The organism is Alloalcanivorax sp. C16-1 (assembly GCF_046507805.1).
Classification (GTDB): Bacteria; Pseudomonadota; Gammaproteobacteria; order Pseudomonadales; family Alcanivoracaceae; genus Alloalcanivorax.
Genome location: NZ_JBKFTK010000001.1, coordinates 1455471 through 1506378, shown reverse-complemented (window position 1 = coordinate 1506378; position 50908 = coordinate 1455471). Strand labels below are relative to the sequence as shown.

Below are 50908 nucleotides of genomic sequence, written 5' to 3'. Positions count from 1 at the left end.
CTCGCGGCGTTCCCGGAAGGCCCCCACACAGATCCGCGTCCCGGATAGATGCCTCCCGCTTCGATTTCCCGTCAAAGCGCGATGAACCATAAAAAAAGCGCCCCGCAGGGCGCTTGAAGAGGTGATCGGAATCCAGCGCTATTGGCTGTACAGCCATTCGCCGCGATCCAGCGCCCGGTTATTGATGCGAATCTCAGCGATATCGCCGGCGAACAGATTGCCCGGGTTGCCCTGCCAGCTGTTGATGCCGATGTTCCAGGGCTGGCCCGGCTCCACCAGCAGCCCCTGCTGCTCATCCACGCCGGTGCGCATGGTCAGGGAACCGTCCACGTACATCCGCACGCGCTCGCCGTCGTTCACCAGGGCGATGTGGTACCAGTAGTCGTTGCCGACTTCCCAGGACCAGTTGTCCTGACCCTTGCCGTTCTGCGAGGTGCTTACCCACTGGAACTCCTTCAGCGAGGAAACGTTCAGCCCCAGGGCGGCGTCGCTGCCGGAGCAGGCCACTTCGTGGTACTGGCAGACCTGGGTGATGCCCGGCTCGTGGTTGAGAATGCCGGACCACTGGTTCTCATCGCGGGCCCAATCCGAGGGCAAGCGGACAATCGCTTCGATGGTGTATTGCGGCAGGAAACCGGGCTTGCCGGCGGCGCTGTTCTCGAAGCTCAGACCGGCCCCGCCGGTGGTCAGGTAGTAACCGCCGATGTCGTTGTTGCCGTGGAAAGTGGCGGTGCCGGCGGCGTACCCGAACGGCGGCTTGTCATCACGAAGCTCGAAGAAATCGGCCAGGTCGCCCTGCGGCTCGTTATAGGCGACCAGCTCCAGCAGGTTGCCGTTGCCGGAGGCGTCCAGGAACTGCACCGAGCCGTCGGCGCGGGTGATGCGGTGGTCATCGTCGAGAATCCAGTAGGCCTGGGTGCCCTCGATGTTGCCCGGGGCGTCCGCCACATTGCCCTGGTTGAGATCGGCGAAACGCCGCTCGAAATTCATCGGCACGCTGAATTCCCAGCGCGACAGCTCGTCCTGGGGCTGACGCTCAGCCTCCGGGATGGCCGCCACCCAGGGCGAGTAGGAACGGAAATCCAATTGCTGATCCGCTTCGTTGAAGGTCACCAGCTGCATCATGCCGTTGCCGCCCCAGAAGCCGGATTGGTAGTCGACCACCACCATCACCACGTCGCGGCCGTATTGGTTCTTGCCGATCAGGGTCGCTTCACCGTGGTTGTGGCCGCTCAGGGTCAGGAAAATCTGGTCATTGGTGCGGATCAGGTCTTCCCACAGCTGTTGACCCAGGGGGGTGAACACGGCGGTTTTGCCGTCGGAGCCGATGCCCAGCAGCTGATGGGTGGTGAGAATCGTGGGGGTGTCCGGATGCTGATCGAGCACTTCCTGCACCCAGCCCACGGTTTGCTCCGAGGGCAGCCAGTCCAGGGCCAGCACCAGGTACTCGCGGTCGCCGGCCCGGAACAGGTGATAGCTGTTGAAGCCGGTGTCGTCGGTGCCCTGGAAGGTGCTGAAGTTGGCGGCCTGCAGGGAGGCCGGGAAATGCTGCAGGAAAGGTTCATTGGCCAGGGTGCGCTGGTCGTCCCACTGGCCGCTGTTCATCACGTCGTGGTTGCCGGCCAGCACGCTGTAGGGGGTTTGCGGGTTGGCTTCCAGAATCTGCATGGCGGCGCGCGCTTCCACCCATTCCTCCGGCACATTGGGCCGGTCCACCACGTCCCCCAGATGCACGGTGAACTTGATGTTCTCGTCCTGATAATGGTCGGCGATCCATTGCGTTTGAACGGTGTAACGCTCCGGGGAATAGCGGGAATATTTCTGGGTATCCGGCAGCACCGCCAGGGTGAAGGCATTGGCGTCGCCGTTGCCACCGTCAGGCGGCGGCGCCACGGCGTTGTCGTTGGAATCGCTGTCGCCGCCGCAGGCGGAGAGAAACAGGCACAGCAAAAGCGTCAGCCAGGTGGCACGCCACCGGGCCGGATGCAGGGTATTCATGGTGAGTCTCCCGAGTAAGGACTGTTTACGCGGGGCTTACCCTACGGACCGGGTATGACTCGGTGATGGCTGAAATATTTCGATCTTTTTGACAGTTTGGGTGTGCACACGCAAACCCGGCGCCGCACCGTATGACACGGCGCGGCGCGGGAACGATCAGGCGTTTTGCGCGGCGGGCTGCGGGTCCAGGCTCTTCTTGTAGAGCGAGCGTTTGGGCTTGGCCAGCACGCGGCGCAGCATCGGCTCGAAGAACGACAGCGGCAGGGTTTCCTGTTCCGGGTCGAAGGCGGCGGCGTCGTACTTGGCGCAGAATTCCTCGGTGCGATCGAAGCAGGGATGATCGCGGAACTGCTCGCGCAGGTCAGGATCCAGGCCCAGGTGGTCGAAGAAGTAGTAGCCCTGGAAGATGGCGTGGTGCTTGACCATCCAATGGTTCTCCTCGCTCACGAACGGCTCCAGCAGGCTGGCGGCCACGTCGGCGTGGTTGTACGGGCCCAGGGTGTCACCGATGTCGTGCAGCAGGGCGCACACCACGTATTCCTCGTCCCGGCCGTCGCGGTGGGCCAGGGTGGCGGTCTGCAGGCAGTGGGTCAGACGGTCCACCGGGAAGCCGCCGCAATCGCCTTCCAGCAGACGCAGGTGATCGATGACGCGGTCAGGCAGTTCGCGGGCGAAGCCGCCGAACGCCTGGGAAATGATTTGCCAGTCCTCGGCGGTACCCTCTTCCATGTGTTTGAACTGGGCGCGGGGTTCGTGCTCGTGCATGATGCTCTCCTGGCTTGAGGGTCGATTCCCCTGGTGGGAAACCGGCCTCTGGCTCTGTTGTTTTGCTATGCCAGCAGTCTAGAACCGGCCGGGGCTCGAGACTGTCAACGGTTTGACACTTAGCGGGGCACGCCGTGTCTGAGAACAGGCCTGAAGACAGGCCCGACGACAGATCTGACCACAATCTGCGGGTGCTGCGCGGCTGCTCGCTGCTCTCCGGTTTGCCGGACGAAGCCCTGCGCGAGGCCGCCGCCCTGGCGCGCCCGCGTCCGTTCCGGGCCAACGAGGTGCTGTACGCCCGCGGCGAGGTGCAGTCGGCCCTGTCGGTGGTGGGCGCCGGCAGCGTGCGCATCAGTTCCACCAGCAGCGACGGGCGGGAGATCATGCTGACCCTGTTCGAGCCCGGCGCCTGGTTCGGCGACACGGTGTTTTCGCCGGGCATGCCCCGGGTGTTCGGCGCCACCGCCCACAGCGACGGCGAGCTGGTGGAGATACCCGGCCAGGGCTACCGGGATCTGCTGGCCCGCTACCCGCAGGCCTATCCGCGCACCCTGGACATGCTCAGCCGGCGCCTGTGGTCGGCGATTTCCATTATCGAGGACAACGGTCTGCGCGACATGCCCGGCCGGGTCGGCCGCCGCCTGCTGTTCCTGGCGCAGATGCACGAGCACGACGGCGAGATGGACGAGGCGGACGGCCCGGTGACCTTCAAACTGACCCGCGAGCACATCGCCAACATGATGGGCATGACCCGCCAGGGCGTGCACCGGGTGCTCAAAACCCTGGAAGGGGAAGGGTTGATCGCCTTCAGCTACGGCCGCGTGACGGTGCCGGACCGGGAAGCCCTGCGCCGCTACCTGGAGGAATCCACGCGGAAATAGCACGCGTGTGCCAGTATTCCGCCCCAGGGGATTTAATGGCACTTTGATATTAGTTTGTGACACACTTAAAGGCGTTCACCTGACCATCAGGTAACACTTGGTAATCTTATGTTGCGCAACGATACCGAGTGTCTTCCATGATCGACTTTCCGTTCTCCTTCGCCCAGCTGGCGCTGCCGACCCTGCCGGACCTTTCCGAGTTGCTGGTGGTGCCGCTGGCGCTGTTCGGGGTAGTGGCGCTGCTGCTGTGGAGCGGACGGATCCGGCAGAAGGTGCTGGTCAACGTGCTGGCGCTGGGGGTGATGCTGCCGCTGGTGCAGCTGTGCATGGTGACGCTGGGCGTGCATTGGCTGGGGCGGGAGCTGCAGCCGACGCTGCTGGGGATGCTGCCGCCCTGGATCGGTTAGGTCGCGCGATCCATCAATGCCCTATTCCGCCACGGCGGAATGAATAAAACGCCAGTCGTCCACCGGCTGCCCCAACACCAGGAAGTGCGGGTTGAGAATGTCTTCCTTGTTGTAGACCAGCGGCTCGAAGTCGGTGTTGACCACATGGCCACCGGCGGCGTTGACCACGGCATGGGCGGCGGCGGTGTCCCACTCGCTGGTGGGGGCCAGGCGCGGATACAGGTCGGCCTTGCCCTCGGCCACCAGGCACAGCTTCAGCGACGAGCCCATGGACGTCTTGTCCACGCTGCCCAGCCGCTGGGCGATCAGCGCTTCCAGCACGTCCATGCGCGGGCTGCCGCCGTGGCTGCGGCTGGCCACCAGAATCACCGGCGCGTGCCGTTCCCGGCAGTGAATGCTCACCCGCTCGCCGTTCTCCTGCTTGAAGGCACCCAGCCCTTCCCCGCCCAGATAGACCACGCCGGTGACCGGCACGTGCACCACGCCGAGCACCGGCCGGCCCTGTTCCACCAGCGCGATGTTGACGGTGAATTCGCCGTTGCGCTTGATGAATTCCTTGGTGCCGTCCAGCGGATCCACCAGCCAGAAGCGCTGCCAGTCCTTGCGGTCGGCGAAGTCGATGCCGCCGGATTCCTCGGAAAACACCGGGATGTCCGGGGTCAGATCGGTCAGGCCGGCGACGATCAGTTCGTGGGCGGCGCGGTCGGCGGCGGTGATCGGGCTGTCGTCGTCCTTGCGGTCCACGTTCACGTCGCCGCGGTCGTAGATCTCAAGAATGGCGACGGCGGCTTCGGCGGCGATGCGGGCCACCGGCTCCAGCAGGGCGTGCAGGTCGGTCATGGGGGTTTCCATCAGAAGGGGTTCATCAGCGGTTGTTCATCAACGACTGCTCAGCAGGCGCTGGGTCATCAGCAGGGCGGCGATCACGCGCGCCTCGGTCAGGTCGTCCCGTTCCAGCAGACGGTCCAGGTCGGACAGTTTCCAGGGGATCACTTCCAGGGGTTCCGGCTCGTCGCCGGGCAGCCGCTCTTCGTACAGGTCCTCGGCCAGGATCACGCGGATATGGTGGCCCATGTAGCCCGGCGACAGGGTCATGCGTTTGAGCAGCGTCAGCTTGCCGGCGCCGTAGCCGGCCTCTTCCTTGAGTTCCCGGTTGGCGGCCTCGCGCCAGTCCTCGCCGTGTTCCACGGCGCCCTTGGGCAGGGTCAGCTGGTAGTCCTCGACGCCGGCGCCGTATTCACGGATCAGCACCACCGTGTCCCGGTCCAGCATCGGCACGCACATGACGCCGGCGATCGGCGGCGTGCGCAGGCGCTCGTAGGTGCGCTCCACGCCGTTGCTGAAGCGCAGGTGCATCTCCTCGATGCCGAACAGCCGGCTCTTGGCGATCAGCCGGGTGTCGATGATTTCCGGTTTGCGGTCGTCCATGGGCGCTCCTGGCAATGGAGACCAAGCCTAACCGCATCCCGGAAAGAACCCAAGCCGGCAGCGCGTCAGGACGTCACCGTCTCCCGCGCCTTCTCCCAGTGGTACTTGCCGGCGTCCACCTGGCGGGTCTTGAGCCAGTAGCGCCAGGTGGAGTACGGCCAGATCGCCACGTTCTTGCCGTCCGCCTGCTGGTACCAGCTGCTGCAGCCGCCCTGCTGCCAGACGGTGCCGGCCACGTCGCGCTGCAGTTTCTCGTTGAACACGTCCATTTCCGAGCGCTTCACGTCCAGGCAGTCCACGCCCCGGGCGTCCACCTGCTGGATGGCGTCGAGGATATAGCGGGCCTGGCACTCGATCATGAAGACGATGGAATTGTGCCCCAGGCCAGTGTTGGGCCCGACCATCTGGAACAGGTTCGGGTAGCCGGCCACGGTGACGCCCAGATAGGCCTCGGAGGCGTCCTTCCAGTCGTCCTGGAGGGTGCGGCCGCCGCGCCCGACGATGGGGAAGCCCTGCATGTAGATGCGCGGATCGACCACGAAGCCGGTGCCCAGCACCAGGCAGTCCATCTCGCGCTCGCTGCCGTCGCTGAACACGATGCTGTGCTCACGCACTTCCTTCACCCCTTCGGTGACCAGTTCCACGTTGTCCCGGTTGAAGGTGGGGTAGTAGCGATTGGAGATCATGATGCGCTTGCAGCCCAGGGTATAGCTGGGGGTGAGCCGGCGGGCGGTGTCCTTGTCCTTGACCTGGAAACGGATGAACTGCTTGACCGCTTTCTCCAGCAGCGAGGCCAGGCGCGGGTGGAAAATCGGCAGCACCCGGGATTCGTTGCTCCAGTAGAGCCGCGCCCGGTGCAGTTTGCGCAGCGCCGGGAAGCGGCGGAACAGGGTCTTGCTGAGGGCACTGTAACGGCGCTCGTCGCGGGGGATGATCCAGCCCGGGGTGCGCTGCACCACGGTGAGTTGCTCCACCAGAGGGGCGATTTGCGGCACGTACTGGATAGCGCTGGCGCCGGTGCCCACGGACACCACCTTCTTGCCGGCCAGGTCATAGTCGTGGTCCCACTGGGAGGAGTGGAACACCTTGCCCTGGAACCGCTCCAGGCCCGGGAATTTCGGAATCTGGGGCACGTGCAGCGGGCCGCTGGCGAGCACCCAGTGCTGGCACTCCACCTGATCGCCATCGGTGAGATCCAGGGTCCAGCGGGCGCGGGCCTCGTCAAAGCGGGCGCCGGTGACCTGGGCGTGGAAGCGGGTGCGGGCATGGATGTCGTGCTTGCGGGCGGTGGCCAGGATGTACTCCTGAATCTCCCGCCAGCCGCTGTAGCGGGCGGACCAGTCCGGATTGCCCTCGAAGGAAAAGGAATACATGTGCGATTGCACGTCGCAGGCGCAGCCCGGATAGGTATTTTCCCGCCAGGTGCCGCCCAGCTCGCCGGCCTTCTCCAGCACCACGAAGTCCTCGATGCCGGCCTCGCGCAGTTTGATGGCCATGCACAGGCCACCGAAACCGCCGCCGACGATGGCGACCTTCACGGCCCGGTTGCGCGGATTCACTCGACTGTTCATGTTGTTCTCCCTTTGGCGACGCCTGTTCGATGGGCCTACCCTAACCGGGTCGCGGCCGGAAGAAAGCTGCTAAGCTGACCGGAAAATTGATCATTCCGGCCAAAGCCATGTCGCAACGCTCGATCCTTGCCCTGATGTACACCGTGGATCTGCTCCGCCAGCGCGGGGTGGAGTGCGATGCGGTGCTGGCCCGCCACGGGCTGGACCCGGCGCGGCTGGACCCCAACGGCGAGATCGAACGCGACCGGGAGCTGGCGGTGCTGACGGCCCTGCTGCCGCTGGCCGGGGACCCGGCGTTCGGCTTCGAGATGGGCCAGCGCTTCGGGCTGGCCGGCTACGGGCCGCTGACCATGCTGCTGATGACCAGCCGCTCCGCCTTCGAGGGCTTTCAGTTGGGGGTGCGCTACCAGGCGCTGACCTATCTGTATGGCGAGTTGTCGCTGGTGCCCGGCGAGCAGGACACGGCGCTGATTCTCAAGCCCATTGCCCTGCCGCCGACCGTGCGGCGGATGCTGATCGACCGGGACATGACCGGCACCTTCCGGCTGGTCAACGACCTGCAGACCCAGCTGGGGCTGGACCTGGCACCTCGGGAGGTGTGGCTGCCCTACCCGCGTCCCGCGGAAACCGCTTTCTACGAGGATTACTTCCGCTGCCCGGTGAAGTTCGATCAGCCCTGGGCCCAGGCCAGCATCCGCAACCGCGACCTGGCCACGCCGCTGCCGTTTCACAACCAGGCCGCCCAGGACCTGTACCGCTCCCAGTGTGATGCCCTGCTGGCCCGCCGAAGCGGCGCGGCCGAGGGCCTGGCGGAGCGGGTGGTCGCCTATCTGGATCTGTTTCTGGGGGATTTTCCGGACGCCGCCCGCGCCGCCGCCACCTTCGACCTGCCGGAGCGCAGCTTCCGCCGCCGCCTGGGCGCGGAAGGCCGCGGCTACCAGACCCTTCTCGATCAGGTGCGCCTGCGCAAGGCCCGCGCCCTGCTGGCGGATTCGTCGCTGAGCATGGAGCGCATCGCCGACCGGCTCGGCTACAGCGAGCCGGCGGCCTTTATCCGCGCGTTCCGGCGCTGGACCGGGCTGCCCCCGGCGAAATACAGAAAGACGATGCAGGATCCGGGATGAATCGGCCGCGCGGCGGCCTTATTGTTCCCCGCGAATGCGCTGCACGATATGGGTGGTGGAAATGTTCTCGGCGAAATCGAGTACCTCCACCCGGCCGCCGTAGGCCTGCACGATGGGCGCGCCCACCACCTGGTCCACGCTGTAGTCGCCGCCTTTCACCAGCACGTCCGGCTTGATCTTTTCCAGCAGCGGTTCCGGGGTATCGGTGTCGAACGCCACCACGTAGTCCACCGCTTCCAAGGCCGCCAGCACCGCCATGCGGCGCTCCAGCGGGTTGATCGGCCGGCCCGGCCCTTTCAGGCGCTTCACCGACTCATCGCTGTTCACCGCCAGCACCAGCCGGTCGCCCAGCCGGCGGGCGGAATCCAGGTAGCCCACATGGCCGGCGTGGATGATGTCGAAGCAGCCGTTGGTGAACACGATGGTCTCGCCCTGGGCGCGGGCATCCTCGATGGCCAGCAGCAGCTGCTCCTCGGTCATGGCGCCCCGGCCCGGGCCACCGGCCTGGTGCACCGCCCGGCGCAGTTCCGGAGCGCTGACCACGGCGGTGCCCAGCTTGCCGACCACGATACCGGCGGCGATATTGGCCAGCGCCACCGCGTCTTCCAGGGTGGCGCCGGCAGCCAGGGCCACCGCCAGGGTGGAGATCACGGTGTCACCGGCGCCGGTGACGTCGAACACCTCGCGGGCATGGGTGGGCAGGTGGCGTTCCGGCTGGCCGGCGCGCAGCAGGGTCATGCCGCGCTCGCTGCGGGTCACCAGCAGCGCCTCCAGGTCCAGCTCCGCCATCAGGGTCTGGCCCTTCTCCGCCAGCGTCTTTTCATCGGGCACCGGACCCACCACCGCCTCGAACTCGGACAGGTTCGGCGTCAGCAGGGTGGCGCCCCGGTAGCGTTCGAAGTCGCTGCCCTTGGGGTCCACCAGCACCGGCACGCCGGCGTCCCGGGCCAGCCGGATCAGCCCCGGGCAATCGCGCAGGGCGCCCTTGGCGTAATCGGACAGCACCAGGGCGCCGCAGCCGGCCAGCCGCGCGCGCACCTTGTCGGCGAACGGCGCCGGGTCCTGGTCCTGGAAGGATTCCTCGAAGTCCAGCCGCAGCAGTTGCTGCTGGCGGCTCACCACCCGCAGCTTGGTGATGGTGGGCAGGCCGGCCACTTTCTGGAAATCGCAGGTCACGTCGGCGGCGCCCAGGCGCTCCTCGAGAATGCCCGCCGCCTCGTCCTCGCCGGTGACGCCCACCAGCTCGGCGCGGGCGCCCAGGGCGGCCATGTTCAGGGCCACGTTGGCGGCGCCGCCGGGGCGGTCCTCCAGATCGGTGACGCGCACCACCGGCACCGGCGCTTCCGGGGAAATGCGGCCGGTGGGGCCATGCCAGTAGCGGTCGAGCATGACGTCGCCCGCCACCAGCACCCGGGCCTGGCCAAACGGGGGAATCTCCAGGTTGGGCATCGCCCTACTCCATCTAGTGTGCTGACAGCGGCGGAGTGTAGCATAGCGGTGGATGCCGGCAGCCGGGCTGAGTACACTTTGCCGCTCGCCGGGGCGGCCACGCCCGCCGGACCGGCACCCATACGCAACGGGACGGAACTCTATGACGGCATTGCGCCACAACGCGCAACAGGGCAGATGGTTGAGACTGTGGCTGACGGTCTCCTTCGCGGTGATGTTCACCGGCCCGTTCCTGTTTCATTCGCGGGTGGCGCTGCTGAACGTGGTGGACGTGCTGTTCTTCGTGCCCTCGCTGACCCTGCTGACCCGGGCGCTGGTGAGCGGCGACCGCCAGCTGCTGCTGGATATCTGGCTGGTGCCGCTGTACGCCTTCCTGGGCTGGACCCTGCTGACCATGGGCTGGGCCGAGGACGTGAACAGTTCGCGCACGGTGCGCGCGGTGGTGCAGATCGTGATTCTGGTGGGCATGCTGCGCTGGCTGCATCTGTATTACCAGCACACCCTGAAACTGGCGCTGGCCAACGGCGCCATGACCGCCATGGTGGTGCTGGCGGTGATCATGGTCAGCTATTACACCATCCAGCCCCTGGACAGCCCCCTGTTCAGCCAGCCCGCCAGCCTGATCTTCAACCTGCCCCAGCCGGGCCCGCTGATCGGCACCATGGCGCTGGTGGCGCCCACCTTCATTCTGCTGGCCCAGGCCCTGGAAGAGGGCATCACGCCCAAGGGCGCGCGCCGTGGCGCCGGCGCCCTGGTGGGGTTCACCTTTCTGGTGGCGGTGCAGCCGCACACCGGCCTGATGCTGCTGGTGATGGCGCTGGCCTGGGTGCTGCTGCGCCATGGGCAGCGGCTGCTGGCCGCCCTGGCCGGCGCGGTGGCCCTGTATATGGCGCTGGACTTCGAGGTACTGCGCCAGGCCCAGCTGTATTTCAGCCATCCGCTGTTCGGCAACGGCTTCAGCCAGGAGAGCGGCGACTCCCTGCTGGAGGGCATTCCCGACGGCCTGCGGGTGCTGCCGCACCCCAATAACGTGCTGCTGGCGGTGGTGCACAGCACCGGCCTGGTCGGTCTGCTGCTGTTCCTGGCCGCCTGGGCGGTGCCCGCCTGGAACCTGCCGGACAACGACCAGAAGCACCGCGAGGGCGCGGTGTTCCTGGTCAGTGTGCTGCCCGGCCTGCTCACCATGCTCAGCGCCGGCGCCTACACGCTGGTGCCCTTCCACCCCAGCTGGATGTGTCTGTGGCTGCCCCTGGCCCTGATGCTGGCCAGCCTCAGTACCCGCGAAAGCCGGCCCGCGCTCAAGCAGGGCTAGGGAACCATGGGTAAGCGCCGCCAACGCCCCACCGACCCCAGGGACCCGCGCCTGTGGCCCACCCGGGCCGGGCTGGCGCTGTTCTGGCTGATCGGCCAGTTGCCCTGGGACTGGCTGCTGGCCGCCGGGCGCGGCCTGGGCCGACTGGCCTGGTATCTGGCGCCGGCGCGCCGGCGGGTGGCCCTGATCAATCTGAAGCTGTGCTTCCCGGAACTGTCCGAGCAGGAACGGACGGCGCTGGCGCGGCGGGTGATGACCAGTACCGGCGAGGCCCTGCTGGAAATGGCCGGCGCCTTCCACAATCGCCGTATCGACCTGGGCCAGCGGCTCAGCGTCTCCGGGCTGGAGCACCTGGAGGCGGCCCGGGCACGGGGCCAGGGCGTGCTGCTGCTGGGCATGCATTTCAATTCCATCGACGTGGGCAGCCGCCTGCTGGGGAAATTCTTTTGCTTCAGCGTGGTCTACCGACCCAACGACAACCTGCTGCTGGACAAGCTGATCAGTGAAGGCCGGGGCACCTGGGTCAACCACTCCGTGGACCGCGACGACCTGCGCCAGACCGTGCGCCTGCTGCGCCGGGGCGAGGTGGTGTGGTACGCCCCGGACCAGGATTACGGCACCCGCCATGCGGTGTATGTGCCGTTCTTCGGGGTGCCGGCGGCCACCATCACCGCCACCAGCCGGATCGCCAAAATGGGCAAGGCGGCGGTGATTCCCTGTGCCCACTACCGGCTGCCCGGTGGCCGGTACCAGATCGAATTCGGCGCCCCGCTGGAGGACTTTCCCGGCGACGACGACGAGGCGGACACCGCGCGCATCAACCGCACGGTGGAACACTATGTGCGCAAGCATCCGGAGCAATACCTGTGGGTGCACAAACGCTTCAAACATCAGCCCCCGGGCCAGCCCAACCCTTACCGATAAGACTCTCTGGAGCCGCCAGGATGCAAAGCCCCGCCCCGCCCGCCACCCCGCCGCGCCGCGAACGCCTGCTCACCGCCTGGCTCGGTCTGTCCATGGCGCTGATGTTCTGCGGGCTGCTGGTGTTCCCCTCGCGTACCAGCCTGATGAACGCCCTGGACGCGGTGTTCTTCCTGCCGGCGCTGATCGTGGTGCTGGTGGCCGCCCGTCACCGGCCCCTGGAGCTGGTCACCCGCTGGCCGCTGCTGTGGATCTTTCTGCTCTACGCCACCCTGTCCACCTACTATTCGCCCAGCCCCAATCCCAGCCGCTTCGTGCGCGCCATGATCGAGCTGTTCGTGCTGTTCAGCGCCTTTGAACTGTTCGTGCGGCGCTGGCCGGGGGCGTTCTGGCGGGCCATGCTGATCGGCATCGCCGCCGCCGCCGTGGCCGCCGCGGTGGACTTCTACGCCTATTACTTCATCGTCGGGCGGCCGTTCGACAATCAGCTGTATGGCGTGTTCGAGCGCTTCGAGATCACCCCCTGGCTGGTGCTCGACACCAACCAGCTGTACGCCAGCATGTACTGCATCACCCTGCCCTTCTTCGCCTTTTTCGCTTCCCGCCAGCTGCCGCCGGCGCGCTGGATCAGGGTGCTGCCGTGGCTGACCACCCTCACCCTGCTGGTGTACCTGGCCGCCAACCAGCGCCGCTCCACCCTGGTGGCCCTGGCGGTGGGCTGCCTGGCGCTGCCGGTACTGACCGGCACCCGGCGCCTGCTGGTGCCGCTGGCGGTACTGGCCCTGGTGCTGGGCGCCATCGTCGCCGTGGACCCGGGCATCATCACCGAACGGGGCGCCAGCGAGCGGCCGGCGCTGTGGTCGGCGAGCTGGGAACACATCAAGGAGGCGCCGGTGTTCGGCCACGGCATGGCCAACCGCAGCGTCGACCTGCACATCCTCAATGCCCAGGGCGAGCCGGTGGTGCACGACCACCCGCACAACTATTACCTGTCGCTGCTGTATTTCCTCGGCTTCGCCGGGCTGTTGCTGTGGACGCTGCTGTGGCTGCCGGAGGGGCTGAAGGCGCTGCGCCACCACCGCCATCGCACGGTGCTGTTGCTGGCCGCCCTGGCCACCGGTTTTTCGGCGGTGCTGTTCGACGGCATTCACCCCTACACACCGTTCATGTACAACTGGCCCAGTGTGTGGATTCCCATGGCCCTGCTGGTGGCCGTGGTGCGCCAGTTGCCCGACGCCCCCGCCGGAGGCCCGCGATGAAAGTGGTTCAGATCTGCAAGTACCGCAATACCAACGTGGAAGGGGTGGACCTGTTCGAGGAAGTGTTACGGTCGGCCGGGGATCATCGGCGCAGCTTCTATATTCTCAACGGCGACGACGGCGACCTGCGCGAACGGCTGGGCTGCGAGACCCGCACCTTCCACCTGAGCAAGTCGGACATCAAACGCATCCGTCCCTCGGCGGTGTTGAAGGTGCTGCGCGCGCTGCGCGCCGACCGTCCGGACGTGATCGTTACCCACCGCATCAAGCCCGCCGTGTTCGCCGCCTGGGCGGCCCTGTTTCTGCCCGGCGTCCGCAAGATCGCGGTGATCCACAATATGTCGGAGTTCAAAAAGCCGCGCCGGCTGTGGTTCGCCCGCTGGATGATGCGCGACTGGATCTTCGTGGGTTGTTCCGAGGCGGTGCGCGACGACATGCTGGCGCGGGGGTTCCCGGCGGACCGCACCGTGGCCATCCCCAACTCGGTGGACCAACGCATCGTGCGCGACAACCTGATGCCGCGCCAGGCGGCGCGGGAGGACCTGGGCGTGCCGGTGGACGCCCGCCGGGTGATCGGCACGGTGGGGCGCGCCCGGCCGGTGAAAGGCCATCACTTCTTTATCGACGCCATGAAGGAAATGACCGACCCGCCCTACGTGGTGGTGATCGGTGACGGCGAGACCCTGGAGCCGCTGCGCCAGGCCGCCGCCGAAGCGGGGCTCTCGGAGCGGCTGATTTTCGCCGGTGGCCGCCGCAACGCCTACCGCTATTTATCGGCTTTCGACGCCCTGATCATGCCGTCCCTGCGCGAGGGGCTGCCGATCGCCATGCTCGAAGCCATCGCCGCCGGCGTGCCGGTGTTCGGCACGCCGGTGGGCGGGGTGCCCGAGATTCTGCGGGACCCGGCCTGGCTGTTTCCGAAGGAGGATGTGCCGGCCCTGCGCGACAAGCTGGCCTGGCTGGGAGACGCCGGGCAGAGTGACCTGGACGCGGTGCGCGATGCCCAGTACCGGGTGTTCGAGCAGGACTTCAGCATCGAGCGCTACCACGCCCGCTTCCTGGCGCTGATGGAAGGCCGGCCACTGCCGGCCTGATCACTCCGGCGCGCGGAACTGTTCCCAGTTGCGCTGAAAGCGGGCCCGGTCGCGGGCCGCCTGGCGCCGCCGGCGAGCCGGCAGCGCGCTGAAGCCGGCGCCGTCCAGGTCGATAAAGACCGGCTGGTCCTGGTCATCCACCAGAATGTTCTGCGCCTTGGCGTCGCCGTGCCAGAAGCCGGTATCGCCGAGCCGCGCCAGCCAGCGTTCCACCGCCGGCGCCACCCGCCGGGCCCGCTCCCGGTCGCTTTCCATCAGCACGCTCAGCGCGGTGCCTGGCACCCGGGGAAAGGCGATCGCCGCGGCGCCGTCCGGTCGGCGCCGCAGCATCACCGGCCGTGGCGTGGGCACGCCCAGCAACGCCCAGGTCCAACCCATCACCCAGGAAATGTCCGCGCGGCTGCGGAACCACCGCGCCCGCAGCCGCGCCTTGGCGCCGCCTTCCCGGTAATGCTTGATCACCCACAGGTCGTCGCCGTACACGCTGACGCGGCTGCCCTCCTTGATCAGCGGCAGGGACGCCGGGTCGCGCAGGGCGGCGGCCAGGGCCTGCCGCTGGTCGGCGGGCAACGCCCGCCGGTACAGCCATTGCTCGCCGTGTTCCGCCCAGACACCGATGGCGGAGGATTCCCGGCGCCATTTCTTCATGGCACTGCGCAGCCGCCGGTTGCTGCGCCGCCGGATCATGGCGGCCAGCCCCCGGTCGCGCAGGCCCTCCCGGCGCAGCCGCTCGACCACCTTGTCGACCAGGGCGTCGCGCAGGTCCAGGGGCGTCTGGGCGCAGAACAGGGCCAGGTTGTCGAGAATCGCGGGCTCGTGGCGCAGGCCGCCGGGCAGCGGCGCCATTTCCCCGGCGTCGATGACCACAAAGCGTTCGCCGTCGAACAGAAAATTATCCAGGTGCAGATCCAGCTGGCGCAGATCCGCGTGGTAGAGACTGAACAGGCTGTCCAGCAGGTCCTCGCCCAGGGCCAGGCCGCGCTCGCCGCGCAACGCCGCCTGACCGGACTGGCCGGCCACCCAGTCGGTGATCAGGATGGCGCCGTGGGCGTCCTCGCTCTCATGGCGCAGGGCGGGCACCGCCAGGCCGGCGGCGATCAGCTCCCGGTGGCGCGCCACCTCGCGGCGCGCCTCGTCCTGATGGCCGGCGAAGAACAGCTTGGCGAACACGGTGTCGCCCCGCCAGCGGGCGCGCACCGCCAGCCGGCGGCCGGGCAGATGGCGCAGCAGCACCTCGGCGTATAAGGGGTCGCCGTCCACTTCCACGGTGAACGGGCCGGCCCGGCTCCAGTCGCGGCCGGCCAGCTCCCGCCAATCGTCGAAGTCTTGCGTGATATCGGTACTCAAGCCCCACCCCGTTTGCCCGGCCTCAGGCTGGCAACATAGCGGCGCAGATAACGGAGGTGCAATGCCTGGCGCCAATCCGCGCCCAGGGCGATGCGGAAGAAGCGCCGCACCAGATCCGGCCGGCCATGGCGGTCGGCCAGTTTGAGCAGGGAGAGGGCCCGCCGCGCCCGGTAGCGGCGGCGCTCGCCCTGGGCCCAGTCCGGCAGGCCGTTGTCATCGAAGATCCGTGCTTCCAGATCCATGCCCACGGCGAGCGCGGCGTCCAGATCGTGGCGCATGCTGTCCGCGTGCTTGTGGATCACCGCCACCGGCGCCGCGCTCACCGCCGCCGGGTAAAGCGCCAGGGCGTGGGCGAATACCGGCAGGTCCTCGGTGTGGCGCAGGGCCGGGTCGTAGGCGGTGTGGGCGAACAGGTCACGGTGCATGGCGCAGGCACCGTTGGAAATAGTCAGCGTCTTGTCCAGATAAGCGCGGAAATTCACGCGCGGATCGTCGCTGACCGGGGCCGGGGCAATGCGGTCCCGGCGGGTGCCATGGTCCGCTTCATGGCCGCCGACGATCAGCCGCGCCCGGGGATGGGCCTCAATGGTCGCCGCCAGCCGCGCCAGGGCGCCGGGACAGAGTTCGTCGTCGGCGTCCAGAAACAGCAGCCAGTCGTGGCGCGCCTCGCGCAGCCCCCGATTGCGCACCGCCGCCAGGCCGGCGTTGTCCTGGTGCACCACCCGGAACGGCTCCGGGCGCCGTGCGGCCAGGTCCGCCAGCACCGCTTCGGTGTCGTCGGTGGAGCCGTCGTTGATCACCACCACCTCGAAGGGGGTGTAGTCCTGGCGCAGCGCGGACACCAACGCCCGCTCGATGACCCGGGCGTAGTTGTAGGCGGGGATAACGATGGAAAAACCGGGGCCTTCGCTCATATGTCCTTACCCGGATGTTCGCTGAAACCCAGTGGAAAGCTCGGCGTCTTTTCGAAATAGCGCAGGTAGATGCCCTCCGCCTCGTGGCGGGCGGCGTCCAGCAATCGCGCCTTGTCCGCCAGCGCCTCGCGCAGCGGCATGTCGGTGTAGGCGCGCACGAAACGGAGCAGATCCCGATGGGTCAGGTCCAGGCGCGCGGTGGAGAAGTACAGGCCGCCGATGTCCTTGGTGCGCCAGCGGCGCGGCACCCGGGCGCGCACCTGGGAGCGGTGCAGGTCGATCAGATGCAGCGGCGCGGTGGCGTCGTGGCGGTCCACCGCGGAGCGGGCGATCAGAAAGTGCCCCAGGTAGAAATCCCGATGATTGACGCCGGCGTCGTGCATGGCCTTGGCGATTTCCCCGACCCGGCGGATCAGCGCCCATTTAAACGGCGCCGGGCCCGGGTGCAGCCGCCAATGCTCGCCCAGTTCTTCCAGGCTGACCGTGTGCATCAGTTCATCGGTGACCAGAAACGAACGGCGGCGCGCCGGGTTGGCGCCGCGCTCGCCGTAGCCGGCGATGCTCAGGGTGTCGATGCCGGCGGCCTGCACGGCGTGGATGGCGCGCACCTCCGACAGGGCGCCGAGCACCGGCAGCTTGCCCTGGGTGAGGTTCTTGATGATTTCCTTCCAGCCCACGCCGCCGTGGTATTTGAGAAAGTAGTGCCGGCCATCGGCGATGAACCGCAGCGTGCGCCGCCCTTCCCGGGCCCGGAACACATCGCCGTCCTGGCGGGCGGCCTGTTCCAGGGGATCCAGCCCCTGCCAGGCGCGGGCCAGATCCTCGCGCAGGTACAGCGTCATGGGGATTCTCCGGCGGTGGCCGCGCCGTCCGGGCGGGCCTCGATGGCGTCCACCGCGTGGTCCACCAGACTGTAGATGTCGGCGTCGGCGGCGAAGGCCCGGCCGCGCTCGCGCCACCGGTCTCGGGGCTGGAGCAGCAACCGCGACGCGGCGGCGGTGAGCGCCGCCGGGGTGGGATCGTCCAGCACCGCGCCCAGGTCCGCGTCACGGACGTAACCGGCGTAGCCGCAGGCGGAAGTGGTCAGCACCGGCAGGCCGGCGATGGCAGCTTCCAGCAGCACGGTGCCGGTGTTTTCCGCGTAGGCGGGGTGCAGCAGCAGGTCCGCCGACCACAGCCAGTCGGGCACGTTGTCCTGGCCACCCATGAAACGCACGCGGCTGGCCACGCCGAGCCGCTCCGCCAGCCGCAGGTAGGGGCCGGCGTCGTCGTCACCGACCACGAACAGGCGCACATCCTCGCCCAGGCCGGCCAGGGCGCGGATCGCCCGATCCAGCCCCTTGGTGCGAAACCCGGAGCCCACGAACAACAGCAGGGGCGTGGTTTCCGCCACGCCCAGTTCGGTACGCAGCCGCGCCCGGCGCAGGGAAAAATCCTCCGGCAGCAGGCGGTCCCGGCGAATGCCCGGCGGCAGGTCCACGAAACGCCGGTCCGGAGTGCCGTAGTGGCGCTGGTAAAGGGCGCGCTGACGGGGGGAGATCGACAACACGCCGGTGTTCTGATCGGGCTCGAACACCGCCGCCTCCATGGCCAGCTTGCTGCGGTAGCGCGGCAGCCAGCGTTTGGGGCCGTGGTAACGATCGGCCAGGCAGCCGTCGGCGGCGTAGTACCAGTCCAGGCCGGGCATCTTGTTGAAGCCCACCACCCGGTCGAAGTCGCTCAGACGCGGGCGCACCGCCTCGGCGAAGGCGGCATCGCGGGCATGGTTGCTGGCGCCGCCCACCGGCACCGTTTCCAGGGCCGGGCCCTCCGGTGCCGGGCCGTGCCAGGCGCGGGTCAGCACCGTCACCGGGTGGCCGCGCGCCACCGCCGCCTGGGCGATGGCCAGCATGTCCCGCTGCAGGCCGCCGTAGGGAAAGTACTCGAACAACAGGAACGCCAGCTTCATGGGCCCGCCACCTCGATCAGACTCTGCCACACCCGGTGCGGCTTGAGGCTGCTGAAACAGGGCGGCTCCACGCCGCGCCCCAGGCTGCCCCGGTAGGTGCAGCGTTCCTGCACGCAGGGTGCGCAGGGAAACTCCGCCGCCAGACTGCGCGCGCGGGGCCCGCGCACCCCGGTAAGACGGGGGTCCGTGGGGCCATAGAGGGCGATGCCGGGCAGGCCGGCGGCGGCGGCCAGGTGGGCCAGGCCGGTGTCCACCGCCAGGAAACCGTCCCAGTGCAGCAGCTTGTCGGTGAGTTCCGCCAGGGACAGCCGGGGCAGCACCCGCACCGCGTCCAGGCCACGGCAAAGCCGTTCGGCGCGGGCTTTCTCCACCTCATTGCCCCACGGCAGCCAGACCCGGTGGCCGGCGGCGTCGGCGCGCTCCGCCAGGTCCCGCCAGTAGGGTTCCGGGTAATGTTTGGTGGGCCAGGTGGTGCCGTGGCAGAACACCAGCTCCGCGCCGGGCTCGCCGAGCCCCCGTGGCACGTGCTCGCGAATCAGGCCATAGTCCGGCTCATCGTCCGGGGGGGCATAGCCCAGGGCGGCGGCGAACAACTGGCGCACCCGGCTGATGGCGTGCTGGCCCCGGGGCACCGCCAGCGGGTGGTCGAGCACCCGGGCGGACAACCGCTCGCGGGCGGAGGCCCGGTCCAGCCCGTATTTGGGGCCCTCGGCGAGACGGGTGATAAAGGCGCTTTTGATCAGCCCCTGGGCATCGATCACCGCGTCGTAGCGGCGCGCCCGCAGGGCCGCCTTGAAGGTACCCCACTCGCCGCTGCGGCGGGCCCGCAGGGGATGGCGGCGCCACTCGCGCAGCTTGCAGGGCAGCACCCGCTCCACCGCCGGGTGGCGACCGGCCAGATCGGCGAACGGCGCCTCCACCACCCAGTCCACCCGCAGCCCCGGCAAGGCGGCGGCGGCGTCGGTGAGCGCCGGCAAGGTGTGAATGACGTCGCCCATGGACGACGTCTTGATCAGAAGAACATGCATGCTGTGTCTACGATTGCCGCTCTTTCGGGGCCAGCAGCCGGAGCAGCCTGCGGTCGGCGGCGTTCAGCCGCGACCGGCCCAGATAACGCTGCAGAAAACGCAGGCGATCGTGCAGCCCGACGCCCTGGGTGCGACGGGACAGACTCTCCATATCGCGCAGGCGGTGGGCGGCACCGGCCGGATGGCGCGCCTTTTCCAGATCGATGAAGCGTACATCAAAGCGCCCCAGGGCGGGCCGCCAGGCGACAAAAATATGTTTCGGGTAGAGCGTGCGGTGGGCCACGCCACGGCTGTGCATATAGCGCAGGGCATCGGCCACGTCCTGCACCAGCCGCCAGCGCTGCACCGGCGACAGCGCCAGGCGATTGAGCCGGTCCAGGCTCTCGAAACCGTCCAGGCCCAGGCTGACCAGCACCGTGTAGCGGTGGCCGTCGGCGCCGGTGCGGCTGTCGAAGAACACCGGCCGGGCCACCGGAATGCCCCGTTTGAGACAGTCCACCAGAGCCCGGAACTCCTTCACCAGGGTGGGCTCCCCGCGCAGCGGGTGGCGCAGGCTGGGACGCAGCTGATCGCGCTGGCGCTTGATGTAAAGGCTGCGCGGGCGCCCCTCGCCGTCGGCCAGCCTTACCCGGTAGACGCTCAGCTCACCGCCATAGCGATAGTTGGGCTCGTCCACCCGCTCGACGTCCGGCAGGGTCCACCAGGCGTCCAGATCGCTCAGCCCCCGCGTCAGAAAAACAGCACGCCAGTCGCTGGCAAGAAAAGATCGCGATCCCATGGTCAGTTCCCTCCGACGCTCAGCCCCCGCAGAGCGGTCATCACCCGCGCCGGCTCCAGCAGACGCATGCAGTTGTGGTGCTCCAGCGGACACTCCCGCTGAAAACAAGGGCTGCAGTCCAGCCCCAGACGTTCGATGGCCACCCGCTGCCCCAGCGGCGGCGTGAAACCCGGCGAGGTGGAGCCGTACACCGCCACCAGCGGCCGGTTCAGGGCGGCGGCGATGTGCATCAGACCGGAATCGTTGCTGACCACCGCGTCGGTGGCCGACAACAGGTCCACCGCCTGCTCGAGGCTGGTGGCGCCGGCCAGTACCCGCACCCGATCCTGACTGGCCGGCGGCAGCGCGGCGACGATGGCGTCCGCCACCGGCCGGTCCTTGGCGGAGCCGAACAGCCACACCCGGCCGCCCTGTTCGATCCAGTCGGCGGCCACGGCGGCGTAATGCTGCTCCGGCCAGCGCTTGGAGGGGCCGAACTCGGCGCCGGGGCACAGCCCCAGCACCGGCCGGTCCGCCGCCAGGTCGTGCTGTTCACGGGCGGCGGCCACGGACGCCGGGTCCACCTCCAGATGGGGCGGGCGGATCTCCTCCAGAGCGGGTACCGGCGCGTCCGCCGGCCGCGCCAGCGCCACGAAACGCTGCACCATCAACGGGTAGCGTTCCTTGTCCAGCCGGCGCACGTCATTGAGCAGCCCATAGCGCATCTCGCCACGCCAGCCGGTACGGCGGGGCACGCCGGCCCAGAACGGCAGCAACGCGGATTTCAGGGAGTTGGGCAGCACATAGGCGTGGTCGTAGCGGCCGCGCAGGGCGCGCCCCTCGGCACGCCGCTGGCGCAGCTTCAGCTCGCCATGGCCGAACGGCAGATCCAGCGCCTGGCGCACCTCCGGCATGCGCGACAGCAGCGGCCGGCACCAGGACGGCGCCAGCACGTCGATGTCGGCGGGCCGTTGCGCCTGGAGGTCGGCGAACAGGGTCTGCGCCATCACCATGTCGCCGACCCAGGACGGGCCGACGACCAGGATGCGGGGGCGCGCCGGGTCCGTCACTGGTTCAGGCCCGTCAACCGGTTACGGATAGGTCAGCCATTCCCGGTGCTGTTCGGACTTGCCGCGCACCAGATCGAAATAGACCGACTGCAGTTCCTCGGTGATGGGCCCGCGCTTGCCTTCGCCGATGATGCGACCGTCCAGCTCACGGATCGGCGTGACCTCGGCGGCGGTGCCGGTGAAGAAGGCTTCGTCGGCGATGTAGAACTCATCGCGGGTCAGACGCTTCTCGCGCACCTTGTAACCCCGTTCCTCGGCCAGCTGGATGATGGTCTTGCGGGTGATGCCATCCAGGCAGGAGGTCAGTTCCGGGGTGTAGAGCATGCCGTCACGGATCAGAAACACGTTCTCGCCGGAGCCTTCCGCCACGTAGCCTTCGTTGTCCAGCAGCAGTGCTTCATCGGCGCCGCCGGACAGGGCTTCGTTGAGCGCCAGCATGGAGTTCATGTAGCTGCCGGAGGACTTGGCCTTGCACATGGTGATGTTGACGTGGTGCCGGGTGTAGCTGGAGGTGCGCACCTTGATGCCCAGTTCCAGGGCTTCCGGCGACATGTACGACGGCCATTCCCAGGCGGCCACCGCCACGTGCACGTTGAGGCCGTTGGCGCGCAGGCCCATGCCTTCGCTTCCGTAGAACACCAGCGGGCGCAGGTAAGCGTGGGGCAGCTTGTTCTCACGAACCACGGTGGTGTGCGCGTCGTTGATCTGGTCCTTGCTGAAGGGCATCTTCATGGACAGGATCTTGGCGCTGTTGAACAGACGGTCGGTGTGTTCCTTGAGACGGAAGATCGCCGGGCCGCGACCGGTTTCGTAGGCGCGCACGCCCTCGAACACGCCCATGCCGTAATGCAGCGTATGGGTGAGCACGTGAATCTTGGCATCGCGCCAGGGAATCAGCTCACCATCCAACCAGATAACACCGTCTCTATCAGCCATGGACATGGCGGTTCGTCTCCTAAATCAAAATGGCCTCGGCCCCTCGGCCTCGACCGAACGTCGTCATCCCGTCGTCAGGCGTCCGCGAACCATTGGTCCCAGATCGCTCGCACGCCTTCGCGCAGATCGCGGAATTCCGTGTCGTCGACGATGGACTTTTCTTTGCGCAGTGAAGCGCGATGAGCCGCGGACCGGTAGGCCAGGTAGGCTTCCCGCAGCAGGCCGGCGTCCTGGGCCGGCATCAATTCCAGAGCGGCGAGGGTTTCGAGTAGCCGCACGTTGTCGGTGAAACGGGTCAGTTCACCGTGGGAGGAGGCCCATCTAAGTACGCCATATTGCACCATAAATTCGATATCGACGATACCTCCGGGATCCTGCTTGAGGTGAAAACGGTCGGACTGGCGGGCAGCCAGGTGGTCGACCATCTTCTCGCGCATGGCCAGCACATCCCGGCGCAGGGCGTCGCGCTCCCGGGGGCGGCACAGCACCTCATGACGGATGTCGTCGAAGCGCTCCCGGGCGCGGCTGCAACCGGCCACCACCCGGGCGCGCACCAGGGCCTGGTGTTCCCAGGTCCAGGCGTCGTTGAGCTGGTACTTGCGGAAGGCGTCCATGGACGACACCAGCAGGCCGGCGCTGCCACTGGGCCGCAGCCGGGTGTCCACCTCGTAGAGCTGACCGCTCATGGTGCGGGTGGACAGGATGTGCACGATGCGCTGGCCCAGACGGGCGTAGAACTGTTCGTTGGAGACCGGGCGATCGCCGTCGGTGCTGCCGCCGGAGGCGGCGTCGTGCAGGAACACCAGGTCCAGGTCGGAGTTGTGGCCCAGCTCGATGCCGCCCAGTTTGCCGTAGCCGACCACCACGAAATCCGGGTTGCAGGGCTGGCCGTCGGTGCGCCCGGGCCGGCCGTGGCGCTCCACCAGCGGCTCCCAGGCCAGCATCACCACCTGCTTGAGAATGGCTTCCGCCAGCCAGGTCAGGTAGTCGCTAACCTTCATCAGCGGCAGCACTTCGGTGACCTCGGAGGCGGCAACGCGCAGCAGGTGGGCCTGCTTGAAATTACGCAGCACCTCCATCTGCTGTTCCAGATCGTCCTCGGCCACCCGCAGCAACTGCTGGCGCAGTTCATCGTCCAGTTCGTCGCGGCCCGGCGGCGAATACAGGGTGCTCACGTCCAGCAGTTCGTCGAGCAGCACCGGGTGGCGGGCCAGCCGCTCGGCGATCCAGGGACTGGCGCCGGACAACTTGACCAGCTGGGTCAGGGCGCCCGGGTTTTCCACCAGCAGGGCGATGTAGGCGCTGCGCCGCACCACCGATTCCACGAAGGCCACCAGCCGCTCGGCGGTGACCCGGCCGTGGCCCTGATAGCCCAGCGCTTCCAGCAGCAGCGGCATAAGCCGGTCCAGGCGCTCGCGGCCGATGCGCTGCATGTTCATCACCGTACGGGCGGAGCGCAGTCCCTCCAGGGCCGCCAGCACCTCTTCCGCCTCCTGCACGCCGACGCTTTCCAGGCGCGCCACGGCGTCGGCGTGGTCGAGCTGGCCGAGCCACAGGTCCAGCAGCTCCTGGTCGCCCTCGGACACCTGAGCCTCTTCCTGGGGATCGGCGATCACCTGGCTGAAGTGGTAGCGCACCTGTTCGCGGTGACGGCGCAGCGCGCGCTCAAAGGCGGCCCGGGCGGAGAAATCCATGGCGAAGGTGAGCCGCTGCCAGCCCAGCTCGTCGTCCGGCAGGCGCTGGGTCTGGCGGTCCGCCACCGCCTGCAGCCGGTGCTCCACGTCACGCAGGAACACGTAAGCCTCGCGCAGTTCCTCCACCACGTCCTCGGGGAGCATGCCCTCGTCCGCCAGACGCGGCAGCATCTTGATCAGGTTGGGCTCGCGCAGCGCCGGCAACTGACCGCCGCGAATCAGCTGGAACGCCTGGACGATGAACTCCACCTCGCGGATGCCGCCGGCGCCCAGCTTGACGTCCGCCTGCATGCCCTTGCGGTTCACCTCGCGCTCGATCAGGGCCTTCATTTCGCGCAGGGATTCGAAAGCGCCGTAGTCGATATAACGACGGTAGACGAACGGGTTGAGGCGTTCGATCAGGCGCGCGCCGGCCTGCAGATCACCGGCCACCGGGCGCATCTTGATCAGCGCGTAGCGCTCCCATTCGCGGCCCTGGTTCTCGTAGTAGTGCTCCATGGCGTCGAAGCCGATGGCCAGGGCGCCGCTTTTGCCCCAGGGGCGCAGGCGCATGTCCACCCGGAACACGAAGCCGTCGGCGGTGTTCTGGTCCAGCGCCTTGATCAGCTGCTGGCCCAGACGCAGGAAGAACTGATGGTGGGACAGGGCGCGCCGTTCGCCGGCGATCTCGCCTTCGTGCTCATAGGCGAAGATCAGGTCGATGTCCGAGGACAGGTTCAGCTCCCGGGCGCCCAGCTTGCCCATGGCCAGCACCACCAGCTTCACCGGTTCGCCGTCCTCGTCGCGGGGCACGCCGCCGCGCTCGCAGGCCCACTGGTAAAGCCGCTCCAGGGCGGTGCTGATCAGGGTATCGGCGAGCAGTGACAGGTCTGCCACGGTGGCGTGGTAGTCGGCCAGCCCGGTCAGGTCACGCCAGATCAGGCGCACCATATGACGGTGCCGCAGGCGGCGCAGGGCCGCCTTGAGGGCGTCCTCGTCCTGGCAGGTCATCACCGCCTCGCGGACCTGCCCGGCCAGGGCGCCACCGTCGAGCCGGTGGCGCAGGGGGCTGGCGGCGAGCCACTCGCCCAGCTGAGGGTCACGGATGAACTGTTCCGCCACATAGTCGGAACCCGCCCATACCCGGGGCAGATCGCTGAGCAGCGTGTCGGGAAGCGTGTGACCCACCTCCTGGAACCGCTGCCAATGCCGGGTGACCAGCACGGAGAGTTCGTCGGGCAGGCTCGAATAGTCGGGTTCTGTCATGGGCGGCTATTGTCCACGGCCTTGAGGGGAAAGGGCAATGGGAAGATAAATCCGCATCGGACCGCCCACGACCGTCACAGCAGCACGTCCTGGGACGGCGTCACCCGCATCACTTCCTCGATGGTGGTGAGCCCCTGGGCGACCTTGCGGGCGCCGCTGATGCGCAGCGGTTTCATGCCGCTCTTGACCGCCAGCCGGGTCAGGGCTTCCAGGTCGGCGCCGCGCCCCACCTGCCCCTTCAGGGCACCGTTGAACGGCAGGGTCTCGTAGACCCCCATGCGGCCCAGGTAGCCGGTGCCCCGGCATTCCAGGCAGCCCACCGGCTGGCACACGGTGTCCGGCATGGCCATCTTGAAGGGGCGCACCAGCTCCTTCCAGGCGTCCGGATCCGGGGCGGTTTCCAACTTGCAATGGGGGCACAGGGTGCGCACCAGGCGCTGGGCCATGACGCCGATCACGGTGGCGGACAGCAGGTAGGGCGGCACGCCCAGATCCACCAGCCGGGTGATCGACGAGGGCGCGTCGTTGGTGTGCAGGGTGGACAGCACCAGGTGGCCGGTGAGCGCCGCCTGGATCGCCATGTCGGCGGTGGCCAGGTCGCGGATCTCGCCGATCATGATGATGTCCGGGTCCTGGCGCAGCATCGCCTTGACGCCCTGGGCGAAGTCCACGTCGATGTTGGCCTGCACCTGCATCTGGTTAAAGCTGGGCTCCACCATCTCGATGGGGTCCTCCACGGTGCAGACGTTGACCTCGCTGGTGGCCAGTTGCTTGAGGGTGGAATACAGGGTGGTGGTCTTGCCCGAACCGGTGGGGCCGGTGACGAACACGATGCCGTGGGTGTGGGCGGTCATCGCCCGCCAGTGCTCGTGGTCCTCGCGGCTGAAGCCGAGCTGGGCGAAACTGCGCACCAGCACGTCCGGATCGAAGATCCGCATCACCATCTTCTCGCCGAAGGCGGTGGGCAGGGTGGAGATGCGCAGCTCCACCTCGTCGCCGTCCGGGGATTTGGTCTTCAGCCGGCCGTCCTGGGGCTTGCGCTTTTCCGCCACGTTGAGCCGCGACAGAATCTTCAGACGGCTGGTCACCGCCGCCATGATCGCCGCCGGCAGCTCGTAGACGTCGTGCAGCACGCCGTCGATGCGAAAGCGCATCCGGCCCTGTTCCCGGCGCGGCTCCAGGTGGATATCGCTGGCCCGCTGGGAAAAGGCGTACTGCAGGATCCAGTCGACGATATTGACGATGTGCTGGTCGTCCGCGTCGTGGTGGCCCTTGCCCACTTCCAGCAGCTGCTCGAAGTTGGTGATGCCGGACAATTCCTGACCGCCGGCCCGGGCGGCGCCGGCGATGGAGCGGCTCAGATTGTAGAACTCGATGCGGTAACGGCGCAGCTGCTCCGGGTTGGCGAACACCGTCTCCAGCTCGCGCTCGCCGAGCACCTGGCCCAGGTGCTCGCGCCAGTCCAGCCGGAACGGCTGGTCGCAGGCCACCACCACCCGGTCCCGGCGGCTCTCCACCGCCACCAGCCCGTGGCGCTCGGCGAAGGCGTAGCTCATCACCCGGGTGACGCCGTCCACGTCCACCTTGAGCGGGTCGATGTGGTACAGCGGCAGGCCGCTCTTCTCCGCCAGCCATGCGGACAGGAAGTCCACGTCCAGCACCCGCTGGCCGTGGCTCTGGTCCACCAGGCGGTACTTGGCCACCACCTCCAGCGGATGCCAGTTCAGTTCCTTGTTTTCCCGCGGCGTGGTGGAAATGACGTTGAAGTCCTCGCGGCTGACGCGCTGCTCCTCCAGCAGCTCGCGCATCACCCAGCGAACGTCCACTTCCTGACCCTGGCGGTGCGCGGGCACGGCGGTGACGGGCACGGCTCTCCCCCTTGATTCCCGTTTTCGGCCACTGTAGTCCGCGCCGGGGCTTGCCGCCATCCCCGAATCGACGGAACCTGAACCGGTGCCGGTCGCGGTGGCGGCCGGGCGCCGTGGACGGGTCGCGGCATCCCCTCTATACTCGCGCCCCAAATTATGACCTTTCCGTTACAGGGTGACCCCCATGTCCTTCGGAAGCTCGATCGCCGGCCTGTTCGGCCGCTCCCCGATCAAACCCCTGCAGCAGCACTACGACACGGTGCACGAATGCGCGGTGGGCCTGGGTGACTTCTTCGCCGCCGTGAGCAGCGGCAACTGGGAGCAGGCCAAGGCCGCCCGCCAGCGCATCGCCGACCTGGAAAACCGGGCCGACGGCATGAAGAAGGAATTCCGCCTCAACCTCCCCAAGAGCCTGTTTCTGCCGGTGCCCCGCTCGGACCTGCTGGAACTGGTCAGCGTGCAGGACAAGGTGGCCAACAAGGCCAAGGACATCGCCGGCCTGATGCTGGGCCGGCAGATGACCATTCCGCCGGTCCTGGCCGGCGTGATGGGCGACTACCTGCAGGGCGCCATCGACACCTCGGCCCAGGCCCAGAAAGCCATCAATGAGCTGGACGAGCTGGTGGAAACCGGCTTCAGCGGTCGCGAAATCCGTCTGGTGGAAGACCTGATCGAGGAGCTGGACCGCCTGGAGCGGGCCAACGACGACCAGCAGATCGTGATTCGCGCCCAGCTGTTCAAGCTGGAAAGCGAGCTGCCGCCGGTGGACGTGATCTTCCTCTATAAAATCATCGACTGGATCGGCGACCTGGCCGACCGTGCCCAGAAGGTGGGCGGCCGCCTGCAGCTGCTGCTGGCCCGTTAACCCACTTTAAATCGCCACTCAGACCAGGGGTTTCTCAATGGAGTGGATGCTTGAACACAGCATGCTGATGCTGCTTATCGCCGGTGCCTTCGGCTTCCTGATGGCCTGGGGCGTGGGCGCCAACGACGTGGCCAACGCCATGGGCACCTCGGTGGGCGCCGGCGCCCTGACCGTCAAGCAAGCGGTGCTGATCGCCATCATCTTCGAGTTCGCCGGCGCTTATCTGGCCGGCGGCGAGGTCACCGCCACGGTGCGCAAGGGCATCGTCGACGCCGGTGTCTTCAACGAGACGCCCCACTATCTGGTCTACGGCATGATGGCCGCCCTGCTGGCCGCCGGCATCTGGCTGGTGGTGGCATCCTGGGCCGGCTGGCCGGTGTCCACCACCCACTCCATCGTCGGCGCCATCGTCGGCTTCGCCGCCGTCGGCGTGGGCGTGGACGCGGTGCACTGGGACCAGGTCGGTTCCATCGTCGCCAGCTGGATCACCTCGCCACTACTGGCCGGGTTTATTTCCTTCTTTCTGATCAAAAGCGTGCAGAAGCTGGTGCTCAACCAGGACGACCCGTTCCAGAGCGCCAAGCGGGTGGTGCCCTTCTACATGTTCCTGGTCGGCTATGTGATGACCGCGGTGACCCTCACCAAGGGCCTCAAGCACATCGGTCTGGACGTGAGCTTCGCCGCCAGCCTGGCCTGGGCGCTGATCGGCGGCCTGCTGGTGGCGCTGGTCGGCGGCGCCATCCTGTCGCGCATCCAACCGGACCCGGAAGCCGATAAAGACTTCCGCTTCAGCTCCGTGGAGCGCATCTTCGCGGTGCTGATGATCTTCACCGCCTGCGCCATGGCCTTCGCCCACGGCTCCAACGACGTGGCCAACGCGGTGGGACCCCTGGCCGCCATCAACAGCGTGATCGTCAATAAAGGCGTGATCGGCGAGGAAGCCGCCATGCCCAGCTGGATTCTGCTGGTGGGCGCCATGGGCATCGTCTTCGGCCTGGCCCTGCTCGGCGCCCGGGTGATGGCCACCGTGGGCACCAAGATCACCGCCCTGACCCCCAGCCGGGGCTTCGCCGCCGAACTGGGCGCCGCCACCACCGTGGTGCTGGCCTCCGGCACCGGCCTGCCGATTTCCACCACGCACACCCTGGTGGGCGCGGTGCTCGGCGTGGGCATGGCCCGGGGCATCGGTTCCCTCAACCTGCGCGTGATCGGCACCATCTTCACCTCCTGGGTGGTGACCCTGCCGGCGGGGGCACTGCTGTCGATTCTGTTCTTCTACTTCTTCAAGGGGCTGTTCGGGGCCTGACCGGTCGCTATACTCCGGCCATGACCACCGATATCGAGAACCCCGTGTCCGACACCGACGACCAGGTCGCCTGGTTCCGCAATTCGTCGCCCTACATCAACGCCCACCGCGGTCGCACCTTCGTGGTGATGATCAGCGGCGAGGTGTTGGATACCCCACGCCTGCCGGCGCTGATCCATGACCTGGCCATGCTCAACGCCCTGGGCGTGCGGCTGGTACTGGTGCACGGCGCGCGGCCGCAGATCAGCCGCCGGGTGCAGGCCGCCGGCCTGGAAAGCCGCTTCGAGAATCACACCCGCATCACCGACGCCGCCGCGCTGGAGGAAGTGACCGCCGCGGTGGGCGCCCTGCGCCTGAAGCTGGAAGGCCTGTTTTCCATGGGCCTGGCCAACTCGCCCATGTACAACGCCACCATCCAGCTGATCAGCGGCAACTTCGTGATCGCCAAGCCGGTGGGCGTGCGCAACGGCTTCGACTACCAGCACACCGGCGAGGTGCGGCGCATCCAGGTGGAGGCCATCCGCCGCCAGGTGGACAGCGGCAACGTGGTGCTGCTGTCGCCCCTGGGCGCCTCGCCCACCGGCGAGCTGTTCAATCTGAACGCCGAGGAAGTGGCCTCCAGCGCCGCCATCGCCCTGGCCGCCGACAAGCTGATCGTGCTCGGCGACGGCCTGCGCGTGGACGACGACGAAGGCCGCCTGCTGCGCGAGCTGACGCCGCAGGAAGCGGGCCGCCTGCTGATCCAGGAACGGTTCAGCACCGACCCGGTGGACCGCCAGCTCACCGCCGCTTGCCACGCCGCCAGCAACGGCGTGGCCCGGGCCCATCTGCTGGACACCTGCGAGGACGGCGCCCTGGTGCGCGAGCTGTTCACCCGCGACGGCTGCGGCACCATGGTCACCCGGGAAAGCTACGAAACCCTGCGCGGCGCCCGCATCGACGACGTGGGCGGCATCCTGGAGCTGCTCGCCCCCCTGGAAGAGGACGGCACCCTGGTGCGCCGCTCCCGGGAGCTACTTGAAAACGAGATTCACCGCTTCGCCCTGATCGAGCGCGACGGCATGGTGATCGGCTGCGCCGCGCTCTACCCGTTCCCGGACGACCGCATCGGCGAACTGGCCTGCGTGGCGGTGCACCCGCACTACCGCAACAGCGAACGGGGCCTGCAACTGCTGCGCTACCTGGAACGGCGCGCCCGCGAGCAGAGCCTGCAAAAGCTGTTCGTGCTCACGACCCGCACCGCCCACTGGTTCCGCGAACAGGGCTTCGAGCCCGCCGGCGTGGACGCGCTGCCGACCCAGCGTCAGGCGCTGTATAACTGGCAGCGCAACTCCAAGGTGTTCGTGAAAAGCCTGTAGTCGGCCGGGCGCTACACCCAGTCTTCCACGCGCAGGCCGGGCACCCGGTCGAACTCCCGGGTGTTGTGGGTCACCAGCACCAGTGCCCGGCTGCGCGCGTGGCCGGCGATCATCTGATCCCAGGGGCCGATGGGCGTGCCCGCGGCGGCCAGTTCGGCGCGCAGCTGGCCGGTGTGCGCGGCGGCCTCGGCTTCGTAATCCAGTACCTCCAGGCGGGCGGCGAAGCCTTCCACCACCTCCAGATTGTCCCGGCGCCGGGCGGACCGCTCGGCGCCGTAGATCAGTTCCATCAGCGTCACGCTGCTGATGCACAGCGCACCCTGCCGCTCCCGAAAGGCCGCGCGCACCGCCGCTGGCCGGTTCTTGATGGTGTAGATGCAGATATTGGTATCCAGCATGTACTTCAGCATCAGAACCCCTCGCGCTCCTGCCCGTCGGGCTGTTCGCGGTCGCTCATGAAATCCGCGCTCACGGCGGGGCCGTCGAACCAGCTGTCCCAGGCCTCGCCGGCCGGCACGATGATGCGCGCGCGCCCCACGGCGATGATATCCACCTGACGCACATCGTCGGGAAAGGCGACCGCCTTGGGCAGACGCACCGCCTGGGTACGATTGCTTTTGAACACAGTGGTTTTTTCCATGGCGGGCACCTCCGGCATCAAGGATGACGCCCGCAGTGTTGCCTTTGGGTCTGTATATGTCAATGGGATATACACGCTTTCACTCCTTTCGCCAAACCCCTGCTTCAGCCTAAGGCGCGGCGCCGGACCGGTCTGTAGGAAATCCCGGTCTCTTCCCGTAAGCCATCGGACACGCCGCATTCCCCCTTCCACGCCGGCCTGCGCTACACTATCCGGCCCTGAACACCCGGCAGCCGAGGATCCCATGCCCCAGTACCGCTCCCGCACCACCACCCATGGCCGCAACATGGCCGGCGCCCGCGCCCTGTGGCGCGCCACCGGCATGAAGGACGACGATTTCGGCAAGCCGATCATCGCCATCGCCAACTCCTTCACCCAGTTCGTGCCGGGCCATGTGCATCTGAAGGACATGGGGCAACTGGTGGCCGGCGAGGTGGAACGGGCGGGCGGCATCGCCAAGGAATTCAACACCATCGCGGTGGACGACGGCATCGCCATGGGCCACGACGGCATGCTCTATTCGCTGCCCAGCCGCGACATCATCGCCGACTCCGTGGAGTACATGGTCAACGCCCACTGCGCCGACGCGCTGGTGTGCATCTCCAATTGCGACAAGATCACCCCGGGCATGCTGATGGCCGCCATGCGCCTGAACATCCCGGTGATCTTCGTGTCCGGCGGCCCCATGGAAGCGGGCAAAACCAAACTGGGCGAGCAGAAGCTGGATCTGGTGGACGCCATGGTGATGGCCGCCGACGACAAGGTGGACGACGCCACCGTGGCCGAGGTGGAACGCTCCGCCTGCCCCACCTGCGGCTCCTGCTCCGGCATGTTCACCGCCAACTCCATGAACTGCCTGACCGAGGCCCTGGGCCTGTCCCTGCCGGGCAACGGTTCATTGCTGGCCACCCACGCCGACCGCCGCGAGCTGTTCCTGGAAGCCGGCCGCCGCATCGTCGACCTGGCGCGGCTCTACTACGAGCAGGACATGGAGAGCGTGCTGCCGCGCAACATCGCCTCGTTCAAGGCGTTCGAGAACGCCATGAGCCTGGACATCGCCATGGGCGGCTCCACCAACACCGTGCTGCACCTGCTGGCGGCGGCCCAGGAAGGCGCCGTGGACTTCACCATGGCGGACATCGACCGGCTCAGCCGCAAGGTGCCGTGCCTGGCCAAGGTGGCCCCGGCCACCCAGAAGTACCATATGGAAGACGTGCACCGCGCCGGCGGCGTGATGGGCATTCTCGGCGAGCTGGACCGCGCCGGCCTGCTGCACAACGACATCCCCATGGTGCACTCGGCCACGGTGGCGGAAGCGCTGGAACACTACGACGTGGTGCGCACCACCGACGAGGGCGTCAGGAAGATGTTCACCGCCGGCCCGGCGGGCATCCCCACCCAGACCGCCTTCAGCCAGGACACCCGCTGGGACAGCCTGGACGTGGACCGCGCCGAAGGCTGTATCCGCGACTATGAGCACGCCTACAGCAAGGACGGCGGCCTGGCCGTGCTGTACGGCAACATCGCCGAGCGCGGCTGCATCGTGAAAACCGCCGGCGTGGACGATTCGATCCTCAAGTTCACCGGCCGCGCCCGGGTGTTCGAGTCCCAGGATTCCGCGGTGCGCGCCATCCTCGGCGACCAGATCGTGGCCGGCGACGTGGTGGTGATCCGCTACGAGGGCCCGAAAGGCGGCCCGGGCATGCAGGAAATGCTCTACCCCACCAGCTACCTGAAATCCAAGGGCCTGGGCAAACAATGCGCGCTGCTCACCGACGGTCGTTTCTCCGGCGGCACCTCCGGCCTGTCGATCGGCCACGCCTCCCCGGAAGCGGCGGAAGGCGGCGCCATCGCCCTGGTGGAGGAAGGCGACACCATCGACATCAATATCCCCGAGCGCACCATCCAGCTGGCGGTCAGCGATGAGGAAATCGCCCATCGCCGGGAGCGCATGGAGAAGCGTGGCAAGCTGGCCTGGAAGCCCAAGGAAATCCGCCAGCGCAACGTATCCACGGCCCTGCGCGCCTACGCGGCCCTGACCACCAGCGCCGACCGTGGCGCGGTGCGCGACCTCAGCCAGATCGGCGAATGATCTCGGAGGCCCAGGGATGAGCCTGCAACGCCGCCTGATGCCCCACCTGGCCCGGCTGCTCACCAGCCCGGGCCGGGAACGCTGGCGCCGGCGCCTGCTGGAGGCGCGCCGGCGGCTGCGGCGGCAACCCCATGAAGCCACTTTTTATTTCCGTATCGACGATCCCTATTCCCTGCTGATGGCCCAGGCGTTGCCGGCCTTCGGCGAGCACTTCGGGCTGCGCATCACCCCCCGGGTGATGCTCTATCTGGACGGCAACCTCTACCCGGACCCGGACCGGCTGCGCGCTCTGGCGCCCAGGGACGCGGCGGCGCTGGCCGACCTGCACGGCCTGACGTTTCCCGACCACGCCACGCCACCGGATCCCGAGCTGAGCCTGGCGGCCACCCGCTGCCTGCTCAAACACGAAGGCGATGAGCGCTTCTGGAGCCTGGCCCACGCCCTGGGACAGGCACTCTGGAGCGGCGACCAGGAACGCCTGACCACCCTGGCCCGGGACCACGGCCAGCAGCCGGAGGATCAGGCCCGGCTGGCCCTGGAAGCACGCCGCGATCAGTTTCTCGACGACGGCCACTACCTGACCGGCACCCTGCACTACCAGGGCGAGTGGTACTGGAGCCTGGAGCGGCTCGATCACCTGGCCCGGCGGCTGGAAGCGCTGGGCCTGGGCGGCGGCGCCTGGCCGCTGGACTACGGCGCCGCCAAACGGGCCCGCCTGGACCGGCCCCGTCCGCCGGAGGGCACCCGGCTGGCGTTCTACTTCTCGTTCCGCAGCCCCTATTCCTACCTGGCCCTGGAGCGGGCCTTCGCCCTGGCCGACCACTATGGCGTCACCCTGGAAGTGCGCCCGGTGCTGCCCATGGTGATGCGCGGGCTCACCGTGCCCCGCGCCAAGCGGCTCTACATCGTCACCGACGCGGCCCGCGAGGCACGTCTGCACGGCGTGCCCTTCGGCAAGATCTGTGACCCGGTGGGGGTGGGCGTGGAACGCTGCATGGCCCTGTGGCCGTTCGCCGAGAAAGAGGGCCGCCTGCGCGAGTGGCTGCTCAGCGCCGCCCGCGGCATCTGGAGCCAGGGCGTGGACGTGGCCGGCGACGCCGGTCTGTCGCGGCTGGCCCGGGACGCCGGCCTGGACTGGAACCGGGCGCGCCGCTGGCTCGGCGACGACCAGTGGCGCGAGCGCGCCGAGGCCAACCGCCAGGCCATGCTGGACGCCGGCAGCTGGGGCGTGCCCACCTTCCAGACCGATGACACCCTGATCTGGGGCCAGGACCGCCTGGCCCTGGTGGAGCAGGCGCTGACGCCACCGTTAAGCTCCGCTTAAGCCACCCTGCGCACACTGTTCCTGAACGGCCGGGGCGACCTTCGGCGTTACCGAACGGTCATTGATCACACCGTTGAATGCCAGCATGGTAACGGGCCTCTCTCATCATAAAAGGACCCTGCCATGACCCTGGCTTTCTGGTGCGTTCTGATCGCCATTCTGTTGCCCTACGCCTTCACCGGCTTCGCCAAGTTTCAGGGCGGATTCGGTTTACGGGAAAACCACAACCCTCGGGACTTCCTCGATACGCTTGAAGGGTCCCGCAAGCGCGCCCACTGGGCCCAGCAAAACAGCTTCGAGGTGACTCCGCCGTTCGCGGCGGCGGTGATCATCGCGCAGCTGGCGCAGACCGCGCCGCAGAACACCATCGACGGCATCGCCGTGGCGTTCGTGCTGAGCCGGGTGCTGTACGGCGTCTGCTACATCGCCGACTGGGCCAGCGCGCGCTCGCTGGTGTGGTTTTTTGGCATGGGCTGCATCATCGCCCTTTTCGTGGGGGCAGCAGGTTAGTGAATGTCAGCGACGGACTCGACCAACACCTTTCTGAACAAGGCCTGGAGCGATAATGGGCCGAAACTGATCAGCGGCTTCTCGCGGCCGGTCTACCATAATCTGATGGGCCTGCTGCGCGGGCGCCGCTACGACAAGCGCGCCTACGGCGGCATGATCCGGCACACCGAGGCGGCCATGCTCACCCACTGGGCCGCCCGGGTGCCCGAAGGCGGGGTGGTGGTGGAGATCGGTTGCTACGGCGGCCTGTCCACCAGCTATCTGTTGCGCGGCCTCAGGAAACGGCAAGGCCGCCTTTATTCCATCGACCCGTTCAACTCCGACCTGGACAGGCAGGCCCGGCTCACCGACCATCTGGTGCCTCTGGACAACAAACCCACCCGGGCCCTGGTGGCTGAACGGCTGCGGCGCAACGGCTTCGACGGCCTGTTCGAACTGATCGAGGGCTACTCCCAGGACGCCGCCGCCAACTGGGACCCATCGGTGAAAATCGACTTTCTCTGGATCGACGGTAACCATGAACAAGCCTGGCGGGACTTCAAGGACTTCCAGCCCCATCTCAACCCCGGCGCCCGGGTGGCGGTGCACGACGCCCACCCGCGCTATGGCTATGCCTCCGTGGTGGAGGACGTGAAGCGGATTTTCGCGGAGGGCGCCTGGGCGGATCTGGAACACGTGAAAAGCATCATTTCCGGCCGCAAGGTGGGCTGAGGCGACCGTGGCCCATCGCATCCGCATCAATGATCGGCACGACTTGATTTGCCCGCCCGGGGTCCCCATCCTGAGCGCCGGCCGGGAGGCGGGGTTCGGTTTTCCCCATGCCTGCCGCAACGGCGTTTGTGAACGTTGCCAGGGCCGCCTGATCGCCGGCGCCGTGCGCCAGCGGCGCGGCGCCTCCCCGGACCGGCTCATCCACGCCGGCGATGCCCGGGCCGACCGGGTGCTATACTGCGTGGCCATCCCGATCAGCGATTGCGAGATCGAAGTGCCAGAGATTACCGCGCCGGGCGAGCTGCCCGTGCACCGATTGCAGTGCCAGATCCTGCGGCGAGAGCCGCTCAATCATGATGTGACCCGCGTAGCGCTGCGTCTGCCCGCCGGCCGGACGGTGCGCTGGTTCGCCGGGCAGTACCTGATTCTCGAACTGGAACACGGCAGCTATCCGTTCTCCATCGCCAACGCCCCGGGCGGCCGCGAACTGGAACTGCACGTGCGCCACGGCAACGACAACAGCGCCGCCCACGCCATCATGGCGGACCTGGACGAGCAGGCCACGGTGGCGGTGACCCTGCCCGAGGGCAAGCGCTTTATCGACGGCGCGCCGGAACGTCCGCTGTGGTTTATCTGCGGGTCCACCGGCTTCGCCCCGGTGAAGGCCATGATCGAACGGCTGATCCAGCTCGATTACCGGTTGCCGGTGCGCCTGTTCTGGGGCGCGCGCACCGAGCGCGATCTGTATCTGCCCGACCTGCCGGCGCGCTGGGGCGAGCAGCTGCGTGATTTCCACGCGGTCACCGCCCTGTCCGACATCAGCAAGCCCGGCCATGCCCGCGGGTTGGTGCACGAGGCCGCCCTCGAGGCTCTGGCCGAGCCCCGCGAGCCGCTGTTCTATCTGGGCGGTTCGCCGGCCATGGCCTGGGCGGTGTTCGATGCGCTGGTGGAGGAAGGCGTGCCGGCGGAAAACATTCACTCCGACGTGTTCGATTACGCGCCCCGGGAGGGCTGATTCCGCCGTCTGGCTTCCGGCTCTCCCGACCGGCACAATGAGGCATCGTTTGCTGCCGGTCGCCCCATGGACGAGCCCCGCTCCCCGGATCCCCACGCCACGCTGCTGCCCTGCCCGCAGTGCGACCTGGTGCTGTCGGTGTCCGATCCGGCCCCCGGCGAATGGGTGCGCTGCCCCCGTTGCGGCCACCCGCTGGCGCGTCACACCGTGCAAGACCAGACCAGCCCGGCGCTGGCGGTCACCGCGCTGATCCTGCTGGCCCTGTCACTGAGCTTTCCCTACATCCGCTTCGAGAAAAACGGCGTCGGCGAGCAGATGGGCCTGCTGGACGCGGCCACCGAACTGGCCGCCTTCCATCACCCGGCCCTGGCGGTGGTGGTGTTCGCCACCATCGTGGTGATGCCGGCCTGCTTTCTGGCCGCCCTGCTGTGGGTCCATGCCAGCCTGCGCCGTACCCGGGACCCGGACGCCGCTCCCCTGCCCGGTACCGCCACCCTGGTGCGCGCCCTGCCGCGCTGGCAGCCGTGGATGATGGCGGACGTGTTCGCCATCGCCGCCCTGGTCAGCCTGATCAAGATCGCCGGCATGGCGGAGGTGGAGCTCAAACCCGGTTTCTGGGCCTTCACCGGCTTCGCCCTGGCACTGCTGATCACCGTGCAGCGGCTCCATCCGCTGGCGCTGTGGGCCCGGCTGGCCGGCCCGCCGCTGGCACCGCCGGGCGCCCGCGCCGGGCGCACCGCCCTGGCCCAGGGGCTGGTGGGCTGCGAGCAATGCGGCCAGCTGCAGCCGCTGACCGGGCCGCGCCACTGCCAGCGTTGCGGGGCGCGCCTGCACCGGCGCCAGCCCGCCAGCCTGCAACGCACCTGGGCGCTGCTGGTGGCCGCCACCCTTTGCTGTTTTCCCGCCCACCTTTACCCGATCATGGTCACCACCAGCCTGGGCCACACCCAGCCGGCCACCATCGTCTCCGGGGTACTGCAATTTATTCAGCACGGTGACTGGCCGATCGCCCTGATCATCTTTACCGCCAGTGTTCTGGTACCCTTCGGCAAGATCATGGCGCTCGCCTGGCTGTGCCTGGCGGCGCGCCGCGAGCGAACCCTGGACATGGCGGCGCAGATGCGGCTCTACCGGATCACCGAGTGGGTCGGCCGCTGGTCGATGATCGATGTGTTCGTGGTGGCCATCGTGGTCGCCCTGGTGCGGCTCGGCAATCTGCTGTCGATCGCCCCGGGCCCCGGCGGCGTCGCCTTCGCGGCGGTGGTGGTGCTGACCATGCTGGCCGCCTTCAGTTTTGATCCACGCCTGATCTGGGACCGGCAAAACGCCGACCCGGATCCGGCCACGCAACGGGACGACGATGACCTCGACACCCTCCCGCGCCATTCATGAGCGCCTGCCCCGCCTGTCGCCGGTGTGGCTGATTCCGCTGGCGGCGTTGCTGATCGGCCTGTGGCTGGTGTTCGATCATCTGTCCGGCCAGGGCCCGATGATCACCCTCAAGCTGGAAAACGCCGAGGGCATCGAGGCCAACAAGACGCCGATCAAGACCCGCAGCGTGCAGGTCGGCACGGTGGAAACCGTGACCCTGTCCGAGGACCTGCGCCACACCATCGTCACCGCGCGCATGCAGGACGGCGCCGACCGCATGCTCAACAAGGACACCCGTTTCTGGGTGGTCAAGCCGCGTATCGGCCGGGAGGGCATCAGCGGCCTGGGCACGGTATTGTCCGGCGCCTACATCGAGCTGCTGCCCGGCGACAGCGATAAGAAAGCGCGGGAATTCGTGGTCGAGGAGCAGCCGCCGGTCACCGAGGCCGGCGCCCGTGGCCTGTACCTGACTCTGCACAGCGAGCCCGGCAACAGCGTCACCACCGGCGACCCGGTGACCTTCCGCAATCTGACCGTGGGCCGGGTGGTGGACACCGACTTCATCGCCGAGGACCGCAGCATTGAGCACCGCATCTTCATCGAGCGGCCCTACGACGTGCTGGTCACCGACACCACCCGCTTCTGGAGCGTCTCCGGGGTGGGCTTTCAGCTCGACTCCCAGGGCTTCCGGGTCAACCTGCAATCCCTGGAAACCCTGCTCGGCGGCGGCATCGCCTTCGGCGTGCCGGACGACACCATGCCCGCCGGCAAGGCCGCCAAGGAGGGCGATGAATACACCCTCTACGCGGACCAGGAAGCGGCCCGCCGCGGCCTGTTCGATCAGTATCTCGAGTACGCCCTGCTGGTGGAGGACACGGTGCGCGGGCTCAGCCGGGGCGCGCCGGTGGAGTACCGGGGCGTGCGCGTGGGCACCGTGGAGCAGGTGCCCTGGAAGTTCACCGGCGAGCAGCCCGACTCGCTGAACCGCTTTTCGATTCCGGTGCTGATCCGCATCGAGCCGCAGCGCATCACCCAGGGCAGCGAGGTGCTGCTGGACGACTGGCGCGAGCGCCTGGATAACATGTTCAAAAACGGCCTGCGCGCCACCCTGAAGTCCGGCAACCTGCTCACCGGCGCCCTGTTCGTGGACCTGAATTTCCGTCAGGACGTGGCCGACTACGAGCCCACCCGCTTCGAAGGCGTGCAGGTGTTCCCGACCACCGCCAACGGTCTGGCGCAGATCGAGAACCAGGTGGCCGGGCTGCTGGAGACCCTCAACAACCTGCCGCTGCAGAAGATCGCCGAAGGGCTGGACCAGAATCTGACGGCCTCGCAAAAAACCCTGGAACAGGTCACCGCCACCGCCGACCGGCTGGAAGCCTTGCTGGGCGACCCGCAAACCGCCCAGCTGCCCACCCGCCTGAACGACACCCTGCGTTCCCTGGAAGGGGCCCTGGACAGCCTGGCCGGCGCCGACGGCCGGCAACTCTCCGCCACCCTGGAACGGCTGGAGCGGGTACTGCGCGACGCCGAACCGCTGCTGCGTACCCTGCGCGAAAAACCCAACGCCCTGATCTTCTCCCGCGAACCGCCGGAGGATCCCCTGCCGAGAGCCCACGATGGAAACTAAAGGCCCCGCCCTCGCCCTGCCCCTGCTGGTATGGGTGCTGGCCCTGGCCGGCTGCGCCGGCACGCCGGCCACCGGCGAGCGCCAGTACCTGTTGCCCTCCGCCGGCCAGCCGGCGGCCCACCCGGCCCTGATCGTACGGGTGCGGGTGGCCGGCTACCTGGATCAGGGCGGCCTGGTGCTGGAAACCGGCCCGACCACCCTCACCACCGCCCGTCAGCATCGCTGGGCGGAGCCCCTGGGGGCGCAGCTGGAGCGGGCCCTGGCCCAGGCCCTGCCCGGGGACCCGGCCGGCACCCTTACCGTGCGGGTGACGCGCTTCCAGGGCACCGCCGACGGCCAGGCCCGGGTCAGTGGGGAGTGGCATTTTTATGGTCGGGAGAACGACACCACCGGCGTATTCGATGTGCGCCGCCCGCTGCAACGGGACGGCTATGAGGAACTGGTGACCCGCCTGGACGCCGCCTGGGCGGCGGTGGCGGCACAGATCGGCGCGCGCATGGCGGCCGGCGCCGCCCCCACCGCGCGGTAGGAGCGGCCCGGCGGCGTTCCGCTTCCGCCGCGCTCCGGCCTTCCTCTATCAGGCCCCGGAACGGACCGCGTTGTCCGGCATCGGCAGCGCCGGCAAACCGCCGCCCAGTTCCGCCACCCGCCGTTCCAGTACGGCGGCGGCCTTGGTGCGGTCGCCCAGGGCCAGATACAGCCGCGACAGTTCCGCCAGGGCGGTGGCGCTCTGGCTGGAATTGGCGGCGGCCTCGAAGAAGTTCTGGGCCTTGCCCCACAGCCGCGCCTTCAGCGCCACCCGCCCGGCGGTGATCAGCACCGCGGCGTTGCCCGGGCGTTCCAGCAGCCATTTTTCCAGTACCTGCAGCAGCTCGTCCGGCGACAGGTCGTCGATGGCTTCCAGCACCGGCGGCAGCCGGTCGTCCCAGTCCCGCTGCAGTTGCTCGCGCACCAGTTGCAAGGCCCGGCGGCCATCACCCAGCTGCGCCAGGAAACCGGCAAAGCGGGCCACCATGGCCGGGTCCTGACGCAACGCGGTGGGCACCTTCTTCCACAGTTCGCGCAGTTCCCGGGCACGGCTCTCGGCATCGTTGAAGCCGGGCTTCTGGCCCAGGTGCTGCAACCGCGCCAGCCAGGCGCGCCGTTCCCGCCGGGCCGCCGCTTGCTCGCCCAGCGCCCGGCGCAGGCGTGGCATCAGGGCGCACAGCGCCTCCCAATCGCGCTCACGCTCCAGCACGTCGGCGTACAACGCCTGCACCCGCTGGTTGCCCGGCGCCCGCTCGGCCAGTTCCTGGAGCTCCCGACGGGCCCGGTCCGGGCGACCCTGGTCCAGGGAAAAGCGCGCGCGCATCAGGCCCGCCACCGCGTCGCCCCGGCGGCATTCGGCGGCGGCTTGCAGGTAGCGCTCCAGCGCCTCACCGTCGCCGCGCTGGCGGGCGCACTCGGCGGCCAGCAGCCAGGCCACCAGCGGCCAGTCACCGTCGCGGCCGGCGGACACCAACAGCCGTTCGGCTTTGTCCAGCTCGCCGTCCATCAGCAGGATGAAGCCGCTTTTCAGACGCCGGCGGGCCACCTTGAGCCGGAACCGGCGGGTGGCGCGCACCGGCTCGGCGGCGTTCCACAGCAGATTCAGAAACAGGGTCAGCAACACCAGGGCCACGGCGGCCAGGATCGTGGCCAGCACCGCGAAGCCCAGGGTGCTTTCCAGGCGCCATTGGTCACGGATCACCAGTACGTAGCCGGAGTCCGCGGCCATCCAGCGCCCCAGCAGGGTGGCGGCCACCAGGACCGCCACGATCAGCAGCAGCGCTTTCTTCATTGGCCGCCCTCCCCGCCGTCACGCTTAAGCACGTCGCGCTTGAGCTGGCGGATCGCGTCCAGGCCGGCGCCGATCTCCGGCAGCGCCTGGTTCACCTGTTGGCCGCCCAGTTCCTCCAGGGCCGCCCGCATCTGCTTGACGCGGCCCTGGTCGTCGCGGAACCACTGGTCCAGGGTAGTGTTGGCGCTGTCCAGGGCCTGCTGGTAGGCCTTGGCGCGGCCCTGCATCAGTGCCAGCCGGGCCTGCTGCAGGCTGGCGTCCAGGGTCAGCCGCACGGTGGCGGCCTGGGTTTCGGTGAGCGGCACCGGCACTTCGCCGTCGTGGCGGCTCACCGTCACCGGCATCTGCTCCAGCAGCCGCGACCACCAGCTGCCCTGGTCCGCCGTCGGCGCCTGGCGGGGCGGCGCCTCCCGTTCCGGCAGCGCCAGCTCCGGGACCAGTGACTGCAACGCGCCCAAGCGCAGCACCATGGCCTGGATGTCCACCTGCAGGGCGCCGTTGAGGGTTTCCATATCGTTGGCCAGGGCCTGGCGCGCCGGCAGCGCGTCCGGGTCGTCGAGCCGCGCCAGGGTGTCGTCGGCGGCCTTCAGCAACCGCCGCGCGGCGGCGGCGTCGCCGGTCAGCATCAGCCGCTGGCCGGCCAGGCTGGCCAGCGCCTCGGCTTCGTTGATCAGCCACAGGGTCTGGCCGCCCTGGCGCACGTCCGCCAGCGCTTCCCGGTCCCGGGCCATGCGCGCTTCCAGTTGCTGTTGCTGCTGGCGAAGCCGGTCCTCGGCCTGGCGCCGTTCCTGGTCGCGGCGATCCAGCTCACCGCGCAGCGTTTCCACCTGCTGGCCGAGCCCCTGGCGGTCCTTTTCCAACACCTGCCATTGTTGCCAGCCCCACCAGCCGGCGGCCCCCAGCGCGGCCAGAATGACGATCAGAACGAGCAGCGGCCACAGGCTCAGGCCCTGCTGTCGACGGACGGCGCGGTGCGTCATGGAGTCTCCCTTTTTTGTAGGCCGAACGGCGCGAAGCGTGTGCAAGATGCGTTCCCTCTGTGAATGGCCTCAAGATAATGACAGCCGCCCGGTGAGTCCAATATCAAGGCGCCAGTGCCGCCAGCATATCGCCATCATGGGCGCTGCTGGCGACGCGCAGGGGCCCGCCATGGTCGGCGGCCACCGCCGCCGCCACCCGCTCGCCGGCGGCGATCACCGTGGCGCCGGCGGGCACCCGGTCGGCCAGCGCCCGCCAGCCTTCCACGCTGGTGATCATCACCGTATCGGCCCCCGCCGGCCAGTGCCGGTCCGGGTCCGGCCGGCGCCGGTAAAAGGGCATCACGTCCACGGTGGCACCGCGCTCGCGCAGGCGCGCGGCCAGCCAGTCCCGGCCGCCGTCGCCGCGGCAAATCAGAATCCGTTTGTCGGCCACCCTGGCCAGGCACGGCAACGCCAGCACCGCCTCGGAATTGAAGCCGTGACGGGGGTATTCCGGGGTCAGGCCGGCGGCACGGATCACCGCCGCCGTGGATTCCCCCACCGCCAGCCAATGCAGCCCCACCGGCCACTGCGGCCACAGATCGGCGATCCGCTCCAGGGCCTTGTGAGCGGCGTTGGCGCTGACGAAGAACACCGCGTGATACAGGTCCAGGTCCATCAGCCGGCGGCGATCAGCGTCGGCCAGGGGCAGCGGCTCGATGCGCAGGGCCGGCACGCACAGCGCCTGATGGCCGGCCTGGCGCAGACTCGCCGCCAGGGCGTCGCCCTGGCCCGCCGGCCGGGTGATCACCACGCGGCTCATTGGCGCTCGTACAGTTCCCGGAGAATGCGGTCGGCGCCCTGGGCCAGCAGCGACTCGGCGATGCCCACGCCGAGCTCGCGGGCCTGATCCCGGGGGGCGCGATCCTCGGCGGTGAGCACGGTGCGGCCGTCCTCGCTGGCCACCAGCCCGCGCAGCCACAGACGGCCGTCGTCCTCGAGCAGGGCGAAACCGGCGATGGGCACCTGGCAGCCGCCTTCGAGACGGCGGTTCATGGCGCGCTCGGCGGTGACCCGGTCCCAGGTCAGCGGGTCGTTGAGCGGTGCCAGCAGTTCCCGGGTGCGCTCCGCGTCGGCGCGGCACTCGATGCCCACCGCGCCCTGGCCCACGGCGGGCAGGGATTCTTCCGGCGGCATCTCGTAGCGGATGCGCTCGTGCATCTCCAGGCGCTTGAGGCCGGCGGCGGCCAGGATGATGGCGTCGAACTCGCCGGCGTCCAGCTTGCCCAGCCGGGTCTGCACGTTGCCGCGCAGGCTGGACACCTTCAGATCCGGCCGGTTGGCCAGCACCTGGGCCTGACGGCGCAGGCTGGAGGTGCCCAGGCGGGCGCCTTCCGGCAGGCTCATCAGACCGTCGTGGTGGTTGGAGACGAAGGCGTCGCGGGGGTCCTCGCGCTCACAGATCACCGGCAGGGCCATGCCTTCGGGCAGCTCCATGGGCACGTCCTTCATGGAATGCACGGCGATGTCGGCGCGGCCGTCCATCATCGCCTCTTCCAGCTCCTTCACGAACAGGCCCTTGCCGCCGATCTTGGCCAGCGGCGTGTCGAGGATCTTGTCGCCCTGGGTCTTGATTCGCACCAGTTCCACCCGCAGCCCCGGATGCAGCGCCTCCAGGCGCGTCTGGACGTACTCCGCCTGCCACACGGCAAGCGGGCTGGAACGGGTGGCGATGCGCAGAATCTCGGCGGACATGAAAACTCCCGGAGGAAAATGGAGACCCGGGATTGTACCCGTTACACGGGTGGCCGTTTACCCTTTTCCGGTGAGGGCGCGGCGCAGGCCGGCCATGTGCCGGCGGCTCACCGGCAGGGCCCGGCGCACCCCGCGCAGGTGCACCTCGAAATGCCCCTGGGCGCTGTTTTCCATGCTTTCGATAAAATGCAGCGACACCAGGGTGCTGCGGTGGATGCGCACGAACAGATCACCGAATTCCTGCTCCAGGCTTTTCAACGGTTCGTCGATCAGCACATAGCCGCCGTCGAAATGCACCGCCACGTATTTCTGATCCGCCTGGAAGTAGCGCACCTCCTCCACCGGCACCAGTTCCAGGCCACGATGGGTGCGGGCGCTGAGATGGCGGCGGCGACCGTTGCGGTTTACCGCCAGCTTGTGGCTCATCTCGGCGATCTGCACGCGGTTGAGCGAGCGGGTGCGATTGAGGGCCCGGCGCAGGTCGTCGCCGTTGACCGGCTTGAGCAGGTAGTCCACCGCGTGCACGCGGAACGCCTGCAGGGCGTGTTCCTCATAGGCGGTACAGAAGATCACCGCCGGCGGGTGGTCCATTTTCTGCAGATGGGCGGCGGCCTCCAGGCCGTCCATGTCCGGCATGCGGATGTCCATCAGCACCACGTCCGGCCGGGTGCGCCCGGCGAATTCCACCGCCTCGCGGCCGCTGGCGGCCTCCGCGGTGACCTCCATATGGGCGCTTTCCACCAGGCGCCGCAGACGCAGACGGGCCAGGGCTTCGTCATCGCACACCAGCACCTTGGTCTTGGCCACGTCGTTCATCGTCGTTCCCCCCTCGGGCCCGCTAGCCGTCCACCGGATAGCTGATGCGAACCTCGTAATGTTGTTCTGATTCCCGGGCTTCCACCTGCACCGCCGGGCCGTGCAGCACCGCCAGGCGATGGCGGATATTGTCCAGCGCCATGCGGTTGCCCTGGTGGTCGCCGGCGCGCTCCGGCTTGGGGTTGTGCACGCGCAGCACCACCCGCCCCTGCTCCACGGATGCCCCCAGGGTCACCACGCCGCCCTCCGCCCGCGGCTGGATACCGTGATAGATGGCATTCTCCACCAGCGGCTGCAAGGTCAAAAGAGGCAAGCGTACCGTTTCGGGATCCAGTTCCACCCGCCAGTCCACCCGCAGCCGCTCCCCCAGACGCAGCTGCTCGATACGCACGTAGCGCTCGCACAGGGCCAGCTCCTCCGCCAGGGACACCCGCTCGCCGGATTCCTTGAGGCTGGCGCGGAACAGCCGCGACAGATCCTCCACCGCCTGTTCGGCGGCGTCCGCGTCCACCCGCACCAGGGTGGCGATGATGTTCATGGAGTTGAACAGAAAGTGCGGCCGGATCCGCGACTGCAGCGCCTGGATTCGGGCGCGCAGTTCCGCCCGGTCCTTCTGGTGCAACTGCTCCTGCACATAAAAGTAGCGCATCATCAGGCCGCTGATGATGGCCGCGATCAGCACGTTGGCGAGAATGTCCCAGTGCCACAGGGGCTCGGCGACGGCGCCGGCGGCCCAGGCCAGCAGTCCGCGCGCCACCAGACTGAACACCAGGGTGTCCAGCACCACCAGCCCCACCACCGCCAGGGCCGCGCGGGCCGCCGGCAGGCCATTGAGGCGGTCGCGCAGCCGGCACACCAGCGCCGCCGACGTGAGCCCCACCCATTGCACGAACAGCGACGTCAGCCCCAGCCGCTCCAGACTGAACGGTTCGAAATACCCCGCCACCAGGGTGATGACAATGGCCATCAGCTCGATCACCACCACCACCACCAGCACCGCGCGGGTGGTGCACAGATCGGGAAGAAAGACGTTGGGCTGCGGCTCGTTCATGGGTTCTTATCGTTTCGCCGGATGCCGCCTACGATACCACCGTCCGCCGGTGCTATACTGCGCGCCCCGTCAATTCAGCGCCGGACGCGAGCAACGACATGAGTGACCAGCAGCAAAACCAACTCTGGGGCGGCCGCTTCAGCGAGTCCACCGATGCCTTCGTGCAGGAATTCACCGCCAGCGTCGGTTTCGACCGCCGCATGTACCGGCAGGATATCCAGGGTTCCCAGGCCCACGCCACCATGCTCGCCGAGGCCGGCGTGCTCACCGACGACGAGCGCGACGCCATCGTCCAGGGTCTGGACGAGATCCGCGCCGAGATCGAGGCCGGCGAGTTCCAGTGGTCCGTGGCCCTGGAAGACGTGCACATGAACATCGAGGCGCGGCTCACCGACAAGATCGGCATCACCGGCAAGAAACTGCACACCGGCCGCTCCCGCAATGACCAGGTGGCCACCGATATCCGCCTGTGGCTGCGCGACGAAATCGCACTGATCGACGGCGAGATGACCCGCCTGATGACCGGTCTGCTGGATCTGGCGGAGCGCGAGGCGGCCACCATCATGCCCGGCTTCACCCATCTGCAGACCGCCCAGCCGGTGACCTTCGGCCACCATCTGCTGGCCTGGTTCGAAATGCTCAAACGGGACCGCGAGCGCCTGCGCGATTGCCGCAAGCGGGTCAACCGCATGCCGCTGGGCGCCGCCGCCCTGGCCGGCACCACCTACCCGATCATCCGCGAACGCACCTGCGAGCTGCTCGGTTTCGACGGCGTCTGCGAGAACTCCCTGGACGCGGTCAGTGACCGGGACTTCGCCATCGAATTCTGCGCCCTGACGGCACTGTGCGTGACCCATCTGTCGCGCATCAGCGAGGAGCTGGTGCTGTGGACCAGCGCCCAGTTCAACTTCATCGACCTGCCGGACCGCTTCTGCACCGGCAGCTCGATCATGCCGCAGAAAAAGAACCCGGACGTGCCGGAGCTGGTGCGCGGCAAGACCGGCCGGGTCAACGGCCACCTGATCGCCCTGCTGACCCTGATGAAGAGCCAGCCGCTGGCCTACAACAAGGACAACCAGGAAGACAAGGAACCACTGTACGACGCGGTGGACACCCTGGCCGGCTGCCTGCGCGCCTTCGCCGACATGATCCCGGCCCTGGAACCGAACCGGGAAGTGATGCGCGAAGCGGCCCGCCGCGGCTTCGCCACCGCCACCGACCTGGCAGACTATCTGGTGCGCAAGGGCATCGCCTTCCGCGACTCCCATGAAATCGTGGGCAAGGCGGTGGCCCATGGCGTGGACCAGAAGAAGGACCTCAGCGACATGTCCCTGTCCGAGCTGCGCCAGTTCAGCGATCAGATCGACGAGGACGTGTTCGAGGTACTGACCCTGGAAGGCTCGGTAAGCGCGCGCAACCACATCGGCGGCACCGCCCCCGATCAGGTGCGCGCCGCCGTCGCCCGGGGCCGGGACGCGATCAGCGGCTGACGCCGCAAGCTGCAAGCCTCAAGCTACAAGCTACAAGCTGAAAACCGCCTCGCCACGGCCAAGCTTGTAGCTTGAAGCTTTCCCCCGGAACCCCGAAGCTTCCCCCATGACTTCCCCCATCCCCTCCCCGCGCCCGTTCCTTGAGTCCCTGTTCCACGCCGCCGTGGAAGCGGCGTTGCCGGAGCAATGTCTACCGCCGCATCTGCCCGATCCCGGGCCAGGGCGTACCGTGGTGCTGGGGGCGGGCAAGGCGGCGGCGCGCATGGCGTCGGTGTTGGAACAGCACTGGTTGGAACGGCACGGCGCGGAGGCGCTGGCGCGGCTGGAAGGCCTGGTGGTCACCCGCCACGGGCAGGCGCTGCCGATCCGGCGCATCGAGGTGCTGGAAGCGGCCCATCCGGTGCCGGACGCCGCCGGGGAACGGGCCGCCCGGCGCCTGCTGGCCCTGGCCGAGGGCCTCACCGCCGACGACCGGGTGATCGCGCTGATCTCCGGCGGCGGCTCGTCGCTGCTGCCGCTGCCGGCCCCGGGGCTGAGCCTGGAAGACAAGCAAACCCTGGGTCGGGCGCTGCTGCGCAGCGGCGCCACCATCGGTGAGATCAACACCGTGCGCCGGCACCTGTCGGCGATCAAAGGCGGCCGGCTGGCCGCCGCCTGCGCGCCGGCGCCGGTACGCACCCTGCTGCTGTCCGACGTGCCCGGCGACGCGCCCCATGACATCGCCTCCGGCCCCACCGTGGCCGACCCCACCACCGCCGCCGACGCCCTGGCGATCCTGCGGCGCTATGCCATCGACGCCCCCGGCCGGGTGATCGCCCACCTGGAAAAACAACGCGACGCCCCCGGCATTACCCTGCCCGACGACAATGAAGTACGGCTGATCGCCAGCGGCCAGACCGCCCTGGAAGCCGCCGCCGAGGTGGCCCGGGCCGCCGGTGTCGCGCCAATGATTCTCGGCGACGGCCTGGAAGGGGAAGCCCGGGAACTGGGCCGGGTGCTGGCCGGCATCGCCGCCCAGGTACACCGCCATGGCCAGCCCCTGGCGCCGCCCTGCGTGCTGCTCAGCGGCGGCGAAACCACGGTGACGGTGCGCGGCGACGGGGTCGGCGGCCGCAATGTGGAGGGCCTGCTCGGGTTCGGCCTGGCCCTGGGCCCGCTGGCCGGCGTGCACGCTTTGTTCGCCGACACCGACGGCGTGGACGGCGGCGCCGAGATCGCCGGCGCCCTGTGGACGCCGGACAGCCTGACCCGCGCCGCCACCCTGGGCCTGGACGCCCGCGCCGCCCTGGACGGCAACGACGCCCATTCCTTCTTCCAGGCCCTCGGCGACAGTCTGATCAGCGGCCCCACCGGCACCAACGTGAACGATTTCCGGGCGGTGCTGATCACCGGCTGAAGTGCGAGGAATCGCTGGCCGCGCGTCGTTTCGTCATCGTGAAACCGCTATACTGCCCGGACTTTTTCGCACCTCCGGAGTGTTCCATGCGTGTACTTTGCCTGCTGGCGATGCTGTTCCTCGCCGGCTGCGGCCAGAAGGGGCCGTTGTATATGGCGCCCCGGGAGCCGGCGCAGGCCGCGCCGCCCGCGCAGACCACCCCGTTGCCGGCCGCGTCCGAACAGGACGAGGACGACGACGACAACCAGGACGAGCCGCAATGACCATCGCCCCCTTCTCCTACCGCGACGGCACCCTGTACGCCGAGGAAATGCCGGTGGCGCAACTGGCGGAGCGCTTCGGCACGCCGCTGTATGTGTATTCCCGGGACGCCCTGGAAACCCACTACACCGCCTTCGACGAAGCCTTCGGCGAGCATCCGCACCGCATCTGCTACGCGGTGAAGGCCAACAGCAATCTGGCGGTGCTGAACGTGCTGGCCCGCTGCGGCGCCGGCTTCGACATCGTCTCCGGCGGCGAGCTGGAGCGGGTGCTGCGGGCCGGCGGCGACCCGGACAAGATCGTGTTTTCCGGGGTCGGCAAGACCGCCGAGGAAATGGCGGCGGCGCTGAAGGCCGACATCCACTGCTTCAATGTGGAGTCCGCCGCCGAGCTGGAACTGCTCAATCTGGTGGCCGGCGAGCTGGACACGGTGGCGCCGATCTCGATCCGGGTGAACCCGGACGTGGACGCCCAGACCCACCCGTACATCTCCACCGGCCTCAAGGAAAACAAGTTCGGCGTGGACATCCAGAAGGCGCCGGCCCTGTACCAGCGCGCCGCCGAACTGCCGCACATCGCGGTGCGCGGCATCGACTGCCACATCGGCAGCCAGCTGACCCGGCTGGACCCGTTCGAGGACGCCCTGGAGCGGGTGCTGAAGCTGCTCGGCGAGCTGCAGAACCTGGGCATCGAGATTCATCACCTGGATCTGGGCGGCGGCCTGGGCGTGACCTACCGGGACGAAACCCCGCCGCCGCCGTCCGATTACGTGGCCGCCCTGCTCAAGCACATTCCCGGTGAGCTGCCGGTGCACATCGAGCCGGGCCGTTCCATCGCCGCCAACGCCGGCCTGTTCCTGACCCAGGTGCTGTTCCTCAAGCCCACCGAGCACCGCAACTTCGCCATCGTCGACGGGGCCATGAACGACCTGATCCGGCCCAGCCTGTACGCGGCCTGGCAGGACATCGTGCCGGTCACCCCCCATGAGGCGGACTGCCGCGACTGGGACATCGTCGGCCCGGTGTGCGAAACCGGCGACTTCCTGGGCAAGGACCGGGCCCTGGCCCTGGAACCCGGTGACCTGCTGGCGGTGCGCTCCGCCGGCGCCTACGGCTTCACCATGGCCAGCAACTACAACAGCCGCAACCGCCCCGCCGAAGTGATGGTGGACGGCGACCAGGCCTTCCTGGTGCGCGCCCGGGAAACCCTGGACGACCAGTTGCGGCTGGAGACCCTGCTTCCCTGACCGGGGAGGCGGGCGGCGCCATGCGACGGGCACCCCGCCTGCTGGTGTTCACCGACCTGGACGGCTCGCTGCTCGATCACCACGACTACGATTGGTCGCCGGCGGCGCCCTGGCTGCGCCGGCTGGCGGCGCGCGGCGACGCGGTGATCCCGGTGACCAGCAAGACCCGCGCTGAACTGACGGTGCTGCGCCGCCAGCTGGACCTGCAACACACCCCCTTCGTCACCGAAAACGGCGCCGTGATCGGCCTGCCTCCGGCCTGGCGCCTGCCCGACGA

47 protein-coding genes (1 of these 47 running past the window's edge) are annotated in these 50908 nt (G+C 68.4%); 23 read left to right on the top strand and 24 right to left on the bottom strand.

Annotation, left to right across the window (positions count from 1 at the left end; all coding sequences use genetic code 11):
• Positions 1 to 138 precede the first annotated feature (138 nt).
• Complete coding sequence (locus tag ACLD0W_RS07180; RefSeq protein WP_410306790.1) at positions 139 to 1998, bottom strand: LamG-like jellyroll fold domain-containing protein; 1860 nt, start codon at positions 1996 to 1998, stop codon at positions 139 to 141.
• Positions 1999 to 2154: 156 nt separating this feature from the next.
• On the bottom strand, positions 2155 to 2763 hold the full coding sequence (locus tag ACLD0W_RS07175) for an HD domain-containing protein (protein ID WP_410306789.1): 609 nt from the start codon (positions 2761 to 2763) through the stop codon (positions 2155 to 2157).
• A 134-nt stretch (positions 2764 to 2897) separates the two neighbouring features.
• Here ACLD0W_RS07175 and ACLD0W_RS07170 point away from each other — a divergent pair, with 134 nt between their 5' ends.
• Both ACLD0W_RS07170 and ACLD0W_RS07165 read left to right on the top strand, forming a co-directional pair.
• The gene (locus ACLD0W_RS07170) at positions 2898 to 3644 is read left to right on the top strand and encodes a Crp/Fnr family transcriptional regulator (RefSeq protein WP_410306788.1); all 747 of its coding nucleotides are present in this window, start codon (positions 2898 to 2900) and stop codon (positions 3642 to 3644) included.
• Between the two features lie 137 nt (positions 3645 to 3781).
• Positions 3782 to 4051 carry a hypothetical protein gene (locus ACLD0W_RS07165; RefSeq protein ID WP_410306787.1) on the top strand — a complete coding sequence of 90 codons (270 nt, stop codon included), beginning with the start codon at positions 3782 to 3784 and terminating at the stop codon, positions 4049 to 4051.
• Positions 4052 to 4072: 21 nt separating this feature from the next.
• Here the strand turns inward: ACLD0W_RS07165 and cysQ are convergent, their stop codons facing one another.
• The 3 genes from cysQ to ACLD0W_RS07150 form a co-directional block, all read right to left on the bottom strand.
• Entirely contained in the window at positions 4073 to 4891 is an 819-nt protein-coding gene (cysQ, locus tag ACLD0W_RS07160) for a 3'(2'),5'-bisphosphate nucleotidase CysQ (protein WP_410306786.1), read from the bottom strand.
• Between the two features lie 39 nt (positions 4892 to 4930).
• Entirely contained in the window at positions 4931 to 5479 is a 549-nt protein-coding gene (nudE, locus tag ACLD0W_RS07155) for an ADP compounds hydrolase NudE (RefSeq protein ID WP_410306785.1), read from the bottom strand.
• Positions 5480 to 5544: 65 nt separating this feature from the next.
• Entirely contained in the window at positions 5545 to 7050 is a 1506-nt protein-coding gene (locus ACLD0W_RS07150; protein WP_410306784.1) for a flavin-containing monooxygenase, read from the bottom strand.
• Positions 7051 to 7157: 107 nt separating this feature from the next.
• Here ACLD0W_RS07150 and ACLD0W_RS07145 point away from each other — a divergent pair, with 107 nt between their 5' ends.
• On the top strand, positions 7158 to 8174 hold the full coding sequence (locus tag ACLD0W_RS07145; protein ID WP_410306783.1) for an AraC family transcriptional regulator: 1017 nt from the start codon (positions 7158 to 7160) through the stop codon (positions 8172 to 8174).
• An 18-nt stretch (positions 8175 to 8192) separates the two neighbouring features.
• On the opposite strand, the gene hldE is transcribed toward ACLD0W_RS07145, so the two are convergent.
• The gene (gene hldE, locus ACLD0W_RS07140) at positions 8193 to 9623 is read right to left on the bottom strand and encodes a bifunctional D-glycero-beta-D-manno-heptose-7-phosphate kinase/D-glycero-beta-D-manno-heptose 1-phosphate adenylyltransferase HldE (RefSeq protein ID WP_410306782.1); all 1431 of its coding nucleotides are present in this window, start codon (positions 9621 to 9623) and stop codon (positions 8193 to 8195) included.
• Between the two features lie 181 nt (positions 9624 to 9804).
• Between hldE and ACLD0W_RS07135 the strand changes: the two genes are divergently transcribed.
• The 4 genes from ACLD0W_RS07135 to ACLD0W_RS07120 are packed head-to-tail and all read left to right on the top strand — an operon-like array spanning position 9805 to position 14209.
• The gene (locus ACLD0W_RS07135) at positions 9805 to 10935 is read left to right on the top strand and encodes a hypothetical protein (RefSeq protein ID WP_410306781.1); all 1131 of its coding nucleotides are present in this window, start codon (positions 9805 to 9807) and stop codon (positions 10933 to 10935) included.
• A gap of 6 nt (positions 10936 to 10941) precedes the next feature.
• Entirely contained in the window at positions 10942 to 11859 is a 918-nt protein-coding gene (lpxL, locus tag ACLD0W_RS07130; RefSeq protein ID WP_410306780.1) for an LpxL/LpxP family Kdo(2)-lipid IV(A) lauroyl/palmitoleoyl acyltransferase, read from the top strand.
• 20 nt (positions 11860 to 11879) lie between these two features.
• The gene (locus ACLD0W_RS07125) at positions 11880 to 13115 is read left to right on the top strand and encodes an O-antigen ligase family protein (protein WP_410306779.1); all 1236 of its coding nucleotides are present in this window, start codon (positions 11880 to 11882) and stop codon (positions 13113 to 13115) included.
• Positions 13112 to 14209: a glycosyltransferase gene (locus ACLD0W_RS07120; RefSeq protein ID WP_410306778.1), complete on the top strand. Its 1098-nt coding sequence runs from the start codon at positions 13112 to 13114 to the stop codon at positions 14207 to 14209. The genes ACLD0W_RS07125 and ACLD0W_RS07120 overlap by 4 nt, the downstream gene beginning before the upstream one ends.
• Here ACLD0W_RS07120 and ACLD0W_RS07115 read toward each other — a convergent pair whose 3' ends face one another.
• The 10 genes from ACLD0W_RS07115 to ACLD0W_RS07070 all read right to left on the bottom strand — a co-directional run bounded on the left by ACLD0W_RS07115 (position 14210) and on the right by ACLD0W_RS07070 (position 26956).
• A complete protein-coding gene (locus ACLD0W_RS07115) occupies positions 14210 to 15556 on the bottom strand; it encodes a phosphotransferase (protein ID WP_410306777.1) in 1347 nt (448 codons plus the stop codon). It abuts the gene before it with no gap.
• A complete protein-coding gene (locus ACLD0W_RS07110; RefSeq protein WP_410306776.1) occupies positions 15553 to 16470 on the bottom strand; it encodes a glycosyltransferase family 2 protein in 918 nt (305 codons plus the stop codon). Before ACLD0W_RS07110 ends, ACLD0W_RS07115 begins: the two co-directional genes overlap by 4 nt.
• The gene (gene rfaP, locus ACLD0W_RS07105) at positions 16467 to 17312 is read right to left on the bottom strand and encodes a lipopolysaccharide core heptose(I) kinase RfaP (protein ID WP_410306775.1); all 846 of its coding nucleotides are present in this window, start codon (positions 17310 to 17312) and stop codon (positions 16467 to 16469) included. The genes ACLD0W_RS07110 and rfaP overlap by 4 nt, the downstream gene beginning before the upstream one ends.
• On the bottom strand, positions 17309 to 18418 hold the full coding sequence (locus ACLD0W_RS07100; protein ID WP_410306774.1) for a glycosyltransferase family 4 protein: 1110 nt from the start codon (positions 18416 to 18418) through the stop codon (positions 17309 to 17311). The genes rfaP and ACLD0W_RS07100 overlap by 4 nt, the downstream gene beginning before the upstream one ends.
• Positions 18415 to 19446: a lipopolysaccharide heptosyltransferase I gene (waaC, locus tag ACLD0W_RS07095; RefSeq protein WP_410306773.1), complete on the bottom strand. Its 1032-nt coding sequence runs from the start codon at positions 19444 to 19446 to the stop codon at positions 18415 to 18417. The genes ACLD0W_RS07100 and waaC overlap by 4 nt, the downstream gene beginning before the upstream one ends.
• Before the next feature lie 7 nt (positions 19447 to 19453).
• Complete coding sequence (locus ACLD0W_RS07090) at positions 19454 to 20224, bottom strand: lipopolysaccharide kinase InaA family protein (RefSeq protein WP_410306772.1); 771 nt, start codon at positions 20222 to 20224, stop codon at positions 19454 to 19456.
• A 2-nt stretch (positions 20225 to 20226) separates the two neighbouring features.
• The gene (gene waaF, locus ACLD0W_RS07085) at positions 20227 to 21273 is read right to left on the bottom strand and encodes a lipopolysaccharide heptosyltransferase II (protein ID WP_410306771.1); all 1047 of its coding nucleotides are present in this window, start codon (positions 21271 to 21273) and stop codon (positions 20227 to 20229) included.
• Positions 21274 to 21294: 21 nt separating this feature from the next.
• Entirely contained in the window at positions 21295 to 22215 is a 921-nt protein-coding gene (locus tag ACLD0W_RS07080; RefSeq protein WP_410306770.1) for a branched-chain amino acid transaminase, read from the bottom strand.
• A gap of 68 nt (positions 22216 to 22283) precedes the next feature.
• Complete coding sequence (gene glnE / locus ACLD0W_RS07075) at positions 22284 to 25148, bottom strand: bifunctional [glutamate--ammonia ligase]-adenylyl-L-tyrosine phosphorylase/[glutamate--ammonia-ligase] adenylyltransferase (protein WP_410306769.1); 2865 nt, start codon at positions 25146 to 25148, stop codon at positions 22284 to 22286.
• A 74-nt stretch (positions 25149 to 25222) separates the two neighbouring features.
• The gene (locus ACLD0W_RS07070) at positions 25223 to 26956 is read right to left on the bottom strand and encodes a GspE/PulE family protein (RefSeq protein WP_410306813.1); all 1734 of its coding nucleotides are present in this window, start codon (positions 26954 to 26956) and stop codon (positions 25223 to 25225) included.
• A 244-nt stretch (positions 26957 to 27200) separates the two neighbouring features.
• On the opposite strand from ACLD0W_RS07070, the gene ACLD0W_RS07065 reads away from it, so the two are divergent.
• Genes ACLD0W_RS07065 through argA form a run of 3 tightly spaced genes read left to right on the top strand, consistent with a single transcriptional unit; the run spans position 27201 to position 30545 of the window.
• A complete protein-coding gene (locus tag ACLD0W_RS07065) occupies positions 27201 to 27881 on the top strand; it encodes a TIGR00153 family protein (RefSeq protein WP_410306768.1) in 681 nt (226 codons plus the stop codon).
• Between the two features lie 37 nt (positions 27882 to 27918).
• Positions 27919 to 29187, top strand: coding sequence for an inorganic phosphate transporter (locus tag ACLD0W_RS07060; RefSeq protein WP_410306767.1), 1269 nt, complete (start codon positions 27919 to 27921; stop codon positions 29185 to 29187).
• Between the two features lie 20 nt (positions 29188 to 29207).
• Positions 29208 to 30545, top strand: a complete 1338-nt coding sequence (argA, locus tag ACLD0W_RS07055; protein WP_410306766.1) for an amino-acid N-acetyltransferase — start codon at positions 29208 to 29210, stop codon at positions 30543 to 30545.
• Positions 30546 to 30556: 11 nt separating this feature from the next.
• Here the strand turns inward: argA and vapC are convergent, their stop codons facing one another.
• Together vapC and vapB are read right to left on the bottom strand one after the other, a co-directional pair.
• Complete coding sequence (gene vapC / locus ACLD0W_RS07050) at positions 30557 to 30955, bottom strand: tRNA(fMet)-specific endonuclease VapC (RefSeq protein ID WP_410306765.1); 399 nt, start codon at positions 30953 to 30955, stop codon at positions 30557 to 30559.
• Positions 30955 to 31185: a type II toxin-antitoxin system VapB family antitoxin gene (vapB, locus tag ACLD0W_RS07045; protein WP_204431522.1), complete on the bottom strand. Its 231-nt coding sequence runs from the start codon at positions 31183 to 31185 to the stop codon at positions 30955 to 30957. Before vapB ends, vapC begins: the two co-directional genes overlap by 1 nt.
• 244 nt (positions 31186 to 31429) lie before the next feature.
• On the opposite strand from vapB, the gene ilvD reads away from it, so the two are divergent.
• The 8 genes from ilvD to ACLD0W_RS07005 all read left to right on the top strand — a co-directional run bounded on the left by ilvD (position 31430) and on the right by ACLD0W_RS07005 (position 40367).
• Complete coding sequence (gene ilvD, locus ACLD0W_RS07040) at positions 31430 to 33277, top strand: dihydroxy-acid dehydratase (protein WP_410306764.1); 1848 nt, start codon at positions 31430 to 31432, stop codon at positions 33275 to 33277.
• 16 nt (positions 33278 to 33293) lie between these two features.
• Positions 33294 to 34601 (top strand): DsbA family protein, encoded by a 1308-nt coding sequence (locus tag ACLD0W_RS07035; RefSeq protein ID WP_410306763.1) that lies wholly within the window; start codon positions 33294 to 33296, stop codon positions 34599 to 34601.
• 123 nt (positions 34602 to 34724) lie between these two features.
• A complete protein-coding gene (locus ACLD0W_RS07030; RefSeq protein WP_410306762.1) occupies positions 34725 to 35111 on the top strand; it encodes an MAPEG family protein in 387 nt (128 codons plus the stop codon).
• A 3-nt stretch (positions 35112 to 35114) separates the two neighbouring features.
• Positions 35115 to 35822 carry a class I SAM-dependent methyltransferase gene (locus tag ACLD0W_RS07025; protein ID WP_410306761.1) on the top strand — a complete coding sequence of 236 codons (708 nt, stop codon included), beginning with the start codon at positions 35115 to 35117 and terminating at the stop codon, positions 35820 to 35822.
• Between the two features lie 7 nt (positions 35823 to 35829).
• Positions 35830 to 36837 carry a 2Fe-2S iron-sulfur cluster-binding protein gene (locus ACLD0W_RS07020; RefSeq protein WP_410306760.1) on the top strand — a complete coding sequence of 336 codons (1008 nt, stop codon included), beginning with the start codon at positions 35830 to 35832 and terminating at the stop codon, positions 36835 to 36837.
• A 66-nt stretch (positions 36838 to 36903) separates the two neighbouring features.
• The gene (locus tag ACLD0W_RS07015; RefSeq protein ID WP_410306759.1) at positions 36904 to 38229 is read left to right on the top strand and encodes a paraquat-inducible protein A; all 1326 of its coding nucleotides are present in this window, start codon (positions 36904 to 36906) and stop codon (positions 38227 to 38229) included.
• The gene (gene pqiB / locus ACLD0W_RS07010; RefSeq protein ID WP_410306758.1) at positions 38198 to 39838 is read left to right on the top strand and encodes an intermembrane transport protein PqiB; all 1641 of its coding nucleotides are present in this window, start codon (positions 38198 to 38200) and stop codon (positions 39836 to 39838) included. The genes ACLD0W_RS07015 and pqiB overlap by 32 nt, the downstream gene beginning before the upstream one ends.
• Positions 39828 to 40367, top strand: a complete 540-nt coding sequence (locus ACLD0W_RS07005; RefSeq protein WP_410306757.1) for a membrane integrity-associated transporter subunit PqiC — start codon at positions 39828 to 39830, stop codon at positions 40365 to 40367. Before pqiB ends, ACLD0W_RS07005 begins: the two co-directional genes overlap by 11 nt.
• Before the next feature lie 48 nt (positions 40368 to 40415).
• Here ACLD0W_RS07005 and ACLD0W_RS07000 read toward each other — a convergent pair whose 3' ends face one another.
• The 6 genes from ACLD0W_RS07000 to ACLD0W_RS06975 all read right to left on the bottom strand — a co-directional run bounded on the left by ACLD0W_RS07000 (position 40416) and on the right by ACLD0W_RS06975 (position 46238).
• The gene (locus ACLD0W_RS07000; RefSeq protein WP_410306756.1) at positions 40416 to 41657 is read right to left on the bottom strand and encodes a heme biosynthesis HemY N-terminal domain-containing protein; all 1242 of its coding nucleotides are present in this window, start codon (positions 41655 to 41657) and stop codon (positions 40416 to 40418) included.
• On the bottom strand, positions 41654 to 42637 hold the full coding sequence (locus ACLD0W_RS06995; RefSeq protein ID WP_410306755.1) for a uroporphyrinogen-III C-methyltransferase: 984 nt from the start codon (positions 42635 to 42637) through the stop codon (positions 41654 to 41656). The genes ACLD0W_RS07000 and ACLD0W_RS06995 overlap by 4 nt, the downstream gene beginning before the upstream one ends.
• Positions 42638 to 42740: 103 nt before the next feature.
• Positions 42741 to 43439 carry a uroporphyrinogen-III synthase gene (locus ACLD0W_RS06990; RefSeq protein WP_410306754.1) on the bottom strand — a complete coding sequence of 233 codons (699 nt, stop codon included), beginning with the start codon at positions 43437 to 43439 and terminating at the stop codon, positions 42741 to 42743.
• A complete protein-coding gene (hemC, locus tag ACLD0W_RS06985) occupies positions 43436 to 44371 on the bottom strand; it encodes a hydroxymethylbilane synthase (RefSeq protein WP_410306753.1) in 936 nt (311 codons plus the stop codon). The genes ACLD0W_RS06990 and hemC overlap by 4 nt, the downstream gene beginning before the upstream one ends.
• A gap of 57 nt (positions 44372 to 44428) precedes the next feature.
• Entirely contained in the window at positions 44429 to 45187 is a 759-nt protein-coding gene (locus ACLD0W_RS06980) for a LytR/AlgR family response regulator transcription factor (protein WP_410306752.1), read from the bottom strand.
• Positions 45188 to 45209: 22 nt separating this feature from the next.
• A complete protein-coding gene (locus ACLD0W_RS06975; RefSeq protein WP_410306751.1) occupies positions 45210 to 46238 on the bottom strand; it encodes a sensor histidine kinase in 1029 nt (342 codons plus the stop codon).
• Positions 46239 to 46336: 98 nt separating this feature from the next.
• Between ACLD0W_RS06975 and argH the strand changes: the two genes are divergently transcribed.
• The 5 genes from argH to ACLD0W_RS06950 all read left to right on the top strand — a co-directional run.
• Positions 46337 to 47728 (top strand): argininosuccinate lyase, encoded by a 1392-nt coding sequence (gene argH, locus ACLD0W_RS06970; RefSeq protein ID WP_410306750.1) that lies wholly within the window; start codon positions 46337 to 46339, stop codon positions 47726 to 47728.
• A 106-nt stretch (positions 47729 to 47834) separates the two neighbouring features.
• Complete coding sequence (locus ACLD0W_RS06965; protein ID WP_410306749.1) at positions 47835 to 49124, top strand: glycerate kinase; 1290 nt, start codon at positions 47835 to 47837, stop codon at positions 49122 to 49124.
• Positions 49125 to 49210: 86 nt separating this feature from the next.
• Positions 49211 to 49387, top strand: coding sequence for an LPS translocon maturation chaperone LptM (gene lptM, locus ACLD0W_RS06960; RefSeq protein ID WP_410306748.1), 177 nt, complete (start codon positions 49211 to 49213; stop codon positions 49385 to 49387).
• Between the two features lie 2 nt (positions 49388 to 49389).
• Positions 49390 to 50631, top strand: coding sequence for a diaminopimelate decarboxylase (lysA, locus tag ACLD0W_RS06955; protein WP_410306812.1), 1242 nt, complete (start codon positions 49390 to 49392; stop codon positions 50629 to 50631).
• A 20-nt stretch (positions 50632 to 50651) separates the two neighbouring features.
• Positions 50652 to 50908: the start of an HAD-IIB family hydrolase gene (locus tag ACLD0W_RS06950; RefSeq protein ID WP_410306747.1), read on the top strand. 592 nt of this gene lie beyond the right edge of the window; only the first 257 of its 849 coding nucleotides appear in the window; it begins with the start codon at positions 50652 to 50654; its stop codon lies beyond the right edge, outside the window.

Bases quoted from the DNA above. Each gene is read 5' to 3' on its own strand.
- ACLD0W_RS07180 (WP_410306790.1), bottom strand. From the start codon at position 1,998: ATGAATACCCTGCATCCGGCCCGGTGGCGTGCCACCTGGCTGACGCTT.
- ACLD0W_RS07175 (WP_410306789.1), bottom strand. From the start codon at position 2,763: ATGCACGAGCACGAACCCCGCGCCCAGTTCAAACACATGGAAGAGGGT.
- ACLD0W_RS07165 (WP_410306787.1), top strand. From the start codon at position 3,782: ATGATCGACTTTCCGTTCTCCTTCGCCCAGCTGGCGCTGCCGACCCTG.
- cysQ (WP_410306786.1), bottom strand. From the start codon at position 4,891: ATGACCGACCTGCACGCCCTGCTGGAGCCGGTGGCCCGCATCGCCGCC.
- nudE (WP_410306785.1), bottom strand. From the start codon at position 5,479: ATGGACGACCGCAAACCGGAAATCATCGACACCCGGCTGATCGCCAAG.
- ACLD0W_RS07150 (WP_410306784.1), bottom strand. From the start codon at position 7,050: ATGAACAGTCGAGTGAATCCGCGCAACCGGGCCGTGAAGGTCGCCATC.
- ACLD0W_RS07145 (WP_410306783.1), top strand. From the start codon at position 7,158: ATGTCGCAACGCTCGATCCTTGCCCTGATGTACACCGTGGATCTGCTC.
- hldE (WP_410306782.1), bottom strand. From the start codon at position 9,623: ATGCCCAACCTGGAGATTCCCCCGTTTGGCCAGGCCCGGGTGCTGGTG.
- lpxL (WP_410306780.1), top strand. From the start codon at position 10,942: ATGGGTAAGCGCCGCCAACGCCCCACCGACCCCAGGGACCCGCGCCTG.
- ACLD0W_RS07125 (WP_410306779.1), top strand. From the start codon at position 11,880: ATGCAAAGCCCCGCCCCGCCCGCCACCCCGCCGCGCCGCGAACGCCTG.
- ACLD0W_RS07120 (WP_410306778.1), top strand. From the start codon at position 13,112: ATGAAAGTGGTTCAGATCTGCAAGTACCGCAATACCAACGTGGAAGGG.
- ACLD0W_RS07110 (WP_410306776.1), bottom strand. From the start codon at position 16,470: ATGAGCGAAGGCCCCGGTTTTTCCATCGTTATCCCCGCCTACAACTAC.
- rfaP (WP_410306775.1), bottom strand. From the start codon at position 17,312: ATGACGCTGTACCTGCGCGAGGATCTGGCCCGCGCCTGGCAGGGGCTG.
- ACLD0W_RS07100 (WP_410306774.1), bottom strand. From the start codon at position 18,418: ATGAAGCTGGCGTTCCTGTTGTTCGAGTACTTTCCCTACGGCGGCCTG.
- waaC (WP_410306773.1), bottom strand. From the start codon at position 19,446: ATGCATGTTCTTCTGATCAAGACGTCGTCCATGGGCGACGTCATTCAC.
- ACLD0W_RS07090 (WP_410306772.1), bottom strand. From the start codon at position 20,224: ATGGGATCGCGATCTTTTCTTGCCAGCGACTGGCGTGCTGTTTTTCTG.
- ACLD0W_RS07080 (WP_410306770.1), bottom strand. From the start codon at position 22,215: ATGTCCATGGCTGATAGAGACGGTGTTATCTGGTTGGATGGTGAGCTG.
- glnE (WP_410306769.1), bottom strand. From the start codon at position 25,148: ATGACAGAACCCGACTATTCGAGCCTGCCCGACGAACTCTCCGTGCTG.
- ACLD0W_RS07070 (WP_410306813.1), bottom strand. From the start codon at position 26,956: ATGCGCGAGCTGCTGGAGGAGCAGCGCGTCAGCCGCGAGGACTTCAAC.
- ACLD0W_RS07065 (WP_410306768.1), top strand. From the start codon at position 27,201: ATGTCCTTCGGAAGCTCGATCGCCGGCCTGTTCGGCCGCTCCCCGATC.
- ACLD0W_RS07060 (WP_410306767.1), top strand. From the start codon at position 27,919: ATGGAGTGGATGCTTGAACACAGCATGCTGATGCTGCTTATCGCCGGT.
- argA (WP_410306766.1), top strand. From the start codon at position 29,208: ATGACCACCGATATCGAGAACCCCGTGTCCGACACCGACGACCAGGTC.
- vapC (WP_410306765.1), bottom strand. From the start codon at position 30,955: ATGCTGAAGTACATGCTGGATACCAATATCTGCATCTACACCATCAAG.
- vapB (WP_204431522.1), bottom strand. From the start codon at position 31,185: ATGGAAAAAACCACTGTGTTCAAAAGCAATCGTACCCAGGCGGTGCGT.
- ilvD (WP_410306764.1), top strand. From the start codon at position 31,430: ATGCCCCAGTACCGCTCCCGCACCACCACCCATGGCCGCAACATGGCC.
- ACLD0W_RS07035 (WP_410306763.1), top strand. From the start codon at position 33,294: ATGAGCCTGCAACGCCGCCTGATGCCCCACCTGGCCCGGCTGCTCACC.
- ACLD0W_RS07030 (WP_410306762.1), top strand. From the start codon at position 34,725: ATGACCCTGGCTTTCTGGTGCGTTCTGATCGCCATTCTGTTGCCCTAC.
- ACLD0W_RS07025 (WP_410306761.1), top strand. From the start codon at position 35,115: ATGTCAGCGACGGACTCGACCAACACCTTTCTGAACAAGGCCTGGAGC.
- ACLD0W_RS07015 (WP_410306759.1), top strand. From the start codon at position 36,904: ATGGACGAGCCCCGCTCCCCGGATCCCCACGCCACGCTGCTGCCCTGC.
- pqiB (WP_410306758.1), top strand. From the start codon at position 38,198: ATGACCTCGACACCCTCCCGCGCCATTCATGAGCGCCTGCCCCGCCTG.
- ACLD0W_RS07005 (WP_410306757.1), top strand. From the start codon at position 39,828: ATGGAAACTAAAGGCCCCGCCCTCGCCCTGCCCCTGCTGGTATGGGTG.
- ACLD0W_RS07000 (WP_410306756.1), bottom strand. From the start codon at position 41,657: ATGAAGAAAGCGCTGCTGCTGATCGTGGCGGTCCTGGTGGCCGCCACC.
- ACLD0W_RS06995 (WP_410306755.1), bottom strand. From the start codon at position 42,637: ATGACGCACCGCGCCGTCCGTCGACAGCAGGGCCTGAGCCTGTGGCCG.
- ACLD0W_RS06990 (WP_410306754.1), bottom strand. From the start codon at position 43,439: ATGAGCCGCGTGGTGATCACCCGGCCGGCGGGCCAGGGCGACGCCCTG.
- hemC (WP_410306753.1), bottom strand. From the start codon at position 44,371: ATGTCCGCCGAGATTCTGCGCATCGCCACCCGTTCCAGCCCGCTTGCC.
- ACLD0W_RS06980 (WP_410306752.1), bottom strand. From the start codon at position 45,187: ATGAACGACGTGGCCAAGACCAAGGTGCTGGTGTGCGATGACGAAGCC.
- ACLD0W_RS06975 (WP_410306751.1), bottom strand. From the start codon at position 46,238: ATGAACGAGCCGCAGCCCAACGTCTTTCTTCCCGATCTGTGCACCACC.
- argH (WP_410306750.1), top strand. From the start codon at position 46,337: ATGAGTGACCAGCAGCAAAACCAACTCTGGGGCGGCCGCTTCAGCGAG.
- ACLD0W_RS06965 (WP_410306749.1), top strand. From the start codon at position 47,835: ATGACTTCCCCCATCCCCTCCCCGCGCCCGTTCCTTGAGTCCCTGTTC.
- lptM (WP_410306748.1), top strand. From the start codon at position 49,211: ATGCGTGTACTTTGCCTGCTGGCGATGCTGTTCCTCGCCGGCTGCGGC.